At 64.2% G+C, this 57,543-nt stretch carries 49 protein-coding genes (2 of these 49 only partly in view); 21 read left to right on the top strand and 28 right to left on the bottom strand.

Annotated features, from left to right (window positions below; all coding sequences use genetic code 11):
- A protein-coding gene (locus PCLY_RS03060; RefSeq protein ID WP_061237774.1) for a substrate-binding periplasmic protein crosses the window boundary here: on the bottom strand, nt 1-234 show its start. Its footprint begins 516 nt before the window's first position; the window shows 234 of its 750 coding nt (coding positions 1-234); its start codon is at nt 232-234; the stop codon falls past the left edge of the window.
- Nucleotides 235-398: 164 nt separating this feature from the next.
- Here PCLY_RS03060 and PCLY_RS03055 point away from each other — a divergent pair, with 164 nt between their 5' ends.
- A complete protein-coding gene (locus PCLY_RS03055; protein ID WP_061237773.1) occupies nt 399-836 on the top strand; it encodes a MerR family transcriptional regulator in 438 nt (145 codons plus the stop codon).
- 105 nt (nt 837-941) lie between these two features.
- On the opposite strand, the gene PCLY_RS03050 is transcribed toward PCLY_RS03055, so the two are convergent.
- On the bottom strand, nt 942-1,967 hold the full coding sequence (locus PCLY_RS03050) for a hypothetical protein (protein WP_061237772.1): 1,026 nt from the start codon (nt 1,965-1,967) through the stop codon (nt 942-944).
- Nucleotides 1,968-2,195: 228 nt separating this feature from the next.
- On the opposite strand from PCLY_RS03050, the gene PCLY_RS03045 reads away from it, so the two are divergent.
- The 5 genes from PCLY_RS03045 to PCLY_RS03030 all read left to right on the top strand — a co-directional run bounded on the left by PCLY_RS03045 (nt 2,196) and on the right by PCLY_RS03030 (nt 11,130).
- On the top strand, nt 2,196-3,431 hold the full coding sequence (locus PCLY_RS03045; RefSeq protein WP_061237771.1) for an NADH:flavin oxidoreductase/NADH oxidase family protein: 1,236 nt from the start codon (nt 2,196-2,198) through the stop codon (nt 3,429-3,431).
- Nucleotides 3,432-3,643: 212 nt separating this feature from the next.
- Nucleotides 3,644-3,817 carry a hypothetical protein gene (locus PCLY_RS24995; protein ID WP_197432131.1) on the top strand — a complete coding sequence of 58 codons (174 nt, stop codon included), beginning with the start codon at nt 3,644-3,646 and terminating at the stop codon, nt 3,815-3,817.
- A 210-nt stretch (nt 3,818-4,027) separates the two neighbouring features.
- On the top strand, nt 4,028-5,728 hold the full coding sequence (locus PCLY_RS03040; RefSeq protein ID WP_061237770.1) for a putative bifunctional diguanylate cyclase/phosphodiesterase: 1,701 nt from the start codon (nt 4,028-4,030) through the stop codon (nt 5,726-5,728).
- 25 nt (nt 5,729-5,753) lie between these two features.
- The gene (locus PCLY_RS03035; protein WP_197432130.1) at nt 5,754-10,196 is read left to right on the top strand and encodes a CHASE domain-containing protein; all 4,443 of its coding nucleotides are present in this window, start codon (nt 5,754-5,756) and stop codon (nt 10,194-10,196) included.
- Nucleotide 10,197: 1 nt separating this feature from the next.
- Nucleotides 10,198-11,130 (top strand): diguanylate cyclase, encoded by a 933-nt coding sequence (locus PCLY_RS03030; RefSeq protein ID WP_061237768.1) that lies wholly within the window; start codon nt 10,198-10,200, stop codon nt 11,128-11,130.
- Between the two features lie 7 nt (nt 11,131-11,137).
- Here PCLY_RS03030 and PCLY_RS03025 read toward each other — a convergent pair whose 3' ends face one another.
- The 7 genes from PCLY_RS03025 to pap form a co-directional block, all read right to left on the bottom strand.
- Nucleotides 11,138-13,171: a pyridoxamine 5'-phosphate oxidase family protein gene (locus PCLY_RS03025; protein WP_061237767.1), complete on the bottom strand. Its 2,034-nt coding sequence runs from the start codon at nt 13,169-13,171 to the stop codon at nt 11,138-11,140.
- Nucleotides 13,172-13,234: 63 nt separating this feature from the next.
- Nucleotides 13,235-13,861, bottom strand: a complete 627-nt coding sequence (locus tag PCLY_RS03020; RefSeq protein WP_061237766.1) for a glutathione S-transferase family protein — start codon at nt 13,859-13,861, stop codon at nt 13,235-13,237.
- Nucleotides 13,862-14,003: 142 nt separating this feature from the next.
- Nucleotides 14,004-14,894, bottom strand: coding sequence for a LysR family transcriptional regulator (locus PCLY_RS03015; RefSeq protein ID WP_061237765.1), 891 nt, complete (start codon nt 14,892-14,894; stop codon nt 14,004-14,006).
- Entirely contained in the window at nt 14,891-15,814 is a 924-nt protein-coding gene (locus PCLY_RS03010; RefSeq protein ID WP_061237764.1) for a LysR family transcriptional regulator, read from the bottom strand. Before PCLY_RS03010 ends, PCLY_RS03015 begins: the two co-directional genes overlap by 4 nt.
- Nucleotides 15,815-15,877: 63 nt before the next feature.
- Nucleotides 15,878-16,498 carry a LysE family translocator gene (locus PCLY_RS03005; protein WP_061237763.1) on the bottom strand — a complete coding sequence of 207 codons (621 nt, stop codon included), beginning with the start codon at nt 16,496-16,498 and terminating at the stop codon, nt 15,878-15,880.
- Between the two features lie 84 nt (nt 16,499-16,582).
- A complete protein-coding gene (locus tag PCLY_RS03000) occupies nt 16,583-17,770 on the bottom strand; it encodes a thiolase family protein (protein ID WP_061237762.1) in 1,188 nt (395 codons plus the stop codon).
- A gap of 231 nt (nt 17,771-18,001) precedes the next feature.
- The gene (pap, locus tag PCLY_RS02995; protein WP_061237761.1) at nt 18,002-19,489 is read right to left on the bottom strand and encodes a polyphosphate:AMP phosphotransferase; all 1,488 of its coding nucleotides are present in this window, start codon (nt 19,487-19,489) and stop codon (nt 18,002-18,004) included.
- A gap of 145 nt (nt 19,490-19,634) precedes the next feature.
- Between pap and mnmC the strand changes: the two genes are divergently transcribed.
- Complete coding sequence (gene mnmC, locus PCLY_RS02990; RefSeq protein WP_061237760.1) at nt 19,635-21,596, top strand: bifunctional tRNA (5-methylaminomethyl-2-thiouridine)(34)-methyltransferase MnmC2/FAD-dependent 5-carboxymethylaminomethyl-2-thiouridine(34) oxidoreductase MnmC1; 1,962 nt, start codon at nt 19,635-19,637, stop codon at nt 21,594-21,596.
- A gap of 37 nt (nt 21,597-21,633) precedes the next feature.
- Here the strand turns inward: mnmC and PCLY_RS02985 are convergent, their stop codons facing one another.
- Nucleotides 21,634-22,527, bottom strand: a complete 894-nt coding sequence (locus PCLY_RS02985; protein ID WP_061237759.1) for a DMT family transporter — start codon at nt 22,525-22,527, stop codon at nt 21,634-21,636.
- A gap of 149 nt (nt 22,528-22,676) precedes the next feature.
- On the opposite strand from PCLY_RS02985, the gene PCLY_RS02980 reads away from it, so the two are divergent.
- On the top strand, nt 22,677-24,593 hold the full coding sequence (locus PCLY_RS02980) for a DEAD/DEAH box helicase (RefSeq protein ID WP_061237758.1): 1,917 nt from the start codon (nt 22,677-22,679) through the stop codon (nt 24,591-24,593).
- A gap of 280 nt (nt 24,594-24,873) precedes the next feature.
- On the opposite strand, the gene PCLY_RS02975 is transcribed toward PCLY_RS02980, so the two are convergent.
- The 4 genes from PCLY_RS02975 to bglX all read right to left on the bottom strand — a co-directional run bounded on the left by PCLY_RS02975 (nt 24,874) and on the right by bglX (nt 32,224).
- Nucleotides 24,874-25,407 (bottom strand): cytochrome b, encoded by a 534-nt coding sequence (locus PCLY_RS02975; protein WP_061237757.1) that lies wholly within the window; start codon nt 25,405-25,407, stop codon nt 24,874-24,876.
- 194 nt (nt 25,408-25,601) lie between these two features.
- Nucleotides 25,602-28,142 (bottom strand): glucans biosynthesis glucosyltransferase MdoH, encoded by a 2,541-nt coding sequence (mdoH, locus tag PCLY_RS02970; protein WP_061237756.1) that lies wholly within the window; start codon nt 28,140-28,142, stop codon nt 25,602-25,604.
- Complete coding sequence (locus tag PCLY_RS02965; RefSeq protein ID WP_061237755.1) at nt 28,135-29,670, bottom strand: glucan biosynthesis protein G; 1,536 nt, start codon at nt 29,668-29,670, stop codon at nt 28,135-28,137. The genes mdoH and PCLY_RS02965 overlap by 8 nt, the downstream gene beginning before the upstream one ends.
- Before the next feature lie 259 nt (nt 29,671-29,929).
- A complete protein-coding gene (gene bglX / locus PCLY_RS02960) occupies nt 29,930-32,224 on the bottom strand; it encodes a beta-glucosidase BglX (RefSeq protein WP_061237754.1) in 2,295 nt (764 codons plus the stop codon).
- A 216-nt stretch (nt 32,225-32,440) separates the two neighbouring features.
- On the opposite strand from bglX, the gene PCLY_RS02955 reads away from it, so the two are divergent.
- Nucleotides 32,441-33,316 carry a helix-turn-helix domain-containing protein gene (locus tag PCLY_RS02955; RefSeq protein WP_061237753.1) on the top strand — a complete coding sequence of 292 codons (876 nt, stop codon included), beginning with the start codon at nt 32,441-32,443 and terminating at the stop codon, nt 33,314-33,316.
- Nucleotides 33,317-33,456: 140 nt separating this feature from the next.
- Complete coding sequence (locus PCLY_RS02950; RefSeq protein WP_061237752.1) at nt 33,457-36,087, top strand: DEAD/DEAH box helicase; 2,631 nt, start codon at nt 33,457-33,459, stop codon at nt 36,085-36,087.
- A 97-nt stretch (nt 36,088-36,184) separates the two neighbouring features.
- Here the strand turns inward: PCLY_RS02950 and PCLY_RS02945 are convergent, their stop codons facing one another.
- Nucleotides 36,185-36,679, bottom strand: coding sequence for a phosphate-starvation-inducible protein PsiE (locus PCLY_RS02945; RefSeq protein WP_061237751.1), 495 nt, complete (start codon nt 36,677-36,679; stop codon nt 36,185-36,187).
- Between the two features lie 227 nt (nt 36,680-36,906).
- Here PCLY_RS02945 and PCLY_RS02940 point away from each other — a divergent pair, with 227 nt between their 5' ends.
- Complete coding sequence (locus PCLY_RS02940) at nt 36,907-37,881, top strand: MBL fold metallo-hydrolase (protein WP_061237750.1); 975 nt, start codon at nt 36,907-36,909, stop codon at nt 37,879-37,881.
- A 108-nt stretch (nt 37,882-37,989) separates the two neighbouring features.
- Complete coding sequence (locus tag PCLY_RS02935; protein WP_037003310.1) at nt 37,990-38,253, top strand: YebG family protein; 264 nt, start codon at nt 37,990-37,992, stop codon at nt 38,251-38,253.
- A 41-nt stretch (nt 38,254-38,294) separates the two neighbouring features.
- Here the strand turns inward: PCLY_RS02935 and PCLY_RS02930 are convergent, their stop codons facing one another.
- Nucleotides 38,295-38,537 carry a hypothetical protein gene (locus tag PCLY_RS02930; protein ID WP_061237749.1) on the bottom strand — a complete coding sequence of 81 codons (243 nt, stop codon included), beginning with the start codon at nt 38,535-38,537 and terminating at the stop codon, nt 38,295-38,297.
- 81 nt (nt 38,538-38,618) lie between these two features.
- Between PCLY_RS02930 and PCLY_RS02925 the strand changes: the two genes are divergently transcribed.
- The gene (locus PCLY_RS02925) at nt 38,619-39,023 is read left to right on the top strand and encodes a DUF488 domain-containing protein (RefSeq protein ID WP_061237748.1); all 405 of its coding nucleotides are present in this window, start codon (nt 38,619-38,621) and stop codon (nt 39,021-39,023) included.
- Between the two features lie 282 nt (nt 39,024-39,305).
- The gene (locus PCLY_RS02920) at nt 39,306-40,187 is read left to right on the top strand and encodes a DMT family transporter (protein WP_061237747.1); all 882 of its coding nucleotides are present in this window, start codon (nt 39,306-39,308) and stop codon (nt 40,185-40,187) included.
- Here PCLY_RS02920 and PCLY_RS02915 read toward each other — a convergent pair.
- Nucleotides 40,184-41,206: a Glu/Leu/Phe/Val dehydrogenase family protein gene (locus PCLY_RS02915; protein ID WP_061237746.1), complete on the bottom strand. Its 1,023-nt coding sequence runs from the start codon at nt 41,204-41,206 to the stop codon at nt 40,184-40,186. The two genes, PCLY_RS02920 and PCLY_RS02915, sit on opposite strands and share 4 nt — an antisense overlap.
- 100 nt (nt 41,207-41,306) lie before the next feature.
- Between PCLY_RS02915 and PCLY_RS02910 the strand changes: the two genes are divergently transcribed.
- On the top strand, nt 41,307-42,110 hold the full coding sequence (locus tag PCLY_RS02910) for a SirB1 family protein (RefSeq protein ID WP_061237745.1): 804 nt from the start codon (nt 41,307-41,309) through the stop codon (nt 42,108-42,110).
- Between the two features lie 30 nt (nt 42,111-42,140).
- Here PCLY_RS02910 and PCLY_RS02905 read toward each other — a convergent pair whose 3' ends face one another.
- The 3 genes from PCLY_RS02905 to PCLY_RS02895 form a co-directional block, all read right to left on the bottom strand.
- Nucleotides 42,141-42,497 carry a PilZ domain-containing protein gene (locus tag PCLY_RS02905; RefSeq protein WP_061237744.1) on the bottom strand — a complete coding sequence of 119 codons (357 nt, stop codon included), beginning with the start codon at nt 42,495-42,497 and terminating at the stop codon, nt 42,141-42,143.
- A 59-nt stretch (nt 42,498-42,556) separates the two neighbouring features.
- Nucleotides 42,557-42,979: a DUF4124 domain-containing protein gene (locus PCLY_RS02900; protein ID WP_061237743.1), complete on the bottom strand. Its 423-nt coding sequence runs from the start codon at nt 42,977-42,979 to the stop codon at nt 42,557-42,559.
- Between the two features lie 73 nt (nt 42,980-43,052).
- A complete protein-coding gene (locus PCLY_RS02895; protein WP_061237742.1) occupies nt 43,053-43,427 on the bottom strand; it encodes a tetratricopeptide repeat protein in 375 nt (124 codons plus the stop codon).
- Nucleotides 43,428-43,578: 151 nt separating this feature from the next.
- Between PCLY_RS02895 and PCLY_RS02890 the strand changes: the two genes are divergently transcribed.
- From PCLY_RS02890 to pyk, 3 genes are all read left to right on the top strand, one after another.
- The gene (locus PCLY_RS02890) at nt 43,579-44,385 is read left to right on the top strand and encodes a tetratricopeptide repeat protein (protein WP_061237741.1); all 807 of its coding nucleotides are present in this window, start codon (nt 43,579-43,581) and stop codon (nt 44,383-44,385) included.
- 69 nt (nt 44,386-44,454) lie between these two features.
- Nucleotides 44,455-45,363 (top strand): universal stress protein, encoded by a 909-nt coding sequence (locus PCLY_RS02885; protein ID WP_061237740.1) that lies wholly within the window; start codon nt 44,455-44,457, stop codon nt 45,361-45,363.
- A 71-nt stretch (nt 45,364-45,434) separates the two neighbouring features.
- On the top strand, nt 45,435-46,886 hold the full coding sequence (pyk, locus tag PCLY_RS02880) for a pyruvate kinase (RefSeq protein ID WP_061237739.1): 1,452 nt from the start codon (nt 45,435-45,437) through the stop codon (nt 46,884-46,886).
- Between the two features lie 99 nt (nt 46,887-46,985).
- Here the strand turns inward: pyk and PCLY_RS02875 are convergent, their stop codons facing one another.
- Genes PCLY_RS02875 through PCLY_RS02860 form a run of 4 tightly spaced genes read right to left on the bottom strand, consistent with a single transcriptional unit; the run spans nt 46,986 to nt 50,080 of the window.
- Entirely contained in the window at nt 46,986-47,189 is a 204-nt protein-coding gene (locus tag PCLY_RS02875; protein WP_061237738.1) for a hypothetical protein, read from the bottom strand.
- Complete coding sequence (locus PCLY_RS02870; RefSeq protein WP_061237737.1) at nt 47,189-47,962, bottom strand: enoyl-CoA hydratase; 774 nt, start codon at nt 47,960-47,962, stop codon at nt 47,189-47,191. The genes PCLY_RS02875 and PCLY_RS02870 overlap by 1 nt, the downstream gene beginning before the upstream one ends.
- Nucleotides 47,963-48,021: 59 nt before the next feature.
- Nucleotides 48,022-48,960: an iron-sulfur-binding ferredoxin reductase gene (locus PCLY_RS02865; protein ID WP_061237736.1), complete on the bottom strand. Its 939-nt coding sequence runs from the start codon at nt 48,958-48,960 to the stop codon at nt 48,022-48,024.
- Nucleotides 48,953-50,080, bottom strand: a complete 1,128-nt coding sequence (locus tag PCLY_RS02860) for a GGDEF domain-containing protein (protein WP_061237735.1) — start codon at nt 50,078-50,080, stop codon at nt 48,953-48,955. The genes PCLY_RS02865 and PCLY_RS02860 overlap by 8 nt, the downstream gene beginning before the upstream one ends.
- Nucleotides 50,081-50,341: 261 nt before the next feature.
- On the opposite strand from PCLY_RS02860, the gene PCLY_RS02855 reads away from it, so the two are divergent.
- The gene (locus PCLY_RS02855; protein WP_061237734.1) at nt 50,342-51,865 is read left to right on the top strand and encodes a fumarate hydratase; all 1,524 of its coding nucleotides are present in this window, start codon (nt 50,342-50,344) and stop codon (nt 51,863-51,865) included.
- Between the two features lie 74 nt (nt 51,866-51,939).
- Here PCLY_RS02855 and dsdA read toward each other — a convergent pair whose 3' ends face one another.
- Nucleotides 51,940-53,295, bottom strand: a complete 1,356-nt coding sequence (gene dsdA / locus PCLY_RS02850) for a D-serine ammonia-lyase (protein ID WP_061237733.1) — start codon at nt 53,293-53,295, stop codon at nt 51,940-51,942.
- Nucleotides 53,296-53,435: 140 nt separating this feature from the next.
- Between dsdA and PCLY_RS02845 the strand changes: the two genes are divergently transcribed.
- Nucleotides 53,436-54,110, top strand: coding sequence for a DUF1028 domain-containing protein (locus PCLY_RS02845; RefSeq protein WP_061237732.1), 675 nt, complete (start codon nt 53,436-53,438; stop codon nt 54,108-54,110).
- Here PCLY_RS02845 and PCLY_RS02840 read toward each other — a convergent pair.
- Nucleotides 54,107-55,081 carry a GlxA family transcriptional regulator gene (locus PCLY_RS02840; protein WP_061237731.1) on the bottom strand — a complete coding sequence of 325 codons (975 nt, stop codon included), beginning with the start codon at nt 55,079-55,081 and terminating at the stop codon, nt 54,107-54,109. The genes PCLY_RS02845 and PCLY_RS02840 overlap by 4 nt on opposite strands.
- 94 nt (nt 55,082-55,175) lie before the next feature.
- On the opposite strand from PCLY_RS02840, the gene PCLY_RS02835 reads away from it, so the two are divergent.
- Nucleotides 55,176-55,724 (top strand): cysteine hydrolase family protein, encoded by a 549-nt coding sequence (locus PCLY_RS02835; RefSeq protein WP_061237730.1) that lies wholly within the window; start codon nt 55,176-55,178, stop codon nt 55,722-55,724.
- A 1-nt stretch (nt 55,725) separates the two neighbouring features.
- Here PCLY_RS02835 and zapE read toward each other — a convergent pair whose 3' ends face one another.
- Entirely contained in the window at nt 55,726-56,844 is a 1,119-nt protein-coding gene (gene zapE / locus PCLY_RS02830) for a cell division protein ZapE (RefSeq protein ID WP_061237729.1), read from the bottom strand.
- Nucleotides 56,841-57,543: the 3' portion of a carbon-nitrogen hydrolase family protein gene (locus PCLY_RS02825; protein ID WP_061237728.1), read on the bottom strand. Its footprint extends 182 nt past the window's final position; only the last 703 of its 885 coding nucleotides appear in the window; the start codon falls outside the window, past its right edge; its stop codon occupies nt 56,841-56,843. Before PCLY_RS02825 ends, zapE begins: the two co-directional genes overlap by 4 nt.

Raw genomic sequence — 57,543 nt, 5'->3', positions numbered from 1 at the left:
GTGATTCTGCAGCGCATAGGTGGCGCGCATGGTGGGCAACAGGGTGGTTTCGAAGTCATCCCCGGTAAGCGCCATGATGGCCCGCACGACCTCCGTCGACATACCGGTGAGGTGGCCGTTTTCCTCATAGTTGTAGGGCGCCCATTCTTCCGTGACGATCTGATAGGTCCCTGCCCTGGCCAAGGCGCCAGACAACGAGCACAGCAGCACTAGAAAGAGGATCGAAGGCTTCACGCATCGTGCCTGGCGATTCGGAGGTTCAGGCAATCATAGCCGCTGTCGTCTGCATCGCATTGTTGATCGGCTGAGAGCAAAAAAATCGTTGCACAGGCCGAGGCGAAGGTTAAAGTTCTGCTTCAACCTATGACTAGAGCAGCACCATAAAAGGCGCAATTGGCATGAAGATCGGCGAACTGGCGCAACGCACCGGCCTGGCGGCCTCGCGCATTCGTTTCTATGAAAGCATTGGCCTGCTCAAACTGGTGGAGCGTCAGGCCAACGGCTATCGCAGTTACCCGGAACAGGCCGTGATGGTGCTCAACCTGATCACCACCGCCCAGCAAGCCGGCTTCAGCCTGGATGAGCTGCGTACCCTGCTGCCGCAGGATCTGTCGCAGTGGCAACACGGCAAACTGCTCGACACCTTGCAGGCAAAGGTGAAAGACATCGAAGCGCTGGAGCAGCGCCTGGCCCAGAGCAAGACGCACCTGCTGGCACTGATCGACGAGATCGAAAGCAAGCCGGACGACCTCGACTGCGCCGCCAATGCCAAGCGGGTGCTAGCAAAGATGAACCTGGGCGAACCGAGCGGGCGACCCAAACGCGCGAAGAAATGAGCGACCGCTCGCCATACCGGCATCAGCGCCCAGCGAGCGGACTCTCGCGAAACGCCTGCACGGTGCAGCCAATACAGGCCTTGCCCTCCTCGGCTCGGCCCTTCGTCACTCCGGACTCGTCAGTTGCGCCAGTGGTTCTGGCGCATAGAGCGCGCTCTGGAAGTCCGGCACGTATTCGTACCTCATCATCTTGCCCAGCTTCAGCGACTCGATATAGGTCGAGAGGCTGCCAGCACCGAGCTTGAGATTCACCGCTTCCGCGTTCGAGCTGGAGGCATGGCTCATCTGCCGGGAAACGGCATAGCCGTAGGCAAGCTCACCATCGTGACCAATATTGGTGAAGCTGTTGGTCACCAACTCCGGTTCGCTGGAGACCTCAGCGAGCTTCTCCACCTCGAAGGTAACGTCGGGCTTGCCGGTTTCGCTGTCGGCGATTTCGAAGACGAGACGCTCGTCGGTCTCGCGGTAATCAATGGGCGCCAGCCACTTCGGCAGGTTGTAACCAACCACACCACGCACTCGCGCCAGTTCGGTGTTGACCGGCAACTTGAGCACGTACCCCCAGAAGTCCTTGGACAGCGATTGGCCAAGCAGACTGATGGGCCCCAGGTTGGCATTGCCAGGCTTGTTGGTGACGATGGACAGCGCGATCTCGTTGTAGCTGTCGTTATCGCAGTAGTGATAGGCGTAGGCGGTGAAGGCAACCAGCCCCCTGCCCGGCCAGATTTGCAGTGGCTGCACCTGCTCCAGCACCGCTGCGGGCATCAGCTCGCGCAACCTGTCCAGATCGGCGGTGAACACCGCCGTGACGCGCGTGTTGCGGTAGTAGAAGTTGGGTGAGTAAGACTCGAAGCCCATGTCTACCCTGGTTTTCTGCAGGCCGCGAAACCAGCTGAGGTCGATGTCCGGCGCCTCGGCAGCGATGACCGCCAGCGGTGGATTGGAGTGATAGCGATCATAAAGCCCACCCGCCACCACAGGCACGGAATGGCCGGCAATATCGATCATTGCAGTGGGCGCTTCAGCGTCCTGTGCCCATAGCGGCATTGCGGCGGCGTTGAGAATCACACCGACCAGAAGTGCAGTACGTTGGCGTTTCAGGCGTTTGGTAAGTTCGACCAGCTGTTTCATCGTTGTCATCCGCGTTGAGAAATTCACCTATGCCCATCGAAACGCTCTCCGAGGGGCAGACGCGGCAACCCTAAGGTTAAATATAACTTAAAGGTCAAGCAGCAGAATCGGCGCCCCGCCCGAGGCGAAAAGGCGCGACGTGCGAGGGCGTATACGACGAAAACGACCCTTGACATTAAAGTGAACTTTAAAGTTAAGGTCGCCACACCCCAAGCCGAGGAAGCGCCCATGACCCTGTTCGATCCCCTTGCCCTGCCCAACGGCTCGACCGTTCCCAATCGCATCGCCAAGGCGGCGATGGAAGAGAACATGGCCGATGCCGACCACGCCCCTTCCGAGCAGCTGATACGGCTCTACCAGGCCTGGGCTGAAGGTGGTGCGGGTCTGCTGATCAGCGGCAACGTGATGGTCGATAGCCGCGCCATGACCGGGCCCGGTGGCGTGGTGCTGGAAGATGACGCGCAGCTGGCCAGGTTCGAGCGCTGGGCGCGTATCGGCCGCGCCAAGGGTGCGCAGTTCTGGCTGCAGATCAATCATCCGGGCCGGCAGATGCAGTCCAACCTGGGCCAACCGACCTGGGCACCTTCGGCCGTAGCGCTGGAGCTGGGCAACCTGTCCAAGCGTTTCGCCACGCCGCAGGAAATGACCCCGGCGGTGATTCAGGAGGTGATCGAGCGCTTCGCCCGCACCGCGCGCCTGGGCGAGCAGGCCGGCTTCACCGGAGTGGAAATCCATGCCGCGCATGGCTACCTGCTCAGCCAGTTCCTCTCACCGTTGAGCAATCAGCGCAGCGATCAGTGGGGCGGCTCGCTGGAGAACCGTGCACGCCTGCTGCTGGAGATCGTCAAGGCGGTGCGCGCCGTGGTCTCGCCGGGCTTCGCCGTGGCGGTCAAGCTCAACTCGGCGGACTTCCAGCGCGGCGGCTTCAGCGCCGAGGATGCCCAGCAGGTAGTGCGCCTGCTCGACGGGCAAGGTGTGGATCTGGTCGAGTTGTCCGGCGGCAGCTACGAAGCGCCGGCCATGCAAGGCCAGGCCCGCGACGGCCGCACGTTGGCGCGCGAAGCCTATTTTCTGGAATTTGCCCGCGAGATCCGCGCCGTGGCGAGCATGCCGATCATGGTCACCGGCGGCATCCGCCGTGCACCGGTGGCACAAGAGGTGCTGGCCAGCGGCATCGAGATGGTCGGCATCGGCACGGCCCTGGCCATCGACCCGAACCTGCCGCGCGACTGGCAGCTCGGCCTCGGCAGCGCCCCTCAGCTGCCGCCGATCACCTGGAACAACAAGGTGCTGGCTTCGTTGGCGAACATGGCGGTGGTGAAGTATCAGCTGCACAAGCTCAGCCAAGGTCGAGATAGCCAGCCCGGCGTATCCCCCTTGTGGGCGCTGGTGAAGCAGCAGGTGAAAGACCTCTTGCGCACTCGTCAGTACCGGCGCTGGATGGCGCAACGCGCAGCACGTTAAGCGTCCCTTCGTTCTCAGGGTTCGCCAATCTGCAGGCGGCGGCCTCGCCGCCAATGGCACCCGCAGCCTGGCCCGGAGACAACCGAAACGGCGTTTCGCTCGTTGCGCTGATGCAACAGTCCTTTGCCCAAACCACGGTTTAATTAGCTTGCTAACGAGGCGTATAAACGAAGTGCGACATATCGCCGCATCCGCATTTCGAGGAGACAAGCATGAACGTGATCGTGCATGAGCGTGACAACGAACATCTTTCCCGTGAAGCCCGTGCCATGGGAGTCGTGGTCTGGGACGTGATTCAAAATGGCGAGCTGGTGGGCATCTTCCCGAGCCAGGATGAAGCCAATGCCTACCGCCAGGCGCTGGAAGAAGCGCAACCACAAGGATGAAAGGAGGCTGTTGCCGTTTTCGATGAAACGGCAACAGCTTTAGCCAAACCGCAAAGACGTGCTGCGCCCAGGCCGGCATCGGAGGGGCTGAATAGTCGGCCCCACAACCATCTATCAATGTTTCGACACAAAGGTACTCGAGGCGGCAGCCGCATTGGCGAAGCTGGGCTAGTCTCCCCACCGAGGAAATAGGATTTCCGGAGTACCTAAATGGCTGTAAACCGATTCGATCCCAAGCCCGTGATTCTGATCGTCGACGATCAAGCCACTGACGTGCGAATTCTGCAGGAAGCCGTTGGCGAACTGGCACAGGTCCATATCGCCAATGACGGCAGCATGGCGCTCGAAGTGGCGCTTTTCTGCAGGCCCGACGTGATCCTGCTGGATATCGAAATGCCTGGCATGAGCGGCTTCGAGCTGTGCCGCCTGATAAAGGCCGACGCCAAGCTTTGCGATGCCGCGATTCTCTTCGTAACCGCCCATACCCGGACGGAAAACGAAATCCAGGCGCTGGAACATGGCGGCATCGATTTCATCCAGAAGCCACTGAGCATCCCGGTGGCCCGCGCCCATGTGCGGGCACACCTCAATCTGCGCGCCGAAGCCAAACGCCTGGCCTACTTCGATGCGCTGACAGGCCTGCCCAACCGCATGCTACTGCGGGACCGCGCCGAACAGATGCTGCAGAAAGCGCGGCGCAGTGGCGCCCGCCTCGCCCTGCTGCTGCTCGATCTGGATAATTTCAAAGGCATCAACGACTCCCTGGGGCATTCCACCGGCGACCTGATTCTCAAGGAAGTCGGCCGACGCCTGAGCGAAACCTCACGCAACGTGGACACCGTCAGCCGCCAGGGTGGGGATGAGTTCGTGATTCTGCTGGCCGACATCCAGCGCTCGGAAGTGATCAGCGATTACGTGGAACGCCTGCTGGACGTCATCACCCTGCCGATGATCATCGGCGGGATCCGCTACGACCTCTCCGCCTGCGTCGGTGTAACGGTGTTCCCCGATGACGGTGACGATCTTGAGGCCCTCTACCGCCAGGCCGACGCCGCGATGTACCAGGCCAAACAGGAGGGGCGCAATCGCTACCGTTTCTTCTCGCAGAGCATCGAAAGCAATGCCCGCGCCCGCCACCTGCTCGAACGGCACATGCGCAGCGCCCTCGAGTCAGGCGTTTTCGAGGTGTTCTACCAACTGCGCTTTGACGTCAGCACACAGCAGAGCTGTGGCATGGAGGCGCTGATTCGCTGGCGACGCTCGGATGGAGAGCTGATTTCTCCCGCCGAATTCATTCCCCTTGCCGAAGAAACCGGCCTGATCGTTCCGATTGGCAAACAGGTGCTGCATCAGGCGTGCAGCGATGCCAAGACACTGCTCGACCAAGGCAAGCCACTGTGCGTGGGGGTCAATATTTCCGTCGTGCAGTTTCGCGAAGAGTCGTTTCTCGAGATGATCAGGAACGTGCTAGAGGAAACGGCCCTGCCGGCACAGCTACTCGAGCTGGAGATAACCGAAGGCGTGCTGGCCCGCGACATGAATCAGACCCGCAGCCTGCTCGACGAACTTCAACGCATGGGCGTACGTATCGCCATCGACGACTTCGGCACCGGCTATTCGAGCCTGTCCTACCTCAAGCGCTTGCCGATCGACGTATTGAAAATAGATCAAAGCTTCGTGCGCGACATGCTGACCGATCGCAGTGATGCTGCGATCATCGAAGCCATCGTACGCATGGGCCAGGCACTGGAACTGGAACTGGTCGCCGAAGGGGTGGAAAGCCAGGAACAGTCACAGCAACTGCTTGCCCTGGGCTGCAAGTTGATGCAGGGCTATTTCTACTGCCGGCCGATGCCCTTCGAACAACTGTGCAACGAACTGGGCCTGGTAGTCGCGCGTAAACTCAACTGATTGACGGATCAAAGAAGAGACAGCATTGAAACTCATCGTTCCGCTGACGTTCGTGACGGGCATTGCGATCACCACACTGCTGACCGGGTGGGTACAGCACAGCAACGAGAAACAGGCGCAGGAGGCGCTGATAAACGCCACCGAACGCGTCGCCGACGTGGTGACCAAACGCGTTGAACTCTATCAGTACGGATTGCGTGGCGCTCGGGGCGCCGTGCTGGCTGGCGGCGCCAACGGCATCACCCGTGAACACTTCCTCAGCTACAGCAAAACCCGCGACGTACCCCATGAATTTCCCGGTGCTCGAGGCTTCGGCTTCATCCGGCGTGTGCCGATGGAGCATCAGACGCAGTTCCTCTCGCAGGCGCGAGCAGATGGCATGCCTGACTTCGGCATCCGCCAGTTGCAGCCTCACGACGGCGAACGCTTCGTCATTCAGTACATCGAGCCGGTGGAGCAGAACCGCCAGGCCGTGGGCCTGGACATCGCATCGGAGAGCAATCGCCGAAACGCCGCCCTGGCCGCCCTGGCCAGTGGCGAGGTGCGCATAACCGGCCCCATCACGCTGGTGCAAGCCACCGGCAGCCCACAGCAATCGTTCCTCATCTTGCTGCCGATCTATCGCGGCGCAGTGACGCCCGACAGCATCGACGAGCGCATGCGCAAAGGCATCGGCTGGAGCTATGCGCCGCTGCTGACCGGCGAGGTGTTGCAGGGCCTGCGCCTGGAAAAGGACGGCCTGCATCTGCAGCTGAACGACGTCACCGACGTCGATGCCCCAGTGACCTTCTACGGCAACGAGCCGGAGCAAGACGCAGTGACAAGCGTGGCGCGGTACTCCGTCTCGCGGCAGCTCTATGGCCGCCACTGGCAGGTCCAACTCGACGCAACCCCCCTGTTTCTTGAAAACCTGCGCCAGACTCCACCGCGCCTGGTAGCCCTGGCCGGCACCTTGCTCAGCCTGCTGGTCGCGACCCTGCTGGGGGTGGTTCTGGTGAGCCGGCAACGTCATCGCCAGATCCTTGCCGAACAGGCGCGCTCTGCTGCAATCGTCGACAGTTCCAGCGACGGCATCATCGGCCTGAGCCTGGATGGCACGGTGGTGAGCTGGAATCAGGGCGCCGAGCAGATCTTCGGTTTCACTGCGATAGAAGCGCTTGGTAAACCGCTGATCAACCTGACCGTGCCGGCGGAACTGGTGCAGGAAGAGCAGAACACGCTGCAAAAAGTCGCAGCGCGCAAGCCGGTGCTCAACTTCGACACCCGGCGCTGCTGCAAGGACGGCCGTATCGTCGATGTTTCGATTTCCGTGTCGCCGCTGTTCAACGCCCAGGGCACGCTGGTTGGCCTGTCAAAGACGGTTCGCGACATTTCCATTCAGAAGGAAGTGCAAGCCCGCATCCTGGAGCTCAATGCGAGCCTCGAAGAGCAGGTCAGCGAACGCACCCGGGAACTGCGTGAGCTCAATGTCCTGCTGAACAATGTGCTGCAGTCGGCTTCGGAGGTCTCGATCATCGCCACCGACCTCGAAGGCATGATTCGCGTGTTCAATCGCGGCGCCGAACGCTTGCTGGGCTACAGCGCTGAAGAGGTGGTCGGTGTGAGCACACCGGAGATCTTTCACCTGCGCGAAGAAGTCGAAGCACGTGGCCACGACCTCAGTCGTGAATATGGCGAGGCGATCGAAGGTTTCCGCGTATTCGTCCACAAGCCGGAGCACCACGGCGCCGATAGCCATGAGTGGACCTACGTGCGCAAGGACGGCTCGCGACTGACGGTGACCTTGCTGGTCACCGCCATGCGCGATGCCTCCGGGGAACTGGTCGGCTACCTTGGTATCGCCCTGGACCTGTCCGAGGAAGTGCGGCTGCGGCGCGAGGCGCTGGCAGCGCGGGACCAGTTGGCGATGGCGGCGGAAGTCGCCGAACTGGGCATCTGGTCATGGACCCCAGCCGACAATCAGCTGCGCTGGAACGAGCGCATGTTCGAGCTGTACGACTACCCAGCCGAGCTGGGCGAGCAGGGCTTGAACTACCAACACTGGTTTACACGCGTCCATCCTGAAGATCACGACGCGCTGGAGGTCAACCTGCGCGATGCACTGTCGCGCGTGGCCAGCTTCGACACGGTGTTTCGCATCATCCGACCCGATGGCCAGATCCTGCATATACAGGCAGCCGCCTATACCGAGCACGACAGTGAAGGTCAGCCGTTGAAAATGACCGGTATCAACCGCGATATCACCGCGCAGCTGCAATTGGAATCGCGTCTGCGCCATGCCAAGGAGCAGGCGGATGCGGCCAGCGCGGCGAAGAGTGCATTCCTGGCCAACATGAGCCATGAAATCCGCACGCCGATGAATGCCGTGCTCGGCATGCTGCAACTGGTTCAGGCCACCGCGCTCAATCCTCGCCAACTCGACTACGTGCTCAAGGCCCAGGGTGCGGCCCACTCACTGCTCGGGTTGCTCAACGATATACTCGACTATTCGAAGATCGAGGCCGGAAAACTGCAGCTGGACCTGCACGATTTCGAATTGGAACCCCTACTCGGCGACCTGGCCGTGGTACTGGCCGGCAACCAGGGCGACAAGGACATCGAGGTGTTGTTCGACATCGACACAGCCCTGCCTGCCGTACTGCATGGCGACAGCCTGCGGCTGCAGCAGATCCTGATCAACCTCGCCGGCAATGCCCTCAAGTTCACCGAGTCGGGCCAGGTGGTGGTTGCCCTGCAGCAACTGCAGCGTGGCCCAAGCCAGGTTCGCTTGCGCATCAGCGTCAGCGATACCGGGATAGGCATCAGCGAAAACCAGTTGCAGCGCATCTTCGACGGCTTCACCCAGGCGGAGGCTTCGACCACCAGGCGATACGGCGGAACAGGGTTGGGCCTGGTGATCTGTAAGCGCCTGGTCGAACTCATGGGCGCAGAGCTGAAGGTCACCAGCACATTAGGCGCCGGTAGCTGTTTCTGGTTCGAGGTAGAGTTGGGGGCTGCCAGCGACAGCAGCCTGCTGCCCAAAGCCGGTGAGCCTTCGCCAGCGCTGCACCTGCTGATCGTCGACGACAACCCGGTGGCGCGGCAGTTACTGCAACAGACCGTACACAGCCTGGGCTGGCAGGCTGACCTGGCCAGCAGTGGCGAGCAGGCGCTGGCGTGCATCGGACAAGCCGAGGATACCTATGACCTGGTGCTGATGGACTGGCGCATGCCCGGCATGGATGGCCTGGAGGCTGCCCAGCGCTTGCGCGAGCAAGTGGCGGACAGTGAAGCGTTGCCTACCGTCATCATGATCACTGCTCATGGCCGAGAGATACTGGCCGATCGTTACGCTGACACCGATGCGCCATTTGCCGGGTTCCTCACCAAGCCGATTACGCCCAGGCAGCTGATGCAGGCTGTTCACAATGCACGTCATGGCGGCAGTGAAGTGGCAGCTGTTCAAGGCTACAAACCAGGCCAGCGACTCGCGGGCCTGAAACTGCTGGTGGTGGAAGACAACTCGCTCAATCGCCAGGTCGCCAGAGAGCTGCTGGCAGGCGAAGGAGCACAGGTCATGCTGGCCGAAGGAGGTATTGAAGGGGTGCGGATGGCGCTCGGCGCAACGCCTGCGTTCGACGCCATCCTCATGGATATCCAGATGCCTGATATCGATGGCCTGGAGGCGACACGGCGCATTCGCCTGGACCCGGCGCACCAGGCGCAACCGATTATCGCCATGACTGCCAACGCCTCCCACGCCGACCGCGAGCAGTGCCTGGCAGCCGGTATGAACGACCATGCCGGCAAACCCATCGATATCGACAAGCTGGTTGCCATTATTCGTCACTGGTGCGGTCTCGGAGCCACGCGCGGCGCCACTGACGCTGAAGTTGAAGCGGCGGTGGAAGACCGTGCAGCCATTCTCAGGCGCTTTGGCGACAACCTGACGCTGCTGCGCTCGATGCTGGAGATGTTTCCCGATGAACTGCGCCGGCAACTCGGTCAACTGCAAACCCAGGTAAACCAAGGCGACACGGTTGCGATGCTGAGGAGTCTGCATACGCTCAAAGGCAGCTCGGGCACCATGGGGGCTACGCAGCTTGCGGCGCGGCTTGCGCAACTGGAAGAGCAGTTCACCCTGAATCCCGCTGCCGCCTTCGAGGACAGCCGCTGGCTTGATGACCTGCGGCAAAAACTCGATGAAAGTTGTAACGCCGTTATGACCATGTTCACACTCGACACGGATAACGTGACGATTGCCCCCACTTCATCCGACGGAATATGGACTGATAGGCTCGAAGCGCTTACCGTGCAACTGGAACAGGGCAATCTGGAGGCTCTGGCATCGATGGAGCAGATCCTTGCACTGGTGCCGGAGCAGCAGCATGCGGCGTTCGAGGAACTGAGTTCGGCGGTCAATGCGCTGGATTTCGAACGTGCCAGAGAGTTGCTCCATGCATTACGACACTCTGTAACAGGGGATTGATTTGGAGCGCCTTAGACCCTACCTGCACGGACGCCCAAAACTGCTGATCGTCGATGACCAACCGCTGAATATCCGCATTCTGCACGAGCTCTTTCGCGCGGAATGCGACGTCTTCATGGCAACCCATGGCGAACAGGCTCTGTCGATGAGCCGCGAGCTGCAGCCGGACCTGATACTGCTCGACGTGATAATGTCGGACATCGATGGTCACGAAGTCTGCCGACGCCTCAAGGCCGATCCCGAGACCCGCGAGATTCCGGTGATATTCGTCACCGGCAAAAGCCATGACGATGACGAAACGGCCGGCTTCGAGCTGGGCGCAGTGGACTACATCCGCAAACCCTTCAGCGCAGTAGTGGTGCGTGCCCGGGTGATAAATCACCTCAAACTGAAACTGCAGAGCGATGTGCTGCGTGAAATGGCCATGCTCGATGGCCTGACCGGCATTCCCAATCGCCGCAGCTTCGACGAACGTTTCCAGTCGAGCCGGGCACATGCCCTGCGCGAGCAGCGCCCGCTGTCGCTCTTGATGATCGATGTCGACTATTTCAAGAAGTACAACGACCTCTACGGCCACCTGCGTGGCGACCAGTGTCTGCGCGAGGTCGCCCAGACCCTGCATGCCAACGTGCGCCGCCCTCATGACCTGGTGGCACGCTTTGGCGGCGAGGAGTTCGCCGTCCTGCTGCCGGATGCCGACGAAGCCGGCGCCTTGAAGGTAGCCGAGCAGTTGCAGGACTTGATCGCGCAACTCGATATCGAACACAACGCCTCCGACGTATCGAACAGGGTCAGCCTGTCCATCGGCGCCGCGACCCGACTACCGTCCTCGACGGCGAGCCTGGAGCAGCATCTGCACTGGGCCGATGAACAGCTCTACCGGGCCAAGAGCGAAGGGCGTAACCGTACTTGCATCGAGACCTACGCGACCTGAAGCCAGACTATAGATCCAGCTGCAAGGGCTCACCCGCTGCCGGCACCGCGCAGCAGATCAGCACACCACCATCGTCCGGCAGCTCGGCGGGCGGATTGGGGTAGTGCACCTGGCCACTGACCAGACGCGTCTTGCAAGTCCCGCAGGAACCGCCACGACAACTGAACTCAGGCGTCAGCCCGCGACGCTCGGCCAGCTCCAGCAGGCTGCCAGCATCCGGCGTCCAGCACGCCTCCTTGGCCGAGGCGGTGAAGTACACCGGCACCGGCTCGCTCGCCGCCGGCGGCTGCACCAGGGGCACGCTCTGGCCATCGGTGCGACGCGTCAGTGTCGAGGGGCCGAACGCCTCGGCATGAATGCGCGCATCGGCGACGTTCAGATCGCGCAGGCCATCGTAGAGCGCCTGGGTAAAGGCGGCCGGGCCGCACAGGTAGAAATCGTAATCATCGAACGCCAGCGCCGCCTTGATCTGCACCAGATCGATGCGCCCGTGCTGCTCGTAGTCACGCCCGAGTAGCGCGTCCTGCTCCGGTGCACTGAGAGCACGGTGAACCTGCAACAGGCCACCGGCACGTTGCACCAGCTCGCGCAATTCGGCCTGGAATGGCAGGTCACGCAGCGTCCGCGCGCCCTGAAAGAAATGGATTCGCCTGCCCCGCCCCAGCGCCACCTGTTCACGCAGCATCGACAGCAACGGTGTGATACCGACACCGGCACCGATCAGCACCAACGGCCGGAGGGAGTCGCTGTTCAGGGTGAAGCTGCCCAGCGGCGCGCGGACCTCCAGCACTGCGCCGACCTGAAGCTGTTCGTGCAGGTGCCGCGAGACCACGCCCTGGGCTTTGACGCTGATGCGCAGGTGACCGTCCGACGGCGCGCTGGACAGGCTGTAGGTACGCAGCAGGGTGTCGCCGGTGGCGGTGGTGATGCGAATGGGCAGGTGCTGACCAGCAGCGAAAAGTGGCGCGGCGCCCTGCTCCGGCGCCAGCACCAACGAGCGGATATCGGCGCTTTCCTGCTGCAGGCTCTGCACGCGCCAGCGCTGCCACTGATTGCGCTGCTCGCGTTCGCGCAGGCGCGCTTCGGTTTGCGCCCAGGTGCCGGTCATCAGGCTGGTCGGCGCATATTCCTCGAAAGTCCAGCGTAGCGAGGCGGCCGCCGGGCGCAGCACCACCTGCTCGACGTCGAAGGTCCACAGCCGCTCGGCGCCTTCGAAGGCCTTGATCAGCGGGCTGTCGAGGATGATTTCGGCGCGCCCGGCCAGTTGCAGCACGTCACCCGAGGTGAAGTCGACGAACAGCAGGCCCGCGCGCGGGTTGACGCTGAGATTACCCAGGGTGTTGAAGAACAGGTTGCCGGCGTAATCGGGAATGGTCAGGCGGTTGCCCTCCACCCGCACGAAGCCGGCGCGCCCGCCGCGGTGGGAAACGTCCACTGAGCGCAGGCCATCGTCGTGCTCGACGTAACTGGCGACGAAGAAGGTGTCGACGCCGCGGATCATCTCGGCGCTGCGTGCATCCAGCTCGGCCGCCTCGATGCGCTCGGCACCACGTTCCTTCACGCGGCGGTACTGGCGCAGCTGGATATATTGCGGGCAGTTGCCGAAGGAGTGCTCCACGGCGATGTCCAGGCGCTGCGCCGACGCCTGGCGGATCTGCCCGTTGATGCGATTGCGCCGCCGCGTATGCAACTCGATGCCGAGCAGGCCGATGGCCTCGCCAGCGCCCAGGCCGGACGACGCCGGGTCGAGCGGATCGAGCGCCATGGCAGCGAGGTCGAACGACAGCAGGCGCGGATCGGGCGAGGTGACGAAACCTTCCTCGCCCTCGATCAGGGTGGCCCAGGGCTGGCCGGCAGCATCCACGGCGCCGGCGATCATGAACGGCAGTTGCTGATAGAACGCGCGATGCTGATCCGGCATGTAGTCGCGGATCACCTTCTGCCCAAGCACGTCCATGCGTTCGGCGACACCGACCTTTGCCTGCAGTTGTTTCTCACCGGCGTGCCAGGGCGACTGCCGATGGCTGGGAAGCTGTTGCATGCTGCGCCCTCCTTCCGAGGTGTGGCCGGTGTACCCGGCAGCGGCTGTAGGACACCTGTGGGATCAGGCCTGCAGACCGGCTGCAGTACGCGGCATCGGCACGAAACCCGGCAGGGCTTCGATGCGCGCCAGCCAGGCGCGGATGTTCGGATAGGGTTCCAGCGCGACATTGCCCTCCGGCGCATGGGCGATGTAGGAGTAGTTGGCGACGTCGGCGATGCTTGGCTTGGCGCCGGTGAGGAACGGGGTGTCGCTCAACTCACCTTCCATCACGGTGAACAGCGTATGGGCGCGGTTGATCACTTCCTCGGTGTTGAACGAGGCGCCGAACACGGTGACCAGACGCGCGGCGGCAGGGCCGAAAGCCACTGGACCGGCGGCCACCGACAACCAGCGCTGTACGCGCGCCGCCGCGGCCGGCTCCTGCGGCAGCCATTCGTCATTGCCGTAGCGCTTGGCCAGATAGACGAGGATGGCGTTGGAGTCGCTGACGATGATGCCGCCATCATCGATCACCGGCACCTGACCGAAGGGGTTGAGGGCCAGGAACTCCGGCGTCTTGTGCTCGCCCTTGGCCAGATCGACGAAGATCAGCTCGGCGGGCAACTGCAGCAGCGAGAGCATCAGCTCGGCACGGTGGGCGTGGCCGGAACGGGGAAAGTTGTACAGCTTGATGGCGGGACGGGACATGGCGATGACTCCTTGAAAGTGGGGTTGGTCACCGCGAGACGGCTGGTCTTCGCGACGATGGGGCCATGTTCAACCCATCCACTCTCGATAAGAATCACCACAAATAACAATCCACTATTTCACTTTCTGCAACTCTCTAACTTCAAGCCTGAAACGCCGGATGGGCACGCAGTCGTGGCACGGCAAAGTCGAGAAAGCTGCGTATCCGTGCCGCCGCCCGGCGCCCTTCGCGGTAGTACAACTGTACCGGCACGGGAGCTGCGGCGAAGTTCTCCAATACCGCCAGCAACTGCCCACTCTGCAACTCCTGATAGGCCTCGTAGCTCAGACAGCGGGTCACGCCAAAACCGGCGAGTGCCGCGCGGATCGCGGCCTGCGGCGTGCTGCAGGTCAATCGCGGCGTGAGCTTCACCACAGTGTCCGCAAAACGCCATTCCCCGGCATGACCGGTCGACGAGCAGCCGATGGTGCGGTGCACCTGCAAGGCCTGCGGGGTGGTGGGCCAACCCCAGCGCTCCAGGTAGACCGGTGCCGCACACACCAGCGGCCGCGCCCATCCCAGCGGCACGGCGAAACCGGATGAACTGGGCAGGTGGCCGACTACCACAGCCAGGTCGATGCCCTCCTCCAGCAACCTGGGCGACTCGTCTCGCGCCAGGGTAGCCAGGCTCACCTCGGGAAACGCCGCCAGGTAGTCGACGGCGATGGGGGTCAGCACCTGATGCGTCATCAACAACGGCAGGGCCAGGTTGAGCTGGCCGACAGGGCTGGCGTGCAAGCCCATTACCGACTGCTCGGCCTGCTCGACCCGCTGCAGAATGCGCTCGCAGCTTTCGGCGAAAGTCGCACCCGCGCCGCTCAAACTCACGCCACGCGGCCCGCGTAGCAGCAGGGTACAGTCCAGACGCTGCTCCAGCGCAGCGACGGTACGCATCACCGTGGCTTGTGACAGTTGCAGCGCCCTGGCGGCGGCTGCCAGGCTGCCCGCCTGAGCCACGGCAAGCAGCACCTGCATTTCGCGATAGGGGCTCATGCGGCGGGCGCTGCGCCAGCTGCACGCAGCGCCGGATCGGCGCGAAAGCTGGCAGCACAGTGGTCGACGAAGGTGCGCACCTTGGCCGAAACCTGGCGGCCGCCCTGATGGATGATGTGCACCGGCAGGGCCGGCGGCTCGAACGCCTCCAGTACCAGCTCGATCTCGCCGCGCGCCACCGCCGCGGCCACCTGGTAGGACAGTACGCGGGTATAGCCCCAGCCCAGGCGCGCAACGCTGATCGCCGCCTGGTTGGAGCTGACGGTGAAGCGCGGCTGCGGCACGAAACCGAACGGGCCGTCCGTACCGATGAATTGCCAGTGCGAAAGCAGGCTGCTGGCGTTGGACAGGACGATCGGTGCGTCACGCAGCTCATCCGGGTGACTCGGCCGGCCGACGCGATCGAGATACGCCGGAGCAGCACACAGCACCTGGCGGACCTGGCCGACCTGCAAGGCCGGGTGATCGCCCTCGGGCAACGAGCCGATGCGCACGGCAACGTCGATGCCCTCCTCCATCATGTTCACCACGCGGTCGACCAGCAGCGCATTGATCTCCACGTCGGGGTGGGCATCGAGGTACTGGGCGATGCGCGGGATCAGGAACAGCTCGCCGAACATCAGCGGCGCCGTCACCGTCAGCCGGCCACGTGGGCGTACGCTGCCACCGGCAGCCAGCTCTTCGGCCTCTTCCAGCTCCAGCAGGATGCGCCGGCAGTCCTCGACATAGCGCTGGCCGGCCTCGGTCAGACGCAGGCTGCGGGTATTGCGCGCCAGCAACAGCGTGCCGAGACGCGCCTCCAGCGCGGCGACGGCGCGGGTCACGCTGGGCGGCGAAATGCCCAGCAGCTTGGCGCCGCCAGCAAAGCTCTCGGCTTCGGTCACCGCCAGCAGCACCCTCATTTCCTGAAACCGATCCATCGTCACCGCCTGTTAGCCCGTTGCATCGGCACAGAGTAACCCAAGCCGAAACGACGCCAGGCTTCAGCGCCGGCTGAGTGCCAGGCGCGCAGCGAACAGGACGAAGATCAGCCCGGTGCTGCGATCCATCCAGCTGACCACCTTCTCGCGCCGCAACCAGCGGCCGAGCGGTCGGGTCGCACCAATCAGCAGCAGTGCCCAGACCAGGCTGAGCGCCACGTGAATGCCCACCAGGGCGAATGTCCAGAGCACCAGCGGTTGCCCCTGCGGAATGAACTGGGGCAGGAAGGAAACGTAGAAGATCCCCACCTTGGGGTTGAGCACATTGCCCAGCAGACCACGCAGAAACCAGTTGGCGCCGGGCGTGCCGCCCGCTTGCACAGGCGCCAGTGATCTACGCGGGCGCAGCAACATGTTCAGCCCGAGCCAGGCCAGGTAAGCCGCGCCGCAATACTTGAGGAGGTTGTAGCCGAATTCGGAAACCGCCAGCAGCGCGCCGAGGCCGAAGGCCACCGCCGCGCCCCAGAGCAGGCAGCCAGCGTTGATGCCGAGGGCGGCGCGCAGCGCCTGCTGCCTGCCCTCCACCGCAGCGGTACGCAGCACCAGCGCCGTGTCGATCCCGGGCGTCAGGGTCAGCAAGGTGGCCGCCAGAGTGAAGGCGATCAGGTGTTCGGCAAAGGGCATCGGCGGGCGCTCCGTGCGTTGGGCAGAGCGCGAGTATAAACAGCGCATCGCTGGCCGTGGTGGGGCCAGCGATGCCTACGTCGTTTAGCCGCGATAGGCCTCGAACAGGCCGCTGGCGCCCATGCCGCCACCCACGCACATGGTGACGATGCCGTAGCGCATTTCACGACGCTGCAGCTCACGCACCAGGTGGCCAACCTGACGCGAACCGGTCATGCCGAAGGGATGGCCGATGGAGATCGAGCCGCCGTTGAGGTTGTATTTCTCGTTGTCGATCCCGAGCGTGTCGCGGCAGTACAGGCACTGCGAGGCAAAGGCCTCGTTGAGCTCCCACAGGTCGATGTCGGCCACGTTCAGGCCCTTGGCCTTGAGTAGCTTGGGCACCGAGAACACCGGGCCGATGCCCATTTCGTCCGGCTCGCAACCGGCCACGGTGAAGCCACGGAAATAGGCCTTGGGTGTCAGGCCCAGTTCCAGCGCTTTTTCCAGGCTCATCACCAGGGTCATGGAAGCACCATCGGACAGCTGCGAGGCGTTGCCGGCCGTCACGCTACCGGCCGGGTCGAACGCCGGTTGCAGTTTGGCCAGGGACTCCAGGGTGGTGTCCGGGCGGTTGCAGTCATCGGCCTCGACCACGCCGTCGACGATCTTCTTCTCGCCAGTGGCCTTGTCTTCGACCTGATACTTCACCGTCATCGGCACGATTTCGTCAGCGAACAGACCTTCGGCCTGAGCCCGCGCGGTGCGCTGCTGGCTCTGCAGGGCATAGGCGTCCTGCGCCTCGCGGCTGATGCCATAGCGGTTGGCGACGATCTCGGCGGTCTTGCCCATGGGGTAGTAGATGCCGGGGTTTTCCTGCTGCAGCAGCGGGTTGAACAGGTTGTCCATGTTCATGCTTTTCAGGGTCATGGTGATGGACTCGACGCCGCCGGCGACGATGATCTCGCTGCAGCCGGAGGCCACCTGGTTGGCAGCGATGGCGATGGCCTGCAGGCCCGAGGAGCAGAAGCGGTTGAGGGTCATGCCCGCCACCGGGTTGCCCAGGCGCGAGAGCACGGCGACGTTGCGGCCGATGTTCATGCCCTGCGCGCCCTCGTTGGAGCCGGCACCGACGATGCAGTCATCGACCAGCTTCGGGTCGATACCGTTGCGCACCAGCAGCGCATCGACGCAATGGGCGGCCATGTCATCCGGCCGGGTCATATTGAACTTGCCGCGGAAGGACTTGGCCAGGCCAGTCCGTACGCTGTCGACGATCACCACTTCACGCATGACGCACCTCGTTGTTATTGGATGGCGAATGACGTGAAGATAAATCCAGCCGATCCCTGAGCGCGACCATCATTGATCAGGCGTATACGGGTCGATGCCAGCGCGTAGCCCGGATGCAACCCGTGACCCTCGGGAAGGACACAAAAGCATCGCGGCTGAAGCCGCTCCTACATTGCAGTAAATACCGTAGGAGCGGCTGGGCGGCATTCCGCTTCAGCCGCGATTAACGCTTCAATCCCTGGCGAACGCCGCCTCGATGGCCTCGTTGATGGTGCGCAACACCTTGACCCGGGCGAAGCGCTTGTCGTTGGCCTCGATCAGCGTCCAGGGCGCGATCTCGGTGCTGGTGCGGTCGACCATGTCGCCCACCGCATCGGCGTAGTCGTCCCACTTGTCGCGGTTGCGCCAGTCCTCTTCGGTGATCTTGAAGCGCTTGAACGGGATCTGCTCGCGCTCCTTGAAGCGCTCCAGTTGCGTCTGCTGATCGATGGCCAGCCAGAACTTCACCAGGATCACCCCGGCGTTGGTCAGCTCTTCCTCGAAGTCGTTGATCTCGCCATAGGCGCGTAGCCAGTCGGCCTGGCTGCAGAAGCCCTCGACCCGCTCCACCAGCACACGGCCGTACCAGCTGCGGTCGAAGATGGTGAAGTGCCCACGCGCCGGGATATGCCGCCAGAAACGCCACAGATAGGGCTGGGCGCGTTCCTCCTCGGTCGGCGCCGCCACTGGCACGATGCGGTACTGACGCGGATCCAGCGCGCCAGTGACGCGGCGGATGGCGCCGCCCTTGCCGGCGGCATCGTTGCCTTCGAACGCCGCGATCAGCGCGTGCTTGCGCATGCGCTTGTCACGCATCAGGCCGGACAGGCGCGCCTGCTCGGTGGCCAGTTGCTCCTTGTAGTCGTCCTTGTCCAGGGTCTGGGTCATGTCCAGACTGGCCAGCAGGCCGCGATTGTCCAGGCTCGAGACCAGTGGCGCCGAATGTGGCTGCAGCTTCGATCGCTGCGGATTGGCCAGCGCCGCCTGCAGACCTTCGAGCAGGATGCGCCCGACGGTAAGGCTGCGGTAGTAGTGATCGACGCCCTCGACCACGTACCAGGGCGCGTAGTCGCGGCTGGTGCGGCGCAGGATGCGCTCGCCGTGGCGCACGAACTTGTCGTAGGTCTTCGATTGCTGCCAGTCCAGCGGGCTGATGCGCCAGCTGTGCAGCGGGTCTTCCTTGAGCGCCTCCAGGCGCGCCTTCATGTGCTTCTTGGACAGGTGAAACCAGAACTTGAAGATCAGCGCGCCCTCGTCGCAGAGCATGCGTTCCAGGCGTTCGGCACCGTCGATGGACTGATCCAGCACCGCGTCCTTGAACTCGCCATGCACCCGGCCCTGCAGCATCTGGCTGTACCAGTTGCCGAAGAACACGCCCATGCGCCCTTTCGGCGGCAACTGTCGCCAGTAGCGCCAGGCCGGCGGCCGCGCCAGCTCTTCATCGGTCTGTATATCGAAGGTGCTGACCTGGATCAGCCGCGGATCCATCCACTCGTTGAGCAGCTTCACCGTCTCGCCCTTGCCAGCCCCCTCGACGCCGTTGATCAGCACGATCACCGGAAAGCGTGCCTGCTGCTTGAGCTCGTACTGCGCCTCCAGCAACGCCTCGCGTAGCGCCGGTTCCTCGGCCTCGAACGTGGCCTTGTCGATGGTGCGGCCGATTTCGGCGGATTCGAACATGCAGTGACCTCCCTGGAATGATCGCTAGAGCGTAACGGATCAGCTGCGACTTTGCCCTAGGGACACGCCATGCCGATTGACCTGCGCCGGGTAAACGGCGTGCGCAGCGGTTAGAATCGCCGCCTGCTCTGCCCGGAACTCCGTCATGCCCGATCTGCACAATGCCCAGCTCGACTGGGACGAACACGGCCAGCCACTGTCGCGCAGCTATGGCGACGTGTACTTCTCCCGCGCCAACGGCCTGGAGGAAACCCGTCACGTGTTCCTCGCCCACAACCACATCATCGAGCGCTGCCAGGCCCTGCCAGCGGGCGGACGACTGGTGATCGGCGAAACCGGTTTCGGCACCGGGCTCAACTTTCTCTGCGCCTGGCAGGCCTTCGCCGAGCACGCCCCGAGTGACGCGCGACTGCACTTCGTCAGCGTGGAGAAATTCCCCCTGACCCAGGCCGATCTGCAGCGCGCCCTGGCCCTGTGGTCGGAGCTGGCGCCTTACGCCGAGCAACTGCTGGCGCAGTATCGCGCCATGCATCCCGGCTTCCAGCGCCTGCTGCTCGACGGCGGCCGCGTGGTGCTGACGCTGATGATCGGCGATGTGCTCGAATGCCTGCCGCAACTGGATGCCAAGGTCGACGCCTGGTTTCTCGATGGCTTCGCCCCATCGAAGAACCCGGAAATGTGGACGGACGCCCTGTTCACCGAGCTGGCGCGCCTATCGGCTCAAGGCGCCACGCTGGCCACCTTTACCAGTGCCGGTTTCGTCCGCCGTGGCCTGATTGCCGCAGGCTTTGCCGTGGTACGGGTCAAGGGCTTCGGCCACAAGCGCGAGATGCTCGCCGGCCCGTTCCAGGCGCAGCAGGTGCAGCGCCCGGCGCCCTGGTTCGCCCGCCCGGTATTGCCGCCTGGCGAACGCCATGCCGTGGTCATCGGCGCCGGCCTGGCCGGTTGCGCCAGCGCCGCCAGCCTGGCCGCACGCGGCTGGCGGGTGACCCTGCTGGAGCGTCACGACGACATCGCCCGCGAGGCATCGGGCAATCCGCAGGGCGTGCTCTACCTGAAACTCTCGGCCCACGGCACGGCACTGTCGCGACTGATCGTCGCCGGCTTCGGCCATACCCGTCGCCAGCTCGAACGCCTGCAACGTGGCCAGGACTGGGATGCCTGCGGTGTGCTGCAACTGGCCTTCGATACCAAGGAAGCCGAGCGCCAAAGCAAGCTGGCCGCTGCCTTCCCCAATGATCTGCTGCATACGCTGACAAAGGGTGAGGCCGAGGATCGCGCCGGCATCGGCCTGGCGGCCGGCGGCCTGTTCTACCCGGATGCCGGCTGGGTGCATCCACCGGCGCTATGCCGGCAACTGCTGCAACACCCGTTGATCGAGCTGCGGCCCTATCAGGAGGCGCTGAGTCTGAGCCGGCAGAATGATCGCTGGTGCGTCGAAGGAGAGCGCGGCGTGCTGGCAGAGGCGCCCGTGCTGGTGCTGGCCTGCGCCGCCGAGATCAGCTGCCTGCTGCCGGAGGCGAACCTGCCGCTCAAGCGCATTCGCGGGCAGATCAGCCGCCTGCCGGCCAGCGAAGCGAGCCGTGGTCTGCGCACCGTGGTCTGCGCCGAAGGTTACGTCGCCCCAGCACGGGATGAGGAGCACACCCTGGGCGCCAGCTTCGACTTCCACAGCGATGATCTGACGCCGAGCGTGGCCGAGCATGCCGGCAATCTGGAACTGCTGCGGGAGATTTCCCTCGATCTGGCCAAGCGACTGGATGCCCAGACGCTCGATCCAGCAACACTGCAAGGCCGCGCCGCCTTTCGCTGCACCAGCCCCGACTACCTGCCATTGGTAGGCCCGCTGGCCGCTGACCAGGCCTTCAACGAAGCCTATGCCGTGCTGGCCAAGGACGCCCGCCAGGTGCCAGAAACGCCCTGCCCCTGGCTGAACGGTCTGTATATCAACAGCGGCCACGGCTCACGCGGTTTGATCACCGCGCCACTGTCAGGCGAACTGATCGCCGCCTGGCTGGATGAAGAACCGCTGCCAGTGCCGCGTGACGTAGCCGAAGCCAGCCACCCCAATCGCTTTATGCTGCGCACGCTGATTCGCGGGAGTTGATCGACGGTGCGCCGTGCGCACCGAACCGACCCAGCCATCAAGCCCTGGCCTCAGTAAGCACCGGCTTGGGCTTGCGAAACACCAGCACGTTGCCCAGCATCACCAGCCCCAGGCCGAGCAGTGCCGGGGCCGTCCACTGATAGCCCTCGGCGAACACCGAGATGTTCAACGCCACCACCGGGAACAGCACCGTGCAGTAGGCGGCGCGCTCCGGGCCCATGCGCCCGACCAGGGTCAGGTAGGCGGTGAAGCCGATCACCGAGCCGGGAATCGCCAGGTACAGCAGCGAGCCGACATAGCGCACATTCCACTCGAAGGCGAACGGCGTGCCACTGACCAGGCAGATGCCCACCAGCACCAGCGCACCATAGAGCATGCCCCAGGCGTTGGTGGTCAACGGCTTGAGCCCGGCCTTCTGTTGCAGGCTGGAGAGCATGTTGCCGGCCGAGAAGAACAACGTGCCGCACAGCGCCAGACCGATGCCCAGCAGGCTTTCACGGCTGGCCTCGTGGCCGGCCAGTTCCGGCCAGAACAGCAGGCCCAGACCGCCCAGCCCCAGTGCGCCACCGAGCAGCACATTGGCGGCAATGCGCTGCTTGAAGAACAGCCGCGCATTGATCGCATTCCACAGGGTAGCCGTGGAGAAGATCACCGCGATCAGGCCACTGGGGATCCACTGGCTGGCGGTGTAAAAACACAGGAAGTTGAGGCAGAACAGACAGAGCCCCTGTATCAGGCAGATGCCCTGGCCACGGCGATCCAGCGGCTGCAGGCGGCCGCTGAACCAGAGCATGGCGAACAGCACCAGTGAGGCCAGCGCGAAGCGATAGGCGATGGAGGCGGCGACGGCCACCTCGCCCATTTGCAGTTTGATGGCGATCCAGGTGGTGCCCCAGATCAGTACGGTAAGCAGGTAAAGCGACAGGTTCATCGGCTATCTCCCAAGACTGATCACAGTCTGGAACCCGCGCACATCTCGCGCTTGCACAAAGTTGCGCATTTATCGAAGCGCCACCGTTGCCTGCCATCGCGCCCCAGGGCTTATCATTCCGGCTTTGCCAGCCAGGTCATCATCACCGCATGCTTTCTGCCGTCGCGCACTACAAACAACTGCTGTCCAGCACCCTCGCCCGTTACTTCCCCCGCACCACCGCCTACCTGCGCGCCGAGCGCGAAGCCGCGCAGCCGCGCAAACCCGCACGCAAGCAGAGCAAGAAGAAATCCACCGGCAGCAAGAAAGCGACCGCCAGCAAATCGGCCAAGAGCAAACCTGGCCCTGCTGGTATCTACCCCGCGACCCGACTGAAGATCGAAGACGCCCAGGTGCAGGCCATGCGCGAACGCGTGGCCCAGGCGGTGAGCGCCGGTCTGATCGGCGCACCGTCGGACGAACAGTGGGCGATGATCCTCTGCCGCGCCCCGCTGGCGCGCATCTTCGCCGGCGCCGGCTCGGGCAAGTCGAGCACCCTGGTGCTGCGCGTGGTGTTCCTGCTTTGTCACCTGGACGTCGACCCAAAGCGGCTGACGGTGATCTCCTTTACCAACGCCTCGTGCAGCGAGCTGCGCGAACGCCTGCAACACCTGCTGGGCTTCTGGCACTACCCGCACGATGCGCGCCAGTGCGTACGCACCTTCCACGCTGCGATGGCCGCACTGGCCAAGGAGCGCCTGGGCAACCCGCGCTGGTTCGAACAACTGGACGACCCCAGCGACGAGCCGGACAACCCGCTCGCTGGCGCTCGCCTGCGCCCCGCGCAACAACGCCTGCTCAAGCAGGCCTACCAGAACGCCTACGCTGCCGATGCGCGCTTTCGCGCCCTGACTCACCGCCTGCTTGGCTCACCGGCCCCGGAAGAGCCACCAAAGGGCAAACCCCGGGCGCCGCTGGATGCCTGCAAGCTGCCCGGCGAGTTCACTGCCCTGCCATTGTTTGAGTTGCTGCACGGGCAGATCGATTTCGCCGAGAGCTTGGGCATTCGCCTCGACCGCCTGGATGTGAAGGCGCTCGGCTGCGCGCCCCGCGAGCGTGACTTCATCGAGGCCATGCAGCGTTTCCAGGAACATTTCACCGCCCTGCTGCACAGTCAGGGCCTGGTCAGCTTCAACGGTGCCTTCGCGCAACTGAGCGAGCGCCTGCAAAGTGCCGATGCCGGCAAACCCGGGCCTGCCCTGCTCGCCCTGAGCCACCTGCTGATCGACGAGTTTCAGGACATCTCGCCACAGATCGTGCTCTGGCTGCAGGCCGTGCATCGCCGCCTGCACGCTGCAGGTGAGCGCATCAGCCTGATGGCCATCGGCGATGACTGGCAGTCGATCTACGGCTGGCGCGGCAGCTCGCCGGAACTGTTCATCGATTTCGACCGGCACTTCCCCAGCCGTGGACGCGGCAAGAGCGCCACCCTGCTGCTGAGCACCAACTACCGCAGCATCGAAGCAGTGATCCGCGATGGCGAGAAGGTGCTGGCCGAGGTGCACAGCAAGCAGGCGAAGACCTGCGTCGCGGCCAAGGCCATGCAACCGGGCGACCATGGCGTCAGGCTGGTCCAGCGCTTCGACCTGGCCAGCGGCCTGCCGGCGCTGCTCAAGGAAATCACCGCGCAGTGCCAGCACGTCAGCCAGCGCCCCAATGCCGACCGCACCGCCGTGCTGCTGCTCAGCCGGCGCAACGAGCCGCTGCAGCAGGTGCGCGCACAGCTCGACAAACAACTGCCGGTCAGAACCATGACCATCCACCGCGCCAAGGGCCTGCAGGCCGAGGTGGCAATCATCCTCGACGACTGCCTGCCCGTGGACAAACACCCGCTGCGCAATGCGCTCTACGCCCAGTGCGGCTTCTTCGCCGGCAACTACGACCAGGCCATGCAGGACGAAGCCCGGCGCCTGGCCTACGTAGCCATCACCCGCGGCGTGAGCCGGGTGCTGTGGTACACGCGCAAGGCCCAGGGCGCCACGCAATGCTTGGCAGCGAGCCGGCCAATCGCGCAAGCTGCAGGCTGATCGGCACTTCAGGCGCTCCCATGAACAAGCGGCTGGCTCTGCTGCCCTTCATCGGCAGGAACGCGTAAGCACTTTTCTGCAGGCAACAAAAAACCCGCCTAAGCGGGTTTCTTCCCAACCATCCGACATCCTGTCGGTGGCCATTCATGGCCTGGTCATCTTCCTTGATCCTCAGCGCTCCGTCGCTGCAGGGGATGTGTGTAGATTAATGACTGGCCAGTCTCGGCAAAAGCGGCGCTTACCGCCACGGCGTGTAAGACATTCGCTATAGCTGGCTGAATCACCGACCGATAATGCGCGCCATCACGTCCTCGCCGCCCTGACGGCGATGGACGAAAGCCATGGCCGCATGGCCGATCACCATGAACAGCAGCAGCCAGCCGAGATTGCCATGCAACAGGCTGGCCGGGGCGATCATCCACTCGATCTTGTCATCGCTGAAACCGGGCATGACGGTCATGCCGAAAGCGATGAACTCACGCCCCGAGCCGTACTGGCGCAGCAGCGCGATAAAGGGAATCACGAACAGCAAACCATACAACGCCAGATGGCCTATGCGCGCGAGCGAGCTTACTGGCGCAGGTCGGCGGCCGCTGTTGTACAGCGCCCAGAGCAGGCGCACCACCACCAGCACCATGAGCACCAGCCCCGTGGCCTTGTGCGTCCCCCAGAAAAACTTATCCAGAGCGCTGTCTTCCATCAGGGTATGCGCCAGTACGGTCAAAAATTGCCAACCCAGCAAAACGGCCATACCCCAGTGCAGCCAACGCGTAACTGCGCCGTAGCGCTGCGCGCAATCATGCAGATTCGACATGGTGGTTCCTCTCCAATGTCATGAACGAAACGGTAATCGGGCCAGGCGGCAGAAAGCCGCTATCCGTGGGAAAGACCCGATCCAGACGCAATGGTGCCGCCCGGCAGAGCGCCGGAGGACATGCAAATGTTAGCGGGTATGTCACAAAGGCATCACTGCCCGCTGCAACCCGAGGCTGCAGCGGGCAGTGATGATCAGGCATCGCGCAGGGCGTCGCGCCAGGCATGGTATTGCGCTTCCTGCCAGATACGCGCATGCAGCCGCGCCATGCCGTCAGGATCGTTGAGCAGACGCCAGCGAGTCGCCTCGACCTTGCCTTGCGGCCCGGCGTCGAGGATTTCATCGATACGCTCATCGCGCAGCGCTTCGGCCGCCGGCACCACCTTGGCGTGGCGAGCACGAGCCATGGCGCAGACCAGGGCGTTGTAAAGCGGGTCGACCACCGCTCGCAAAAAGCCCTTGCTCAGTGCGCGCGAGCTGTTCAGCTGCTCGTACTCGGAAGTGTTGCTCAGCTCCACCGGCACCTTGTGCTCCTCGGGAATCAGGAACAGCTTGCTGCGCCGCGCAGCCAAGCCCGGTGCGGTGCGACTGGTCAGTACCGAGACCGCCGGCGACAGCACCAGCGATACCACGATAGGCGCCAGCCACCAGAGGAAGTCCGGGTTGAGCCAGGCGACCAGTGCGGTCCAGCTGATACCGATCAAGACCTGGGTGCCATGACGGCGAAACGCTTCGCTCCAGGGGGTGGAATCATCCACGCGCTGCGGCGAGTTCCACTGCACCGACCAACCCAGGAAGGCGGCGGTGACGAACAGGCTGTGGAACAGCATGCGCACCGGCGCCAGCAGCACCGAGCAGGACGCCTCCAGGAGCATCGACAACAGCACGCGCGTGCGGCCACCGTAGGCTTCGGCGCCCTTGATCCAGATCAGCAACACACTGAGCAGCTTGGGCAGGAACAGCAGTGTCATGGTCGCCGAGAACAGCGCCACCGCTTCCTGCGGCTGCCAGCGCGGCCACAAGGGGTAGAGCTGGTTGGGCTGCAGGAAGTACTCCGGCACCATCAGCGTGTGGATCGCCAGCAGGCAGGTCGACAGCACCAGGAACAGCAGCCACAGCGGCGCGGACAGGTAGGACATGACGCCAGTAAGGAACACCACACGGTGCACCGCATGCATCCCGCGCACCAGGAACAGGCGGAAGTTCATCAGGTTGCCATGACACCAGCGGCGGTCGCGCTTGAGCTCGTCGAGCAGGTTCGGCGGCAGCTCTTCGTAACTGCCGGGCAGGTCGTAGGCGATCCATACGCCCCAGCCGGCACGGCGCATCAGCGCGGCTTCGACGAAGTCATGGGAGAGGATCGCGCCGGCGAACGAGCCCGTTCCGGGCAACGGCGCCAGGGCGCAGTGCTCGATGAAGGGTTTGACCCGAATTATCGCGTTATGCCCCCAGTAGTGCGACTCCCCCAGCTGCCAGAAGTTGAGGCCGGCGGTGAACAGCGGCCCGTACACGCTGGTGGCAAACTGTTGCAGACGCGCATAGAGGGTATCCATGCCGGACGCCTTGGGCGCGGTCTGGATGATGCCGGCACCCGGGTTGGCTTCCATCAGGCGCACCAGGCGAGTCAGGCATTCGCCACTCATCACGCTGTCGGCATCGAGCACCACCATGTAGCGGTAGTTGCTGCCCCAGCGCCGGCAGAAGTCGTCGATGTTGCCGCTCTTGCGCTTCACCCGACGCCGACGGCGACGGTAGAAGATATGGCCGAAGCCTTCTACCTCACGGCACAGCTCCATCCAGGCCTGCTGTTCGGCCACGCAGATGTCCGGGTCGTTGCTGTCGCTGAGCACGAAGAAATCGAAGTGTTCGAGCTGGCCGGTGGCCTTGAGCGATTCGAAAGTCGCGCGCAGGCCGGCGAATACACGCGGCACGTGCTCGTTGGCAATCGGCATGACCAGCGCGGTACGCGCACGCGGCGAAATCGGCTCGTCCCCACAGCTGCTGGCGGAAATGCTGTAACGATCACGCCCCTTGAGCAGCTGGAAGAAGCCCATCAGCGCCGTCCAGAAGCCCATCGACACCCAGCAGAACAGCAGGGCGAAAAGCGCCAGGATGCTGGTCTGCACCACATATGGCAGGATCTGCCGCGCCGACTCCTGCCAGGGCTGCTCGAACACCAGGCCCAGATCGACCAGCGACCAGCCCTGGTAGGGCAGCACCGACTTCATGTACCAGGTGGCGACCACGGTCTGCGAGATCATCAAGATAAGCAGCGCAGTGCGGCGCACCGCGGCAACGTGACGCCAGCGCTCCTCGGCGAAGTCCTCGCTCTCGCGCGTACGCGGTCGCGGGGCCGGCTTCTCGCCCTTCAGACGGCGCCAGCCGCGTTGCAGGATGTTGGTCTGCCAGGGCTCGGGCACCATGCGCGTACGGGTGATCGGCGGCGTCGAGTCGATAGTCGGACGCCCCTGATGATCCGGCACGATCCGGCAACCGCGCTCGAATGCATCCGGCCACCCCAGGGCCAGCCGAGCGGGTACCGATTCGAGCATCTCACGGGTTTCTTCCTGGGGCTCGGCAGCCGCCTGGTCGTCCTCGTGCAGGGCACGGTGCAGGGTCGCGAGATCCCCACCCTCCTCTTCCAGGCGATTGGCCAAGGCCTGCTGCCGCTCCTGATCGAGCGGCAGTTCACCCAGATATTCCTGGATCTGTGTGGTGTCTAGGGTGTTATTCATGGGAAGGCAGCTGATAGCTCCAGGTTTCCGACAATGGCTTGCCATCCTCGACCAGCGCGGCACGCATCTCCACCGGCTGCGCCGGGTCCTTGACCTTGATCCGCAAGGTCATACGCCAGCCCTTGCTCACCGGGTTGTAACGCAGAGTGTCTTCCAGCAACTCGGCGTTGCCATCGACGCTGACCTGCACACCAGGCGCCGCATCGGGAGAACGCTTGGCCAGTTCCTCGCCAACGAAGTCGACCACCAACGCAGTACTGCCATCGGCCTGACGGATCAGGTTGGCCTGCTTGATGTCACCCTCGGACAGACGGGTCTGGCTGACCATGGCCAGTTCTGAATCATGCAGCTTGGCATCATCACGGCTGAAGTGAAGGCGATACGCGATATCCAGCGACTCACCCTGAGCCGGAAGCTGGTCCGGGCGCCACAGAGCGACGATGTTGTCGTTGGTTTCATCCGGCGTGGGAATCTCCACCAGCTCGACATGACCGGCGCCCCAATCACCGACGGTTTCCACCCAACCGCTCGGGCGCAGCTCGTAGCGATCGTCGAGGTCCTGGTACTGCGCGAAATCGCGACCACGCTGCATCAGACCGAAACCACGCGGATTGTCGATGCGGTAGCTGCTGACGTTGAGGCGCTGCGGGTTGTTCAGCGGGCGCCAGATCCATTCACCGTTGCCGGCATGGATGGCCAGGCCATCGGAGTCGTGCAGTTGCGGACGGTAGTTGGGACGCGGCCAGGGCTGGTTCGCGCCGAACAGGTACATGCTGGTCAGCGGTGCGATACCGAGCTTCTCGACGTTATCGCGCAGGTACACCTTCGATTGCACGTCGAGCACGCTGTCGCGGCCCGGCTTGATTTCCATGCGATAGGCACCGGTGGCACGCGGCGACTCGAGCAGTGCGTAGATCACCAGGCTGCGGCGATCCGGTTGCGGCTTCTCGATCCAGAACTCGCTGAAGCGCGGAAACTCCTCGCCGGACGGCAGCGCGGTATCGATGGCCAGACCGCGGGCGGACAGACCGAATACCTGACCCTTGCCGACGATGCGGAAGTAGCTGGCACCGAGCACGCTCATCACTTCGTCGTGCGTGCCTTTGGCGTTGATTTCGTTGATCACCTTGAAGCCAGCGAAACCGAGATCCTTGAGATCCTCCGGCTTCAGGTCGAGGTCGCCGAAGTCGAACATCGACGGGTCGTACTTGATTTCGTGCGTACCCTCGGCGGTCACTTCGTTGATCTTCACTGGCAGATCGAAATGCATGCCCTGATGGAAGAAGTACAGCTGGAACGGCGTCTTGCCGTCGCGCCAGTAGGCCTTGTCCTCGAGGAAGCGCACCTTCTGATAGCCGGCGAACGGCAGGTCACGCAGGGATGCCGGCAGATTGCTCTGCGGTGCACTGTACTTCTCGGCCGCCAGGGCCTTGGCCTTGACCGCCACATCATCCAGATCGAATGCCCAGCTCTGGGCAGCGAACAGCATGGGGAGCACACAGAGGGCCAGCTTGCCGGCCTTGCCCATACGGGCTCCAGAACAACGACTCATCGACACAAAGCCTCCAGGGCAACACGTACTGACAGGCAGCGGCCAGCCCAAGGGCGGCCGCTGCAGGGAGTTGAAAACGGGCGAATGGTATAAAGACAGCGCGAGCACGATGCAGACAGCCAACCGAACGGTGACGTCTCCGCATGCGCGGATTCTTTCTGCGCATTATTACCAGATCGTGAAGTCCGGCACAGGTGCTTGAGCGAGTATATTTTCGCCTCCTAGGGCCACGCCCTCACTGGCGTGGCAACAATTCGAAACGCGCCTCCTGCACGCTCTCCGAATCCAACCCCAGTTGGACACGGAAGGCACCTGGCTCGCTGACATGCTGCAGGCTGGCGTTGTAGAAACGCAGCATGGTTTCGTCGATCTCGAAACTCAGCTCGCGCGCCTCACCTGCCTCAAGCTTGACCCTGCGAAAATCCTTGAGTTCCTTCACCGGACGGATCACGGAAGCCGCCTCGTCATGCAGATAGAGCTGCACGACGGTCGCCCCTGCCCGTGTCCCGGCGTTCTTAAGCGTGACACTGACGCGGATCTTCTCGTTCGGCGCCATGCGCTCGGCCGACAGCTTCGGTGCCGACAACTGGAACTCGCTATAGCTCAAACCATAGCCGAATGGATACAGCGGGCCATTGGGCTCCTCGAAATACTGCGACGTGTAGTTGCCCGGCGTGCCCGGTGTGTAGGGGCGGCCCAGACGCAGGTGATTGTAGTAGGTGGGAATCTGCCCGACCGAGCGCGGGAAGGTGATCGGCAGCTTGCCGGAAGGGTTGTGCTCGCCGAACAGCACATCGGCGATGGCATGGCCACCCTCGATGCCGCTGTACCAGGTCTCCAGCATCGCATCGGCGTTTTCCTTCTCCCAGCTCAGCGCCAGCGGCCGGCCATTCATCAGCACCAGTACCAGCGGCTTGCCGGTGGCCTTGAGCGCGCGCAGCAGGGCCTGCTGGCTGTCCGGCAGATCCAGGCGGGTACGGCTGGACGACTCGTGGGACATCCCCCGCGCCTCGCCCACCGCAGCCACGATGACGTCTGCCTGGGCGGCGACGCGCACAGCCTCCTCCAACATCTGCTGCGGCGTGCGCTTGTCCAGCACGACCTCCGGGCGGTCCCAGTTGAGCTGGTTGAGGTAATTGATCACATGGGCATCGTCGGTGACGTTGGCGCCCACGGCGTAGAGCAGCTTGCCCTGCCCTGCGAGCGCCGCCTCCATGCCCTTGCGCAGGGTCACGGCCTGGTCGGCCACCCCAACTGCCGACCAGCTGCCGAGCATGTCCACCGGTGAATCAGCCAGCGGGCCGATCAAGGCGACGGTGGTCTTCTTGCTCAATGGCAGGGTGTCGCCATGGTTTTCCAGCAGTACCAGGGAGTCGCGCGCCATGGCCCGTGCATCGCCACGGTGCAGACGGCTTTCGGCGTTCACGTCGACCGGGTCGTCCTCGGCGCGGCCGATGCGGCGGAACGGGTCATGGAACAGCCCGAGGTCGTACTTGGTGTTGAGCACATGGGTAACGGCCTCATCCAGCACGCTCTGTGGCACCGCGCCGCTGCGCACCAGGCCCGGAAGCTCCTGATCGTAAAGGGTGTCGGCCATGCTCATGCCGACGCCTGCGGTGATGGCCAGGCGCGCGGCCTCACGACCATCGGCGGCCACGCCATGGCGCAGCAACTCGGTGATCGCACCGTGGTCGCTCAGCGCCACGCCCTTGAAGCCCCAGTCGCGGCGAAGCAGGTCGCGCAGCAGCCAGGTATTGGCCGACGCCGGCACGCCATTGATCGCGTTCAGCGCCACCATCACTCCACCAGCGCCAGCATCGATGGCGGCGCGATAGGGCGGCAGGTAGTCCTGATACATGCGCATCGGGCTCATGTCGACCACGTTGTAGTCGCGGCCACCCTCCACGGCGCCGTACAGGGCGAAGTGCTTGACGCTGGCCATGATGCGCTGCGGATCACTGGGTGTTTTGCCCTGGTAACCGTGCACCATGGCGGCGGCGATGCGCGAGACCAGATAGGGATCTTCGCCGAACCCTTCGGAGGTGCGGCCCCAACGTGGATCGCGGGAAATGTCGACGGTCGGCGCGAAGGTCATGTCCAGGCCATCGGCACTGGCCTCGAAGGCGGCGACCCGAGCGCTGTTTTCGATGGCCGGGATGTCCCAGCTCGAGGCCAAGCCCAGGCCGATGGGGAACGTGGTGCGATGGCCGTGAATGATGTCGTAGGCGAAGAACACCGGAATACCCAGGCGGCTACGCAGTGCGGCCTCCTGCATCGGGCGGTTTTCCGGGCGCACCACCGAGTTGAAGGTCGCTCCGATGCGCCCGGCGGCCATTTCCTCACGGATGCGCTCGCGCGGCATGTCGCCGCCGATGCTGATCAGGCGCAACTGGCCGACCTTTTCTTCCAGGGTCATGCGGCTGACCAGGTCGGCGATGAAGGCCGACTTGTCATCGAGCGAAGGAGCCGCAGCCAGCAGGCCGGGAGTGATCAAGGCAGAGGCGAGAGCGAACTGGCGCAGGTATTTCATCGATAGCGGCATCCGGGATGAAAATCATTGTTTGAGTGGCCGCAACGATACTCCGAGTCCACTCACCGCGCCGCAGGTTGGCGCAAAAATTCCAGGCACCATTGCCAGGCGTTGCAGAACGTACGACCCCTGACTTACACAAACTTGCGCATTTTTTTCGTCACCACTGGTTTTGCCTGGCGGCTGGCGTAGCATGACGGCATCAAGGAGAAGGTGATGGCGCAATTCGAGCATCTGCAGGTTTTCCAGAGCATGAGTCGCTCGGCTAACGCGCGGCTGCATGCCATGGCCGAGCTGGGCAATGGCATGGCTGTGGCGCGCTGGAGCAACGCCCATGATGCACGCGACTACCTTGCCCCCAGCCATCACACGCTGTCCTGCTATCTGGCCGGCGGCACCGGCACCTTCCGGCGCGAGCAACCCGGCAACAAGGGAGCCCCGGACAAGCTGTGCATCCTGCCGGCCGAACATCAATCAGCCTGGATCATCAACGGCGAAATTCAACTTGCCCATCTTTATATAGAGCAGGAACGCTTCGCCCTCGGCGCCGTGGCCCTGCTCGACCGCGAGCCACGCAGCCTGCAACTGCAGGAAGCGACCTTTCTCGAAGACGCCGAGCAATCTGCGCGCTTTCGTCAACTCTGCGTCCTCGACTGGCAGGAGCCCGGCGAACGCCTGCTGGCCAGCAGCCTGGCCCATACCATGCTCGACCATGCGCTGCTGACCCAGGTTGGCCTGCGCCAGGGCCTTCGCCTCAAAGGTGGGCTGGCACCGTTGCAGCGCAAACGCGTACGCGACTTCATCGAACAACACCTGGACACACCGCTGCCACTGAGCCAGTTGGCGGCGCTCTGCGCCCTGTCGGAATATCACTTCGCGCGCATGTTCCAGACCAGCTTCGGCCTGCCGCCGCATCGTTACGTACTGACCCGGCGCCTGGCGCGCGCCTGTCAGATGCTGCGTCAGCCACACCCGGCACTGAGCGAGGTGGCGCTGGCCTGCGGATTCGCCAGCGCCAGCCACTTCAGCAATCGCTTTCGCCAGGCACTGGGCGCCACGCCGAGGCAATACCGGGCAGCCTTCGAGACCTGAGATCGTCCCTGGCCACGACTGCACGTCGGCAATCGCCCCTGCACGCCTGCTAATCCCCACGCGGCTATGCGAAAATCTGCGGCTTTGCATTGCCACGGCCCGTTCATGCGCCCATCTCTCTTGACCACGGGGTTTCGTTGATGCCCCTGGATATCCACCAGCTACGACAGGAAGACTGGCGCTCGGAGTTCGGCGCCGGCGACCTGCGTCGTGGTATCGCCTACGCAGAAGAAAAGCGCAGCAGACTGCTCAGCCTCAAGGACAACAGCCTGCTCGCCAATTGCCGTGGCTCGGGCGGGCAGACCTATCAGCAACGCATCACCCTGCACCCCTACGGGCGCAAGTGGAGCGTGACCGGACACTGCAACTGCCCGGTCGGCTTCAACTGCAAGCACGTGGTCGCCGCACTGCTCGCCCTGGAAACCCGGCAGCGTGCCGGCAGCGACCTGTCGGACATCATCGTGCCGAACAAGGAGCTGGCGGAAAAACGCCTCGAGAACATCGCCCCTACCCCCATCCTCAGCCTTGGCAGCCAGGTGCGCGTGCACTTCGATGCGCGCAAGGGACGCATGCACGAACAGACTCAGCACCGCGCTGCACTGGCCTTCGACTACGCCGGACACCGCGTCTTCGGCAAGCCGGCCAAGGACCTGGTCAAGCGTCTGGATGAAGCCACCAACCTGCGTCTGATCCGCGACGCGACGGCCGAAGCCACACTGCGCAAACGCCTGGAAGGCCTCGGTCTGCAAGTGGCGTTGCGCCAGAGCGAGGCACTGCCCGCCGAGGCCGGTGAGCCGTTCGAACTGGAGCGTGAGCGCGACTGGCTGGATTTCGTCCAGCAGCGCTTGCCGCAATTGCGTGCAGAAGGCTGGCAAATCCAGATGCGCCCGGACTTCCAGTACAACCTGGCCGAAGTCGACGACTGGTTCGCCGAAGTCGAGGAGGACCCGCAGCAGAACTGGTTCGACCTCGAACTGGGCATCGAAGTCGAAGGCCAGCGCCTGAGCCTGCTGCCGATCCTGCTCCAGGCCATTCGCCGCACGCCCTGGCTGCTGGCGCCCGAAGCGCTGGCACAACGCTCGGATGAAGACCGTCTGCTGGTCAACCTGCCGCAAGGCGGCAAACGCATCGCACTGCCCTTCGCCCGTCTCAAGCCGCTGCTGGCGACGCTGGGCGAGCTGTACTTTCGCGACCCGGGTGAAGACCACCTGCCGCTGCGCCTCGGGCGCGCCGATGCGGCGCGCCTGGCTGCTCTGGCCACCGGCCCGGCGCTGAGCTGGCAAGGTGGCGATGAGCTGCGTGGCTTCGCCGAGCGGCTGCAGCATCTTTTCGTCCGTGAAGTCGCTGCGCCCCGTGGATTGAACGCCGAGTTGCGCACCTATCAGCTGGAGGGGCTGAACTGGATGCAGACCCTGGCCGAGCTACGCGTCGGCGGCGTGCTGGCCGATGACATGGGCCTGGGCAAGACCCTGCAGACCCTGGCGCATATCCTCTGCGAGAAACAGGCCGGACGCCTGCAACAGCCCGCGCTGATCGTCATGCCCACCAGCCTGATTCCCAACTGGCAGGACGAAGCCGAACGCTTCACCCCAGAGTTACGCGTGCTGGCCCTGCACGGCAGCAAACGCAAGGCGCTGTTCGAGGAGATTGCCGCGCACGACATCATCCTCACCACCTACGCGTTGCTGCCGCGCGATCTCAAGGCGCTCAACCAGCAGCGCTATCGCCTGCTGATCCTCGACGAAGCGCAGAACATCAAGAACCCGCGCAGCAAGGCCGCCACGGCCGCCGCTCAGGTGCAGGCCGACCTGCGTCTGTGCCTGACCGGTACACCACTGGAAAACCACCTGGGCGAGCTGTGGTCACTGTTCCACTTCCTCATGCCCGGCTGGCTGGGCGACGCCAAGGCCTTCACACGTGACTACCGCACGCCTATCGAAAAGCGCGGCGACGCTCATCGTCTGGCCCACCTGAATGGGCGCATCCGCCCCTTCCTGTTGCGCCGCACCAAGGAACAGGTGGCCAGCGAGCTGCCGCCGAAGACCGAGATCACCCAGTGGGTCGAGATGACCCAACTGCAACGTGATCGCTATGAAACCCTGCGCCTGGCCATGGACAAGAAGGTGCGCGACGAGATCGCCCGCCAGGGCCTGGCACGCAGCCACATCGTCATTCTCGAAGCCCTGCTGCGCCTACGCCAGAGCTGCTGTGACCTGCGCCTGCTGGGCGAAGACGGCAGCGCCTTGAGCGCCAGCGACTCGGGCAAGCTCAGCGCCCTGCTGGAGATGCTTCAGGAGCTGGTCGACGAAGGCCGCCGCGTGCTGCTGTTCTCCCAGTTCACCTCGATGCTGGCGCTGATCGAGGCAGAACTGCAGACACGCAAGATCGCCTACACCAAGCTGACCGGCAGCACCCAGGATCGGCGCACACCGGTCGAGCGCTTCCAGGCCGGGGAATTCCCGGTGTTCCTGATCAGTCTCAAGGCCGGCGGCAGCGGCCTCAACCTGACCGCCGCCGACACCGTGATCCACTTCGACCCCTGGTGGAATCCGGCTGCCGAAGCCCAGGCCAGCGACCGCGCCTATCGCATCGGCCAGGACAAGCCGGTGTTCGTCTACAAACTGATCGCCCGTGGCAGCGTCGAGGAAAAGATCCAGCAGCTGCAGCACGCCAAGGCCAACCTGGCCAAGGGCGTGCTCGACGGTGGCAGTCAGGGCCAGTGGCAACTGGACGAGGCCGATCTGGCGGCGCTGTTCGCGCCGCTCGGCTGACGCCTCGCCTCGTGGGGTGGATCACGCTTCATCGATCCACCCCACGCACGGGTAGATGAGAACAGCGTCGACTACGCGCCCCGATCCACCCTACATCTCAGTCAGACATATCGTCACGCTCGGATTCCGCATCCGCACGGTTGCGCGCCTTGCTGCGCGGATGCGGGCCAGCCACGGCCGGGAAACGCGACGAGGCATAGCGCACCACCAGAATCGCCAACGCCAGCAGCAGGATCGCCCCGGACACCATCACCACGCCCCAGCTCGGCTTGTGGGTGTGGGAAATATCGGAAATCAGCAGGCGGGTCAGCGCAGTGATCGCCACGTAGATCATGAAGCGAATCGGCATGTGGTTGGTCTTGAAATAGATCCCCACCATCGCCGCCAGCTCCAGGTAGATGAACAGCAGCAGGATGTCATCGACCGTGATGTGGCCCTTCTCCAGCATGCCGATAAAGGCCATCACCCCCGCCCAGGCCGTAATCGCCCCAATGGCGAACAAGGCCAGGTAATGGAAAGCCTCCATCAACAGATTGCCCAGCGACTCCGCCAGACCGTGCATGTTTTCGCGCAAGCGCTCAGCCCAATTCATCCTTACAACTCCCCACGAGACCTGGCACAACGCCCCGAATCCCCACATCGGGCATTCGCAAGAAACAATCATGCAGGAAAAAGACCAGTTCGAGGATGCTGCCGCGATGTGACGATTTGGCACGGCCCAGCCGGACGCGACGAGGCTGAAACTGACATCACAGGCTCGCCAAGATGCCCCGACGCGTCGCACACTGCGCCATCGCCACTCTCAATGAAGGATCCCCCATGCGTCTTTTCTCGCTGAGCACCGCATTGTCGTCCGCCATGATTGCCCTGGTCAGCCTGCCGCTGCAGGCGGCCGCACCAGCACAACAGAAGACCCAGGTACCGGGCTACTACCGCATGGCACTCGGTGACTTCGAAGTCACCGCTCTGTATGACGGCTACGTCGACCTGCCTGCCAGCCTGCTCAAGGGCATCGATGACAAGGACCTGCAATCGCTGCTGGCGCGCATGTTCGTGGCGTCCGAGAAAGGCGTGCAGACTGCGGTCAACGCCTACCTGATCAACACCGGCGACAACCTGGTGCTGGTCGATACCGGCGCTGCCCAATGCTTCGGCCCGACGCTCGGCGTGGTGCAGACCAACCTCAAGGCATCCGGCTACCAGCCGGAGCAGGTCGATACCGTGCTGCTCACCCACCTGCATCCAGACCACGCCTGCGGCCTGGTCAATGCCGACGGCAGCCCGGCCTACCCCAACGCGACCGTGGAAGTGCCGCAGGCAGAGGCTGACTTCTGGCTCGACGAGGCGACCATGGCCAAGGCCCCCGAAGGCATGCAGGGCATGTTCAAGATGGCGCAACAGGCAGTCGCACCCTATGCCAAGATGAACAAGCTTAAGCCCTACAAGACAGAAGGCGAATTGTTGCCTGGCGTCAGCCTGGTAGCGAGCCCGGGACACACGCCCGGACATACCTCCTACCTGTTCAAATCGGGTGAACAGAGCCTGCTGGTATGGGGCGACATCCTGCACAACCACGCCGTGCAGTTCGCCAAACCTGAAGTGGTCATCGAGTTCGATGTCGACAGCGACAAGGCCAGGCAATCACGCCAACGCATCCTGGCCGAAGCGGCCAAGGACAAGCTGTGGGTCGCCGGCGCGCACCTGCCCTTCCCCGGCCTGGGCCACGTACGCAAGGAAGCCCAAGGCTACGCCTGGGTACCCGCCGAGTTCAGCCCGATCCGCAGCGACCGCTGAATTCTCGACACTCGCTGCTGGCCAAATGGCAGCGAGTTCTTTATGCTTCGAACACTGTATAAATAAACAGTTACCAACAGACACGCATGAAGGCAGATGAGGTGATGAATGGCCGTCGAAGTGGTGTATCGCAGCAGTCGCGATCCGGAGCGCTTGTTCATGGATAAGGCCGAAGCCGATCGTTACGACAAGATGCTGGAACTGGCAGAGCGCCTGAGCGAGGTGCTGCACAAGGCGGTTCCGTCCTTGAACGAGGAACAGGGCGAGGAACTGGGAATCTTCATGGCCAAGAACCGCGACATCTTCGCCAAGGCCTTCAAGAGCCAACCGGATGCGCTGGACGAACTCGAGATCGAAGCTGCCAGCGAATGATCGAGGGTCGAAGCCCCTCGTTCACGCAAGGGGCTTAGGCGCTATGCATCGCCGCGGGGATATTGCCCCGCCGCCTGCTCCAGCCAGGCCGGCAACTCCTTGCGCCTGACGCCCTGCGCTCGCGCACGGGCCAATTGCTCGAGCATGTACTGACGCTTGTGCTCATTGCCATCGGCAAGGGACAGCGCCAGGTCGCGATCACTCCACTGGCGAATGCGACGAAACAGCCACCAGTGAAAGTACAGCCCCGCTGCCGTGGTGACGACGATAATGAAATAGTCCATGGTGAATCCTCCTTTCACCACGCTAATCGAGCCTGCAGACGCCGCCAAGTGCGGCATTGCCGCAGGCAGTCAGGCAAGCCCATGATCCAGTGCAAGCGTGTTTATCTCGATGCACAAACCAGCGATGGCCAACGCGTGCTGGTCGACCGCTTGTGGCCTCGCGGCCTCTCCAAAGAGGCCTTGGTGCTCGATGAGTGGCTAGCCGACGTCGCCCCCAGCAACGCATTGCGCAAATCCTTCGCCCACCGCGCCGAGGCCTTCGATGATTTTCGCACCGCCTACCGCCGTGAACTGAGCGCCCACCCCGAGCACTGGCAGCGCCTGCTGCACTGGGCAGCGAGGGGCACGCTGACGCTGCTCTATGCGGCGCGCGACGAAGCGCATAACAACGCTCGGGTGCTGGCGGAGTTCCTCGAAGATGAACTGCAGCGTCATGACTCGCCCAGCTCACCGGTTTGCTATCAGGGCGAATTCGACGGTCATTGACCGTACGGCAGCGGCAGGCTAGCCTCCAGACTTCTGCGACATATCCGAAGCTGTTTTCATGCCCCTCACCGCGCCTTGCCACAACGACTCCGCCAGCGCCGCCTATCGCGTCGCTGTCGACGGCTGCGCGCCACCACCTGCCTGTCGCGCCGGTACCCCTCCACCGCCGGCCCTCGTCCAAGCGGGCTGATCCCGCTCTTCCGCGCTCCGTTTCATCGCCTCAGCGACGCGTGCCCTTGCGCGCGTACGGAGCTCATGTGGATTTTCGACAGGTGTTCCCTCATGTGTTTCGATTCGACTTCCCTGCGCACCTATGGCGCGACGGCTCTGTTCGTGCTGCTCTGGTCCGGTGGTGCGATCTTCGCTCGCCTGGGCCTGGACCATGCTTCGCCCTTCGCCTTCCTGCTGCTGCGCTTTGCCCTCGCCTTTGCCGCGCTGGTGCTGATCGCCAGTCATTCCGGAGTCTGGCTGCCCGAGCGCGACCTGCGTTGGGCAACCGCCAGGGCTGGCCTGCTGCTGATCGGCGGCTACAGCATCTGCTACATGCTGGCGCTGGCCGAAGGGGTCACACCCGGCGTGCTGGCAACGGTGCTCGGTGTACAACCCATACTGACCTTGATGCTGCTGGAGCGGCGTACTTCGCTGCTGCGCGTGCTCGGCTTGCTGCTGGCCCTGGCCGGGCTGGCGATAATCGTCGCGGACAGCCTGATGAGCAGCGCGATGCCGCTGTCCGGCGTGGCCCTGGCTCTCGGCGCCCTGCTCTGCATAACCGGCGGCACCATCGCCCAGAAGAACCTGCGACAGACGCCCATGCGTGCCCTGCCGCTGCAGTACGGTCTCTGCCTGCTGGGCAGTCTGATGCTACTACCCAGCCAGAAGTGGCAGGTGAGTTTTGACGTCGGGTTGATCATGCCGCTGTTGTGGATGGGGCTGGTGGTTTCGGTGGGCGCACAATTGCTGCTGTATCGGCTGATTCAGACCGGCAATCTGGTCAACGTCACCAGCCTGTTCTATCTGGTGCCGGTGACGACGGCGCTGCTCGATTACCTGCTGCTGGGCAATCGCCTTTCGGCCAGCGCTCTGGCCGGGATGGCCGCGATCCTGATCGGGCTAGCCCTGGTCTTTCGCTTCGCCCCTCGCCTGAAGCTCGCGAATAGCGGCTAAGCGCCGTATAGCAGGCGCTCGGCCAGATAGTCGGCGACGCGCGCCGGGGAGCGTTTTTCCGCCTGGGCGTGGGCGTAGATTTCGGTCAATCGTCGACTGATCTGCGCCAGGTGCGCGGTGATCGCCGGCAACGCCTCGCCGCGATGACGCAGCGCCACATAGATCAGCCCACCGGCGTTCAGTACGTAATCCGGTGCGTAGAGAATGCCGCGCGCTTCCAACTGGTCGGCCACTTCGGGGCTGGCCAGCTGATTGTTGGCCGCTCCAGCCACCGCCGCGCAGCGCAGATGGGCTACCGTCTGCACGTTCAGTACGCCACCCAGACCACAAGGCGCGAGGATGTCGCAGGGAGTGGCGAGCAATGCATCGCTGGCAATCGGATGCGCGCCCAACTGCTCGACAGCCAGTTGCACACGCCCGGCATCGATATCGCTGACCAGCAGTTCCGCTCCCGCAGCATGCAGCGCCTCGGCCAGGGCGAACCCGACGTTGCCCAGGCCCTGCACGGCGACCCGCAATCCTTCCAGGTCATCACTGCCCAGGCGCGCCTGAGCGGTGGCGCGGATACCCGCGAACACACCCAGCGCCGTGTGCGGCGAGGGGTCACCCGCCTGGGTAGTGCTGGTGACATGCTGGGTGTACTGGGCGATGCAGTCCATGTCGGCGCTGGAAGTACCGCTGTCGACCGCCGTGATGTAGCGGCCGTTGAGCGTCTCGATGAAACGCCCGAAGGCTTCGAACAGCGCGGCCCGACTCTGCAGATGGGCCGGGCGGATGATCACCGCCTTGCCGCCGCCATGGTCGATGCCGGCCAGCACGGCCTTGTAACTCATGCCCTGGGCCAGACGGATGGCATCGGCAATGGCGCCGCGTTCATCGGCATAGGCCAGGTAACGGCAACCGCCGAGTGCCGCCCCGAAGCGGGTGTTGTGAATGGCGATAACGGCCTTGAGGCCGCTGGCCGGATCCTCGGCCAGGTGCAGGGCCTCGAGGCGGGCGGCTTCCATCATGCTGAACATGGGCGAGCTCCCGAGCAGACGTCAGCCCCCAGTATAGGAGAGCCCCACTGGACGACGCCCCTGACAGGGGCTACAACAGCAGAAGTCAGCGGAGAATGCGATGAGCCCACGCCAAGCCTGTCTGCAGTGCCTGCAACGCGATCCTCCCGCCCTATTCGAGGCGGCTCTGTGGATTGCCGCCGAACACGATGATTTGCTGCAGCCGGCACAGGTGCTGAGTGAATTGCACAGCCTGCAACTGCAGGTCAGCGCCGGGCTTCCCACCCTGCCCGTCCGCGAACTGGCCCAACCACTGCTGCGTCGTCTGGCCGAACTCGACTTTCAGGAAGACGACGAAGGCGTGACGCGTCCGCAACATGCGCTTGTGCATCATGTGCTGCGCAGGCGGCGCGGCCAGCCATTGACCCTGGCCTTGATCGCCCTGGAGCTGGCACGACGGCTGGAGATTCCGCTGCAGGGGGTGAACTTCCCCGGGCATTTTCTGCTCCGCGTACCCGGAGCGGACCACCTGCTCGATCCGTGCGGCGGGCGCCGCCTGTACACGCGCGACTGTCGTGAGCAGCTCTATCGCCAGCTCGGACCTGGCGTAGAACTCAGCGCCGCGCACCTGCAGACGGCCGATGCCGGCGACATGCTGCGCCGCCTGTCACGCAATCTGCGCCTGCTGCATCTGCAGCACGATGCCCCGGAAGCAGCACTCAGGGATGCCGAACGCGTCCTGCAACTGGGCCCGCCGAATCTCGTCGATCACCTGGCCCGGGCGGATGTCTACCGCCAGCTCGATTGCCCACAGGGTGAGCGCTACGACCTGGAGCGAGCCCTGCTGTTCTGCGAGGAAGAAGGTCTGCGCCTGCAACTGAGTCAGCGCTTGCGCAACCTGGCCCGTGCGCCGGCGATGCATTGAGGGCACGGAGCGCGGCGCCCCGAGGCACTATCAGGCAGAAGCCGCCAGGCCGTGGAAACTGAAGTAGTAGCGCAACGCATCGATCATCTCGACGTAGTCGGCAGGTGGCGCGACCAATGCGAAACCGGAGTCGTAGACGCCGGGATTGACGTCTTCGCGACACCACTGGCAGTTGGCGGAGAAGTCGATGAAGCGCATGCCCTGCTGACCCGGAATTTTCAGGCGCATGTCGAAACGGGCGCCCACCAGCAGTGGCAACTGGCTGATCAGCATCAACCCGTCGAGAGAGACATTGCCGATGAATCCCATCGGCTTGTCGGTAATGCGATTGAACACCTTCAGGTAGTAGGGCAACTGATGGCGTTCGATTCGGCGCTGGCTACGCATAGTGGCAAATCGCTACAAAGGGTCTTGAGTATGGCCCTACTACGACCACTTAACCACCCTCAAGAACAGCGTTGGGCTATCCGTTCGCGCAACTGGCGACGAGCGGTGTCTGTTTCTTCATCACTGTAGTAGATGCGCTCACCGTTGGCGTCGGTGCGGTAATAGCTGAAGCCTTCGGGAATCTGCGCCAGGCGCCGGCGCAAGTCACGGCATTCGTTGGCTCGTTCTTCGCGCTGCGCAGTCGCGGCAGCGGCGGCCTCTTGCTGCTCCTCGCGCCTGGCGTCGTAGAAGCGCTGGCTGCGCGCCTCGCGCTCGCGCGTGTGCTGGTCACGTTCGACCACCTGAGGCTTCACCTGCACGGTTTCAGCCCCGGCCACGGGGCGCTGGCCGAAATGCACCTGCCCCTGCTCGTCCGTCCAGCGATAGATTTCTGCCGCGGCCAGCGAGGGCAGCAGCGCGGCGATCAGCAACCAGTGACGCATGTTCATCCTCCATGAGAGACACGCGTCAGCTTATACTGCGCCGCATCGCCGAGAAATGCTTGCGACCGAAGGTTCAGAGCGCAGCCGGGCTGATCTTGGCGGCCGGTGCCGGGCTGTGATGCCCCAGCTGCTCCAGGGTCTGCAGGCGAGCGCGGGCGCGATAGGCATACTCGCTGGCCGGGTAGCGCGCGATGATGAACTGGTAGGTCTGCGCCGCATCGACGAACAGGCTCTCACGCTCCAGGCATTGACCACGCAGCAGGGAAATTTCCGGCTGCAGGTAGCTGCGCGAGCGGCTCTTGCGCTCGGCCTGCGACAGCTCCAGCGCGACCTGGGCGCAGTCACCTTCGTTATAGGCGCGATAAGCGTTGTTCAGATGATGGTCGAGCGAGACGCGGGTGCAACCCGTGGCAACCAGGGCCACGGCCAGAATGATCAGGGTACGCATGGGCAAGTCCTCCAATGGGCAGTGTATCGACAGCGCCGGCAAAAACTGAACAGCGACAAACCTCCGATGGGTTTTGCTGCCCACGCCTTGGCGCTGTATGGCGTGCTGACTAGACTGCGCGGCACCGGCCCGTTTCGGCCAAGGAGCCCGCATGCCGCTCGTCCGACCGCTTTGCCTGATCATTGGCGCCACCCTGCTGAGCGCCTGCGCACCGACCACGCCGCTGTTCATCGCCCAGGTCACCACCAACGAAGTGGTCGAATACAAGGCCCTGAAAACCAAGCGCATGACCGCGGCCATCGAAGAGGAAGGCGATCTGCTGACCTACAGCGCCATGGCCATTCGCGACGCCCACAGCGACAAGGCCGAAGCGCTGTACCTGGACGGTTACCGCGACCCGCAACTGAGTGGCGAGGTGCGCGCCATCGCCCTGTATCAGATCGGCCTGATCTACATGAACCGCTTCAACGAGCAGCGCGACGACCCCAAGGCGCTCAACTACTTCTACAAGGTGCTCAACGAGTTTCCCGCCAGCCAGGCAGCCAACCGCGCCGAGCAGCGCATCGAGGCGATCCGCCAACGCGCCGACGAGCCGATCCACAAGACCTCGCGCGAGCTGCTGGAAAACTGGCAACCGAGCCAGAACCTCGATCTGTACAAACCCAGCCTCGACCCGGACATGACCCTGCTGTCGCGCCGCGCCGTGCTCAAGGGCCGCGTCGACGAAGCCGAGCAGCTTTACCTGCTGGGCCTGGCCGATCCACACGTGCCGGCGGACATCAAGGAAAAGGCGCTGTATCAACTGGCGCTGATGCACATGGCGCCGGACAACCCCAACGCCAACCGCGACAAGGCCATCGCCTACCTGCGCCGCCTGCTGGTGCAGTTTCCCGAAGGCGAGCTGACAGCCAAGGCCGCGCGCCATCTGGACCTGGCGCTCAATCCAGGCATGCGCTGACCCATATCAATGCCGCTCAGCGCAGCATGGTCTGTAATGCAGTGACAGACTCCAGGCGAGGACGCTGCCATGAAACTGCAACGACTGCTGGTCGTGATCGACGCCGAACACCAGCAACAACCCGCCCTGCAACGCGCCGTCGAAATAGCGCGCCAGGTCGGTGCCGAGTTGCACCTGCTGCAGATCGAATACCACCCCAGCCTGGAAGGCGGCCTGCTCGACAGCCAGTTGCTCGACCGCGCCCGTGACGCCATCGTGCGACAAAGCTGCGAGAAACTGCGCACCAGTGTCGCCCAACTGAGCGATGAAGGGTTCAGGATCGAAGTGGACGTGCGCTGGGGCAAGCGCCGCCATGAAGAGATTCTTGCCCGCGTCGTAGCGCTGCAACCGGATATTCTGTTCAAGTCGACCCATCCCAGCAGTGCGCTGCGCCGCCTCTTGTTCAGTGACACCAGTTGGCAACTGATCCGCCGCTGCCCGGTGCCGCTGTGGCTGGTGCACGACGCCGAGCCACGTGGTCACAGCCTGTGTACGGCGCTCGACCCACTGCACAGCGCGGACAAACCAGCCGCCCTCGATCACCAGCTGATTCGAGTCAGTCAGGCATTGCAGGCTGCCCTCGGCCTTGATGCCGACTACCTGCATGCGCAGGCCCCGCTGCCGCATTCACTGCTGTTCGACGCCGAAGTAGCGCAGGAATATGAAGACTACGTGACCCAGTGCAGCCGCGAGCACCGCGAAGCCTTCGACAGGCTGCTCGCCGAACACGCCATCGATCGCGCCAAGACCCACCTGCTCGATGGTTTTGCCGAGGAGGTCATCCCGCGCTTCGTGCGTGAGCACAATATCGGTCTGCTGGTGATGGGGGCCATCGCCCGCGGCCATCTGGACAGCCTACTGATCGGCCACACTGCGGAACGGGTGCTGGAACGTGTCGAGTGCGATCTGCTGGTGATCAAACCGGACGACAAAGGGTAGTGCACAGGAACAATGACTACAGCGCAAGGCCGTAGTAGCCTCCCCGGCATAGTTCACTAGGGAGTTCGTGCATGACCTTTCGCCGTACCAAAATCGTCGCCACCCTGGGCCCGGCCAGCAACTCGCCGGAAGTGCTGGAACAACTGATCCTCGCCGGTCTCGACGTGGCCCGTCTGAACTTCTCCCACGGCACGCCAGACGACCACAAGGCGCGCGCCGCCCTGGTACGCGAACTGGCCGCCAAGCACGGCCGTCATGTCGCCCTGCTCGGTGACCTGCAAGGCCCGAAAATCCGCATCGCCAAATTCGAGAACAAGCGCATCGAGCTCAAGGACGGCGACCTGTTCCGCCTGTCCTCGAGCCACTCGCGCACGGCCGGCACCCAGGACGTGGTCGGTATCGACTATCCGGCACTGATCCAGGACTGCGATGTCGGTGACGAGCTGCTGCTCGACGACGGTCGCGTGGTCATGCGCGTCGAACTCAAAGGCGCTGACGAACTGCACTGCCGCGTGCTGATCGGCGGCCCGCTGTCGGACAACAAGGGCATCAACCGCCGTGGCGGTGGCCTGACCGCACCGGCCCTGACCGAGAAGGACAAGGCCGACATCAAGGTCGCAGCGGAAATGGACCTGGACTACCTGGCCGTGTCCTTCCCCCGTGATGCCGCCGACATGGACTACGCCCGTCGCCTGCTCACCGAAGCCGGCGGCAATGCCTGGCTGGTGGCCAAGATCGAACGCGCCGAAGCCGTGGCCGACGACGAATCACTCGACGGTCTGATCCGCGCCAGTGACGCGGTGATGGTCGCCCGTGGTGACCTGGCCGTGGAGATCGGCGACGCCGAGCTGGTCGGTATCCAGAAGAAGATCATCGCCCACGCCCGTCGCCTGAACAAAGCCGTGATCACCGCCACGCAGATGATGGAGTCGATGATCCACAGCCCGATGCCGACCCGCGCCGAAGTCTCCGACGTGGCCAACGCCGCGCTGGACTACACCGATGCGGTGATGCTCTCGGCCGAAAGCGCCGCCGGCGAATACCCGGTCGAAGCCGTGCAGGCCATGGCCCGCGTGTGCCTGGGCGCCGAGAAGCACCCGACCAGCAAGCAGTCCAGCCACCGCATCGGCCGCCAGTTCGAGCGCTGCGACGAAAGCATCGCCCTGGCCACCATGTACACCGCCAACCACTTCCCGGGCGTCAAGGCCATCATCAGCCTGACCGAGAGTGGTTACAGCCCGCTGATCATGTCGCGCATCCGCTCGTCGATCCCGATCTTCGCCTTCACCCCGCACCGCGAAGCGCAGGCCCGTGTGGCGCTGTTCCGTGGCGTCTACACCGTGCCGTTCGACCCCGCCTCGCTGCCAGCGAACAAGGTCAGCCAGGCGGCGGTGGACGAACTGCTCAAGCGTGGCGTGGTCGAGCCGGGCGACTGGGTCATCCTGACCAAGGGTGACAGCTACCACGGCACCGGTGGCACCAACACCATGAAGATCCTCCACGTCGGCGATCATATGGTGTAACCCACCCGCTCACGCAGAAGGCCGCTCATCGAGCGGCCTTCTGTTTTATGGGGCCTGGCTGCAGCGTGCGCAGCGGATAGCGCGTAGAAAGTCCGCCCCTCAGGTGCGCACGAAATAGGCAATGGCGATCAGCGACAAGCCGATCACCAGCAGCCACAGGGTGCCGTCGACCAGATAGGGAAACCCCATCAGGCCCAGGCCACAGAGAAAAGGCACGGGTTTGCTCTGGCGCCGCCCATAGATCACGAACCCCAGACCGATGCTGCCGAACAGCAGCCCCCAGAGCAGCGCAGCGCCGTCCATCAAGCGAACCTCGTGAAGTCTGCCGGGCGCCTTTGCATGAACGCCGACAATGCCTCGATGGCCTCCGGCGAACGCAGGCGCTGGCCGAACAGCGCGCCCTCCTCCTCGATCACCTGGCGCAGCTCGTCACGCCCCGGCGCGCGCATCAGGCGCTTGCTGTCGACAACCGCCGATGGCGCCAGCTGGAGAAAACGCCGGGCCATCTCGCGCGCTTTGCCGAGCGTCGCGGCGCCATCGTCGAGGGCCTGGTTGGCGATGCCCCAGGCCGCAGCCTGCTCACCGCTGAAACCCTGCCCGAGCAGCAGCAACTCGGCAGCCCGTGCGTGCCCCAGCAAGCGCGGCAGAATCAGGCTGGAGCCATACTCGGGGCACAGACCAAGATTGACGAATGGCATCTTCAGTTGCGCATCGCGGCTGACGTAGACCAGGTCGCAGTGCAACAACAAGGTGGTACCGATTCCCACCGCAGGGCCCGCCACCGCGGCCACGACCGGCTTGGGAAAGTCGAACAGGGCGCGCATGAACTGGAACACTTCACTGTTCAGCCCGGTCGGTGGCGCCTGGAGAAAATCGGCGACGTCGTTGCCGCTGGTAAAGCACGCCTCGCCGCCAGTCAGCAGCACCACGCGCACGCTGGCGTCGCGCGCGGCGTCATCCAGCAGCTCGGCCATGCCGGCATACATGGCGCGGGTCAGCGCGTTCTTCTTGTCCGGGCGGTGCATGCGCAGGGTCAACAAGCCGTCGTCGCGTTCGATATGCAGGTGTTCGCTCATGCCACAGCTCCAATGTGCGACTTACGCACTGGCATCGGGCCTGGCAGGCCCCACATGACCTAAGCGCGAGTGAGGAAGACGTCGGCGAGCATCTGGCTGCGTGGCAACCCGGCCATGTAGAGGCGCCGCGCGAAGCTCTCGACCGTCGTGGGATGGCCGCAGAGTAAGGCGAGGGTCTGCCGCGAAACAAGGCGCAGTTCGGCCAAAGCAGCCGGCAACTGCGCCGCCGTTACCAGCTCCACCTGCAGGTTGGCGTGCTGCGCGACCAATGCCTGAAGCTCGCTCGCCAGATAGTGCTCGGCCGGCTCATGCGCGACATGCAGCAGTCGGATGGCACCTCGATGTTCCTGACGCAGCGCATCACGCAAGACCCCGTACAAGGGAGCCAGCCCCGTGCCAGCGGCCAACAGCCAGAGCGGCCGGGCCTGCCAATCGGCGTCGTAATGCAGAGCGCCACCGCGCAGTTCGCCGAGACGCAGCGCATCGCCAACCTGCAACTGTCGCGCGGCATCGCAGAACGCACCCGGCATGCGGCAATCGATATGAAACTCCAGGCCGTCGTCCTCGCCCGGCACGCTGGCCAGTGAATACGGACGCGCCACACCCTGCTCATTCCACAGCAGCAGGTGCTGGCCGGGGCGATAGCGCAATGGCCTGGCCGGCTGCAGACGCAGGCGCAAAACCTGCCGGCTGGGCCAGTCCAGGGCGAGCACCTTGGCCGCCAAGCCATCGCGCTGCGGATCGAAGGGTTCGACCTGCAGGTTCCCGACCACCTGGCACTGACAGGCCAGGCGCCAGCCCTCGGCGCGCTTGTCGGCCGCCAGCGCCTCGGGCTTGCGATCCTCCGGTTCGCCGTCGACGCAGCGCACCAGGCAGGCATGGCAGCTACCGGCTCGGCAACTGTAGGGCACGGCAACACCAGCGCCGAGCAATGCATCGAGCAAGTTGGTTTGCTGGGCAATCTGCAGTAGCTGGTCACCGACGCGCAGCTCAGGCACCCACAGTCTCCCAGCTGGCGTCGCAGCGATTGCGTCCACTGCGCTTGGCCTGATAGAGCGCCTGATCGGCGCGCTGCAGGGCTTCATCAAGATCATCACCGGCGACCAGCAACGTCATGCCGACAGAGAGACTCAGACCGTCGACTTTCAGGCCCACCGGCTCGGCCTTGGCGAAGGCAGCGCGCAGACGGTCGCAGCACGCGGTGAACTGATTGGCATCGGTATTGGGCAAGAGCAGAACGAATTCCTCACCGCCGTAGCGGGCAATGGTGTCGCCGTCACGCAGACAGGCACGGGCGATCGCGGCGAAGGCTTGCAGTACCTGGTCGCCAGCGGCATGCCCATGAGCATCGTTGATTCGTTTGAAATGGTCCAGATCGATCAGTGCCAGGCCGTGCTGGCGGCCATGCGCCATATGTTCCAGCTCACGGGTGGCCAGGCGCAGGAAATGGCGCCGGTTGAACAGCCCGGTGAGTTCGTCGGTGGCAACCAGGTCCTCGAGCTGACGCATCATTCCACGCAGGGTGTCCTGGTGTGCCTGCAGGGCGAAACGACGCTGGCGCATGCGCTTGCGCATGGCCTGTACGTAGCTGGAAAACAGACATAGCCAGACCAGCAGGATGAACAGCACCCAGACCTGCAGCCAGGCCATGCCCGGGTCCCCCAGCTGCATGCGGTAGCCCTCGATCAGCAGCATCGCGGTGAAGCCGAAGAAAGCGAATACGGCGCAACGCACGAACACCTTGGGCGGCAACTGGAACACGCCGAACAGCAGGATCAGAATGTAGAACACCATCATCACGCCGCGCGCACTGTCGAACAGCGCCAGCACCGGCGGTTGCCAGGCCAGCGCCACCAGCACCTGGGCTTCGGTCAGGCTGGGATCTTCACAACGCAGGTTGCGACCGGAAAGAAACAGCCAAAGAAACACCAACTGGCTGCCGAATACGCCCAGCGTCATCCAGCCAGCAGTGCTGGTCGAACCGAGAAACAGGCCATTGAACACGGCAAACCAGCAGACGAGCGCCATCATCGCGTACGTCGCGAAGGCCATGGCGAAGCGTTTGAGCAGGAGGCTCTGCAGGCTGCGTTGCGTTCCCCGGCGACTCATTGGGCTCATGGGCTCCATCCCATACTGGCATATGGCCGTAACTCTACCCCCCTGGCCATGGATTTCCTAGCGAGCCGATAACCGCCCCACTGCGCGTGCCATCGACCTTCGGCTGCTGTGCCCGCCACAGTCGCCTGCGGTATACTGCCGCGCCTTTTTGGGCGGCTCTGAAAATATCGTCAAGGCGGTTTCAGAGGTGCCCTTCCGCCGTTGCGCCGGGTCGTTGTCCGGCGCTTCCTTGTTGATGTTCCCTGATAGAGGAGCGCCCCAATGACCGTGATCAAGCAGGACGACCTGATTCAGAGCGTCGCCGACGCACTGCAGTTCATCTCCTATTACCACCCCGTCGACTTCATCCAGGCGATGCACGAGGCCTACCTGAAGGAAGAATCGCCAGCCGCCAAGGACTCCATGGCGCAGATTCTGATCAACTCGCGCATGTGCGCCACCGGCCACCGCCCGATCTGCCAGGACACCGGCATCGTCACCGTGTTCGTCAAGGTGGGTATGGACGTGCGCTGGGACGGCGCCACCATGAGCGTCGACGACATGATCAACGAGGGCGTGCGTCGCGCCTACAACCTGCCGGAAAACGTCCTGCGTGCCTCGATCCTGGCCGACCCGGCAGGTGCGCGCAAGAACACCAAGGACAACACCCCGGCGGTGATTCACTACTTCCTCGTCCCTGGCGACAAGGTGGAAGTGGACGTCGCGGCCAAGGGCGGCGGCTCCGAGAACAAGTCGAAGATGGCCATGCTCAACCCGTCCGACTCCATCGTCGACTGGGTCCTCAAGACCGTGCCGACCATGGGCGCCGGCTGGTGCCCGCCGGGCATGCTCGGCATCGGCATCGGCGGCACTGCCGAAAAAGCAGCGGTGATGGCCAAGGAAGTGCTGATGGAGCACATCGACATCCACGAACTGCAGGCCCGCGGCCCGCAGAACCGCATCGAAGAGCTGCGCCTGGAGCTGTTCGAGAAGGTCAACCAGCTGGGCATCGGCGCCCAGGGCCTGGGCGGCCTGACCACCGTGCTCGACGTGAAGATCATGGACTACCCGACCCATGCAGCAAGCCTGCCGGTATGCATGATCCCCAACTGCGCCGCCACCCGTCACGCCCACTTCGTGCTCGACGGCTCCGGCCCTGCCGAGCTGGAAGCGCCGGATCTGGACGCCTACCCGGAAATCGTCTGGGAAGCCGGCCCGAGCGCGCGCCGCGTCAACCTCGACGAGATCACCCCGGAAGACGTGCAGAGCTGGAAGCCGGGCGAGACCGTCCTGCTCAACGGCAAGATGCTCACCGGCCGCGACGCTGCGCACAAGCGCATGGTCGACATGCTGAACAAGGGCGAGCAGCTGCCGGTGGACCTCAAAGGTCGCTTCATCTATTACGTCGGCCCGGTCGATCCGGTCGGTGACGAAGTGGTAGGTCCAGCCGGCCCGACCACCGCCACCCGTATGGACAAGTTCACCCGTCAGATCCTCGAACAAACCGGTCTGCTGGGCATGATCGGCAAGTCCGAGCGCGGCCCGATCGCCATCGACGCGATCAAGGACAACAAGGCCGTGTACCTGATGGCCGTCGGCGGCGCCGCCTACCTGGTCGCCCAGGCGATCAAGAAGTCCAAGGTGCTGGCCTTCGAAGAACTGGGTATGGAAGCCATCTACGAGTTCGAAGTCAAAGACATGCCGGTGACCGTCGCGGTCGACACCAACGGTGAGTCGGTACACATCACCGGCCCGGCGATCTGGAACAAGAAGATCGCCGAAAGCCTGGCGGTGGAAGTGAAGTAAGCGTCAACGCTGCAAAGCAGAAGCCCGGCCAAGTGCCGGGCTTTTGCATTCTCAGGAGATGACTCCGTAACCCGTTAGGCGCCCTGCAGCAGTTTTCGGCCGCGTGCCAGGTAGCTGTCCATCTCCGCCTGCGGCACCATGCTGCCGCCCGTCGCCCATACCAGATGAGTCGCCTGCGCCATGCGCTGCGGTGTCAGGCCCATGCGCTGGCGATAGCCCTGCTGCTCGCCCAGCACCCGCAGCACACCCGGCATGCCGGCCAGGGCCGAAGGCTCCAGACGCTGGCCCTCGGTCTGTTCCAGCAACGCCAGGTAGCGGAACAGCTGTTCATCGCTGACCGTGTAGTAGCCATCGATCAGACGCTGCATGGCGCGCCCGACGAAACCCGATGGCCGACCGACCGCCAGGCCGTCGGCTGCGGTGCGGTTGTCGATGCCGAAATCCTGCACCGCCAACTCTTCATGTCGGCCGGTATGCACGCCGAGCAGCATGCACGGCGAGTGCGTCGGCTCGGCGAACAGGCAGTGCACCGCGTCGCCAAACGCCAGCTTCAGGCCAAACGCCACACCACCCGGCCCACCGCCCACACCGCAAGGCAGGTAGACGAACAGCGGATGCTCGGCATCGACCACGACACCGGCCGTTGCCAGTTGCTGCTTGAGGCGTTCGCCGGCCACCGCATAGCCGAGAAACAGATGCCTGGAGTTCTCGTCATCGACGAAGTGGCAGCGCGCATCGGCCTCGGCCTGGCGCCGCCCCTGCTCCACCGCGACGCTGTAATCGCTGGCGTACTCGACCACCGTCACGCCATGGGCACGCAGCTTGTCCTTCTTCCACTGACGCGCATCGGCGGACATATGCACCGTGGCCTGGAAGCCCAGGCGCGCACTGATGATGCCGATGGAAAGCCCCAGATTGCCGGTGGAGCCGACGGCCACCTGATAACCCGCGAAAAAGGCACGCATCGCATCGCTATCGAGGCAGGCGTAGTCGTCGTCGAGGCTGAGCAGCCCGGCCGCCAGTGCCAGGTCCTCGGCATGCTTGAGCACCTCGTAGATGCCGCCACGGGCCTTGATCGAACCGGAAATGGGCAGATGGCTGTCACGCTTGAGCCACAGCGCGCCAATCTCGCCCTCGCCGTGAATCTCTTCACTCAGCAAGGCTTGCATACGCGGCAGATGCAGGATGTCCGACTCGATGACCCCGTCGCTGGCGGCCGTCTGCGGGAACACGCGAGCCAGATAAGGTGCGAAACGCGCGAGACGCGCGCTGGCATCGGCCACATCCGCAGCGCTCAAACCGACATCGCCCAGCGCCTCGCTGGCCGGCGCCACGGCGGGATTGAACCAACTGGTTTCACGCAGGGCGATCAGCTCGTCGAGCAGCGGATATTGCGCTCGCCACTGGGCGAGCGGCTGACCAAGGATCATCGGCAGTTTCCTCATTGCAGGCCGTTAACAGCGGCCATTAGATGACGCCTGCGCGCATCTGGCAAAGGCCGGGAGCGGCAGACCAGCGGAACGATAGCCGCCGAGGCATGGCCTAAACGGGAAACCGCCAAGGAGTTGTCATGACCTTTTCCATCGTTGCCCGCTGCCCGCGCAGTGGACAGTTCGGCGTCGCCGCCGCCACCGCGATGCCGGCAGTCGGCAAACTGCTCAGCCATGCCGCTGCCGGCGTCGGGGCAGTGGCGACCCAGGCGCAGGTCAACCCCTATCTGGGCCTGGATGGCCTGCAGTTGCTGCGCCAGGGACTGTCGGCTGAGCAGGCACTGGAACGCCTCAAAGGCACCGACCCCTGCATGGAACTGCGCCAATGCGCCCTGATCGACGCCCAGGGCGACAGCGTCTGCTGGACCGGCGAACAATGCCTGCCCTGGGCCGGCTCGCTCAGCGGCGAACAGTTCTCCATACAGGGCAATCGACTGGTCGGCCCGCAAGTGCTGGAGGCCGTGGCCGAAACCTTCCGCCGGGAAGCCAGGCGCCCGCTGATCGAACGCCTGATCGAAGCGCTGGACGCTGGCGATCGATGCGGCGGCGACCGGCATGGCGAATCCTCCGCGGTGATCTATGTGGTCGACAAGGAGGACTACCCGCTGTGGGACATCCGCGTCGACCATCACCTCGACCCGGTGGCCGAACTGCGCCGCCTGCACAAGGTGTTCGCCCGCGACGTGCTGCCAGAGATACTCGCCATGCCGACACGCGAAAACCCGGCAGGCCTGGCGGCCGAGGATGCGGTCTAGCGCGCGGCGGCCCCGAAGCGCCGCCGATAATCGCCAGGCGACACGCCCACCAGGCGGGTGAACACCTTGCGAAACGCCCCGCTGTCACCGTACCCCACCTGCCAGGCCACCTGCTCGATGCTCTGGCGGGTGAACTCGAGCAACTCGCGCGCCTTGCTCACACGCAGCTGCTGGCAGTACTCGGTCGGTTTCATGCCCGTAGCCGCGCGAAATCGACGCAGGAAGGTGCGCTCCCCCAGGCCCGCGCGCGCAGCCATGCTGGTCAGGCTCGTCTCCGCCCCGGCCTGCCCCTGAAGCCAATGCTGCACGGCCAGTACCGCCGCGTCGCCATGGTCAAGGCTGGGCGCGAAGCTGCTGAAATGCCGCTGCGACTCGCGGTTCAGATCGACCACCAGAAAGCGTGCAGTCTCCGCCGCGATGGTCGGCCCCAGCAGCCGCGTCACCAGCGCCAGCCCCAGATCGGTCCAGGCCATCAGCCCCCCGGCGGTGATCAGGTCACCGTCGTCGATGACCATGCGCTCGGGAAGTACCTGAACCAGCGGAAAGCGAGCCGCCATCTGCGCGGCCAGCGCCCAGTGGGTGGTTACCGTGCGGCCGTCGAGCAAGCCGGCCTCGGCCAGCGCGAACGCACCGACGCACACCGACGCCAGCAGCACACCCGCGCCATGCTGCTCACGCAGCCAGTCGCGATAGCAGGCGGCGAGCGGCTGGTCGGCATCGTCATCCAGACAGGGCGGCAGAATCACCACCTGCGGCGGCGCCTCATCCTGCGCCGGGCTGCCGAACACGCGCCGTACGCACCCGCTCTCATCGGCCTGCCAGTGGCTGACGCGCAGCCGAGGCAGCCCCTGGCGCTCCTGCCCCGCCGCCATCCGGTTGGCCACGCTGAACAGATCGCCCAAGCCATGCACCGCCGCGAGCTGCGCGCCGGGATAGAGCAGTAGTCCGATCTCCAGACAGCGCTCGCTCATTGTCAGTTTTTCCCCACAGATTGTCGGCCCTGCCCATCCTCGCGCAGGCGCCGGGGCGATAAGGTTTGCCGCACATCATCCCACGGAGAACACCATGAGCAAGCGCGCCCTGATTCTGATCGACATCCAGAACGACTATTTCGACGGCGGCAAATGGACCCTCGAAGCGATGCAGCTCGCCACCAGCAACGCCGCCCGCGTGCTGGCCGGCGCTCGCGCAGCAGGCGACAAGGTGATCCACGTGCGCCATGAGTTCGGCAGCGACGATGCGCCCTTCTTCGCACCGGGCAGCACCGGCGCGCGCATCCACGAGCAGGTGCAGCCATTGCCGGACGAGCCGGTGGTGCTCAAGCACCAGGTCAACGCCTTTCTCGGCACCGACCTCAAGGCTCAACTCGACGCCGACGGTATCGAACAGGTGACACTGGTCGGCGCCATGAGTCATATGTGCATCGACGCCGCAGCCCGCGCCAGCAGCGACTTCGGTTATGCCACCACGGTCATTCACGATGCCTGCGCGACGCGCGACCAAGAATTCGAAGGGCAGGCGATTCCCGCCGCGCAGGTGCATGGCGCATACATGGCCGCGCTGGCCTTCGCCTATGCCCAGGTCATCTCGACCGAGCAGTACCTGGCTGGCTGATTCAGCTTGCCCCGAAGCGCTCCAGTTGCATCTCACGCAGACGGCTGAGGGTGCGGCGAAAGGCAAAATCGAGATAGCCCTGGGTATACAACTCTTCCAGGGCCACATCGGCCTCGATATACAGCGGTACGCGGCGGTCGTAGCACTCGTCGACCAGGGCGATGAAACGTCGCACCGCATCGTCGTTTTGCGCCAGCGCCGGCAGTTGCCGATCCCCGGCATCGATCCGCTCGGCGCCATCTTCGGTGCCACGGGCGATGCGCCCCTCGCGCGGCGCGCCGCCCAGCCGCGGCACCTGTTCGAGCAGGATCGCCGGGAAGCGCTCGCACAGCTCGATGAATTCCGGCGCGGCCAGTGGCTGTTCGCACACATCGCTGAACCGGCACCACAACGCCGCCGGGCTGTGGCCCAGGGTCGCGACGCGGCGATGGTTCAGCTCGAACGTCTCACGACTCACCGGCAGGCCCTCACTCAAGTGAGCGAACAGCTCGCCCAGCGCCTGCGGCTGCTGCACCCAGTAGCGCTGCACCTCAGCGCCGGGATGCAGGCGATGATCCTGCTCGCCATCCACGGCCACCACCTGCATGTGCGCCTCGAGCGCAGCGATGGCAGGCAGGAAGCGCTCGCGGTTGTAGCCGTCGGCATAAAGCTGATCCGGTGGCTGGTTGGAGGTCGCCACCAGCACCACGTTCTGCTCCACCACAAGGCTGAGCAGACGCCCCAGCAGCATGGCGTCGCCAATGTCAGTAACGAACAATTCGTCGAAGCACAGCACGCGCACCTCGCGCCCCAGCTCCTCGGCCAGCAGGCGCAGCGGGTCGGCATTGCCGGTCAGCTGGAACTGACGCTGGTGCACCCACTGCATGAAGTGATGGAAGTGCTGGCGCCGCGCGGGCACGCGCAAGGCGTTGTAGAAGCTGTCCATCAGCCAGGTCTTGCCGCGCCCCACCGGTCCCCAGAGGTAGACACCGGGCGGCCGCTCACCGCGATGCACGGCCTCGAAACACTGCTGCAGCGCCTCGACTGAACGGCGCTGGGCGGCATCGACGACGAAACCACCAGCCAGTGCCTGCTCATAAGCGGCCAGCGGCGAATCCGGCAGCGCCTCTGGCGCGTTCATCGCAGCACCAGCCGGCCGTCGTCGAACTGCGTTGGCCAGTCGCGGCGGGTGAACACCTGGCCCTGTTCCCGCACCCGGCGCACCTCGGCCAGATCCAGCTCGGCGATCAGCCAGTGACTGCGCGCGGGGCACAGCGCTTGGCTCTCGGCGATCACCCCATTGGCCGGCATGCCGTAATCCGACGGCACGTACAGCGCGGCGCGGCCGATGTTCTCGTCCAGCGCCGGCGACCAGGGCGCCAGGCCGACGGTGGGTGATTGCAGCACGGCAATCTGGTTTTCCAGGGCACGGGCCTGGGCGCCGATACGCACGCGATAAAAGCCCGCCTCGGTATCGGTGCAACTGGGCGCCAGGATCAGGTCCACCCCGGCCTCGGCCAGGGTGCGCGCCAGCAACGGGAACTCGTTGTCGTAGCAGATCAGGATGCCGAGCTTGCCCAGCGCCGTGTCGAACACCTTGAGCCCGCTGCCCGCTGCAATCTGCCACTGTTCCAGCTCGAAGCGGGTCATCATCAGCTTGTCCTGGCTACCCAGACAGCCGTCCGGGCCGAACAGCCAGGCGCGATTGCGGTAGAGGCCATCGTCATCCAGCACCGCCACCGAGCCCGGTTGCAGATGGATCTTGAGCCGTCGAGCCAGGCTTTCGCACAGTTCCAGCCAGCGCGGCAACAGCGCCTGGATGCCGGCGATGGAGCCATGC

The organism is Ectopseudomonas composti (assembly GCF_001567565.1).
Classification (GTDB): domain Bacteria; phylum Pseudomonadota; class Gammaproteobacteria; order Pseudomonadales; family Pseudomonadaceae; genus Aquipseudomonas; species Aquipseudomonas composti_A.
Note: the sequence above shows the minus strand (reverse complement) of the source record. Positions and strands in the feature narration are given on the sequence as shown.

Coding starts and splice junctions, on each gene's coding strand:
- PCLY_RS02930 (WP_061237749.1), bottom strand. CDS start 38,537: ATGGACTATTTCATTATCGTCGTCACCACGGCAGCGGGGCTGTACTTT.
- PCLY_RS02895 (WP_061237742.1), bottom strand. CDS start 43,427: ATGCGTACCCTGATCATTCTGGCCGTGGCCCTGGTTGCCACGGGTTGC.
- PCLY_RS02940 (WP_061237750.1), top strand. CDS start 36,907: ATGCGTCTTTTCTCGCTGAGCACCGCATTGTCGTCCGCCATGATTGCC.
- PCLY_RS02885 (WP_061237740.1), top strand. CDS start 44,455: ATGAAACTGCAACGACTGCTGGTCGTGATCGACGCCGAACACCAGCAA.
- PCLY_RS02915 (WP_061237746.1), bottom strand. CDS start 41,206: ATGTTCAGCATGATGGAAGCCGCCCGCCTCGAGGCCCTGCACCTGGCC.
- dsdA (WP_061237733.1), bottom strand. CDS start 53,295: ATGATCCTTGGTCAGCCGCTCGCCCAGTGGCGAGCGCAATATCCGCTG.
- PCLY_RS02980 (WP_061237758.1), top strand. CDS start 22,677: ATGCTTTCTGCCGTCGCGCACTACAAACAACTGCTGTCCAGCACCCTC.
- PCLY_RS02950 (WP_061237752.1), top strand. CDS start 33,457: ATGCCCCTGGATATCCACCAGCTACGACAGGAAGACTGGCGCTCGGAG.
- PCLY_RS02955 (WP_061237753.1), top strand. CDS start 32,441: ATGGCGCAATTCGAGCATCTGCAGGTTTTCCAGAGCATGAGTCGCTCG.
- PCLY_RS03010 (WP_061237764.1), bottom strand. CDS start 15,814: ATGGATCGGTTTCAGGAAATGAGGGTGCTGCTGGCGGTGACCGAAGCC.
- PCLY_RS02905 (WP_061237744.1), bottom strand. CDS start 42,497: ATGCGTAGCCAGCGCCGAATCGAACGCCATCAGTTGCCCTACTACCTG.
- PCLY_RS03005 (WP_061237763.1), bottom strand. CDS start 16,498: ATGCCCTTTGCCGAACACCTGATCGCCTTCACTCTGGCGGCCACCTTG.
- PCLY_RS02925 (WP_061237748.1), top strand. CDS start 38,619: ATGATCCAGTGCAAGCGTGTTTATCTCGATGCACAAACCAGCGATGGC.
- PCLY_RS02935 (WP_037003310.1), top strand. CDS start 37,990: ATGGCCGTCGAAGTGGTGTATCGCAGCAGTCGCGATCCGGAGCGCTTG.
- pap (WP_061237761.1), bottom strand. CDS start 19,489: ATGTTCGAATCCGCCGAAATCGGCCGCACCATCGACAAGGCCACGTTC.
- PCLY_RS03020 (WP_061237766.1), bottom strand. CDS start 13,861: ATGTCCCGTCCCGCCATCAAGCTGTACAACTTTCCCCGTTCCGGCCAC.
- PCLY_RS24995 (WP_197432131.1), top strand. CDS start 3,644: ATGAACGTGATCGTGCATGAGCGTGACAACGAACATCTTTCCCGTGAA.
- mdoH (WP_061237756.1), bottom strand. CDS start 28,142: ATGAATAACACCCTAGACACCACACAGATCCAGGAATATCTGGGTGAA.
- PCLY_RS02975 (WP_061237757.1), bottom strand. CDS start 25,407: ATGTCGAATCTGCATGATTGCGCGCAGCGCTACGGCGCAGTTACGCGT.
- PCLY_RS02845 (WP_061237732.1), top strand. CDS start 53,436: ATGACCTTTTCCATCGTTGCCCGCTGCCCGCGCAGTGGACAGTTCGGC.
- PCLY_RS02890 (WP_061237741.1), top strand. CDS start 43,579: ATGCCGCTCGTCCGACCGCTTTGCCTGATCATTGGCGCCACCCTGCTG.
- pyk (WP_061237739.1), top strand. CDS start 45,435: ATGACCTTTCGCCGTACCAAAATCGTCGCCACCCTGGGCCCGGCCAGC.
- PCLY_RS03000 (WP_061237762.1), bottom strand. CDS start 17,770: ATGCGTGAAGTGGTGATCGTCGACAGCGTACGGACTGGCCTGGCCAAG.
- PCLY_RS02860 (WP_061237735.1), bottom strand. CDS start 50,080: ATGAGCCCAATGAGTCGCCGGGGAACGCAACGCAGCCTGCAGAGCCTC.
- PCLY_RS03055 (WP_061237773.1), top strand. CDS start 399: ATGAAGATCGGCGAACTGGCGCAACGCACCGGCCTGGCGGCCTCGCGC.
- PCLY_RS02920 (WP_061237747.1), top strand. CDS start 39,306: ATGTGTTTCGATTCGACTTCCCTGCGCACCTATGGCGCGACGGCTCTG.
- mnmC (WP_061237760.1), top strand. CDS start 19,635: ATGCCCGATCTGCACAATGCCCAGCTCGACTGGGACGAACACGGCCAG.
- zapE (WP_061237729.1), bottom strand. CDS start 56,844: ATGAACGCGCCAGAGGCGCTGCCGGATTCGCCGCTGGCCGCTTATGAG.
- PCLY_RS02835 (WP_061237730.1), top strand. CDS start 55,176: ATGAGCAAGCGCGCCCTGATTCTGATCGACATCCAGAACGACTATTTC.
- PCLY_RS02900 (WP_061237743.1), bottom strand. CDS start 42,979: ATGCGTCACTGGTTGCTGATCGCCGCGCTGCTGCCCTCGCTGGCCGCG.
- PCLY_RS02855 (WP_061237734.1), top strand. CDS start 50,342: ATGACCGTGATCAAGCAGGACGACCTGATTCAGAGCGTCGCCGACGCA.
- PCLY_RS02870 (WP_061237737.1), bottom strand. CDS start 47,962: ATGAGCGAACACCTGCATATCGAACGCGACGACGGCTTGTTGACCCTG.
- PCLY_RS02910 (WP_061237745.1), top strand. CDS start 41,307: ATGAGCCCACGCCAAGCCTGTCTGCAGTGCCTGCAACGCGATCCTCCC.
- PCLY_RS03045 (WP_061237771.1), top strand. CDS start 2,196: ATGACCCTGTTCGATCCCCTTGCCCTGCCCAACGGCTCGACCGTTCCC.
- PCLY_RS03025 (WP_061237767.1), bottom strand. CDS start 13,171: ATGCAACAGCTTCCCAGCCATCGGCAGTCGCCCTGGCACGCCGGTGAG.
- PCLY_RS02965 (WP_061237755.1), bottom strand. CDS start 29,670: ATGGGCAAGGCCGGCAAGCTGGCCCTCTGTGTGCTCCCCATGCTGTTC.
- PCLY_RS02945 (WP_061237751.1), bottom strand. CDS start 36,679: ATGAATTGGGCTGAGCGCTTGCGCGAAAACATGCACGGTCTGGCGGAG.
- bglX (WP_061237754.1), bottom strand. CDS start 32,224: ATGAAATACCTGCGCCAGTTCGCTCTCGCCTCTGCCTTGATCACTCCC.
- PCLY_RS03015 (WP_061237765.1), bottom strand. CDS start 14,894: ATGAGCCCCTATCGCGAAATGCAGGTGCTGCTTGCCGTGGCTCAGGCG.
- PCLY_RS02985 (WP_061237759.1), bottom strand. CDS start 22,527: ATGAACCTGTCGCTTTACCTGCTTACCGTACTGATCTGGGGCACCACC.
- PCLY_RS02840 (WP_061237731.1), bottom strand. CDS start 55,081: ATGAGCGAGCGCTGTCTGGAGATCGGACTACTGCTCTATCCCGGCGCG.
- PCLY_RS03050 (WP_061237772.1), bottom strand. CDS start 1,967: ATGAAACAGCTGGTCGAACTTACCAAACGCCTGAAACGCCAACGTACT.
- PCLY_RS02875 (WP_061237738.1), bottom strand. CDS start 47,189: ATGGACGGCGCTGCGCTGCTCTGGGGGCTGCTGTTCGGCAGCATCGGT.
- PCLY_RS03040 (WP_061237770.1), top strand. CDS start 4,028: ATGGCTGTAAACCGATTCGATCCCAAGCCCGTGATTCTGATCGTCGAC.